We start from the raw sequence: 57,671 nt of genomic DNA, 5'->3' as shown, positions 1-57,671 counted from the left end.
ATCTGATGTTGCGCTGGATTTCCCTGCCGAGGGTCGAGGGCGTCGCCGCCCGCCAGGCTCACGCGGATCTGCCCGAGGGCACTTTCGAACGGGAGCTGGGACGGGAAGGCTTTTACGGTCCTTCCACCCAAATGCTCCATCGCCATCCGCCGACCGGGTGGATCAGTGTCGAAGGCTTCCTCAGGCCGCGCGCCTTCGACACGAATCAACTCACCGGAACCAGCGTCTCGCCGTGGGACGCCACGCCGGTACTAGGCAATCTGCACGTCAAGCTTCGGGTCTGGCATACCTATTCCGCCATGGACCATCTGGTCCGGAACGGCGACGGCGACGAATTGCTGTTCGTCCACGAGGGCTCCGGACATCTTTATTGCGACTACGGCCATCTCGCCTTTTCCGAAGGCGACTATCTGGTGATTCCGCGGGGCACGCTCTGGCGCGTCGAAACTACCCGCATGGCCGTCTTCTTGCTGATCGAGGCGTCCAACAACACCTATCGGCTTCCCGAAAAAGGCATCGTCGGCGCTCACGCCGTGTTCGATCCGGCGGTATTGGATACGCCCAAAATCGACGAGGCTTTTCTCGCCCAGCAGTCGGACCGGACCTGGCGGGTGCTCGTAAAGCGGCGGGATCGGCTCAGCGCCATAACCTACCCTTTCAATCCGCTCGATGCCGTCGGCTGGCAAGGCACGCTGATGCCGGTCCGGCTCAACTGGCGCGATATCCGGCCGCTGATGAGCCATCGCTATCATGTCCCGCCTTCGGCCCACACCACCTTCGCCACCGAACGCTTCGTCGTGTGCACGTTCTGCCCGCGGCCGCTGGAGAGCGATCCGGGCGTGCTCCGGGTGCCGTTCTACCACAACAACGACGACTACGACGAGGTGATCTTCTATCACCGCGGACAGTTTTTCTCCCGCGACAACATCCATCCGGGCATGATGACCCTGCATCCCAGCGGGATCACCCACGGCCCCCATCCCAAGGCTCTTCAGGCGGCGAAAACGGCGTCCCGCACCGAAACCGACGAGGTGGCGGTCATGATCGACGCCCGCGACGCGCTCGAAGTGGCCGACCTGCCCCGCGGGGTCGAGTGGGAGGGCTACGTGGATTCGTGGAAATCCGCATGAAACTCGCGTCACTCAAATCCGGAGCCCGCGACGGGACTCTGGTGATCGTCGACCGGGAGCTGAAAACGGCGTTACCTGCCTCGGAATCCGGTTTCGCCACGCTGCAATCGGCGCTGGAGAACTGGGCCGACGCCGCTCCCGCACTGGAAACCACGTACCGTGCCCTCAATCAGCGCGAGCTCGATGGGCTTTCCCTGAGGCCCACCGAGCTGGCCTCCCCTCTGCCCCGCGCCTATCAATGGCTGGACGGCAGCGCCTATCTTTCCCATGTCGAGCGCGTCCGAAAGGCACGCGGAGCGCCCATGCCGCCGAGCCTGTACACCGATCCCCTGATGTACCAGGGTGGATCCGCGGCATTCCTTGGCTCCCGAGACCCGATCCGGCTTGCGGACGAAAGCTGGGGGCTGGATTTCGAGGCGGAAGTAGCGGCGATCACCGACGACGTGCCCATGGGAACGACGCCCGAAGAGGCGGCGTCGCATATCAAATTGCTGATGCTGGTCAACGACGTTTCGCTGCGCAACCTGATTCCCCAGGAACTCGCGAAGGGCTTCGGGTTCCTGCACGGCAAGCCGGGTCCGGCATTCTCCCCGATCGCCGTGACGCCCGACGAACTGGAAGACGCCTGGGATGGCGGCAAGATCCACCTTCCGCTGCTGACCTACCGGAGCGGCATTCTCGTTGGCAACCCCGATGCCGGCCAGGGCATGCAATTCGGCTTCCCCGCCCTGATCGCCCACGCCGCCAAGACCCGCCCCCTTCCCGCCGGCACCATCGTCGGTTCGGGCACCGTCAGCAATGCGGACACAGGCCGGGGCTATTCCTGCATCGCCGAAAAGCGGGTCCTCGAACAGATCGAATCCGGCGAAGCCCGGACGCCTTATCTCCGGCATGGCGAGACGGTGCGGATCGAGATGATCGACCGGGACGGGCGTTCCGTCTTCGGCGCCATCGAACAGGACGTACGGCCGTGGCAGCCTTAGAGCTGTATACCTACTTCCGAAGCTCGGCCGCCTACCGCGTCCGCATCGCCTTGAATCTCAAGAGGCTGGCTTACCAGCCGCGATTCGTGCATCTCGCGAAGGGCGAACAGCGCCGTCCCGAATACCGGGAAATCAACCCGCAGGGGTTGGTGCCGACGCTGGTGGACAAGGGAATGGTGTTCACGCAATCTTTGGCGATCATCGAGTACCTGAACGAAAAATATCCCGAGCCTCCGCTGCTGCCGAGGCGCCGCGACGAGCGAGCTTATGTCCGCGCCCTTGCCCAGATCCTCGCCTGCGATATCCACCCCTTGAACAATCTCCGGGTCACCCGCTATCTCGCGGACGTGCTGGGTCAGGACGAACCGGCCCGGACCGCCTGGATTCGGCATTGGATCGAGGAAGGGTTCGAAGCCTTCGAGGAACAGCTTACCCGGCACGACAGCGGCGGCCGATTTTGCTTCGGCGATGCGCCGACCCTCGCGGACATCTGCCTCGTGCCGCAGGTGTTCAACGCCCGGCGATTCGGCTGCGATCTGAGCGGGTTTCCGAAGATTCGCGCGATCGATGAAAACTGCCTTGCGCTCGCCGCATTCCGCGACGCGGCACCGGAGCAGCAGGCGGACGCCTCTTAAGCCTAAAAGAATTTCGGAACTACTTCGCGGGTCAAAGAAATAACTTTGGTTCTTGCGCTATCAGGAGGTTCCATGATGGCTGTCGCCAATCCCAAGCTTCAGCTCTATGCTGAGGAACATCATCTCTCGGGCCTGACCGCCCCGACGCTCGAAGCGCTTACGGCAAATCGAATGGGGTACACGGTCGATAAGGCTCAACGGTTTCTCGCCTTTCAGCGGCGCATCGACGACGAATTGTTGAAGCACCGGATTATCACCGACAACCGCTACACCGCCTGGTTCAAGCGGGGCGAGCAGACGTTCGAGCAAGTCCGGGCATTCATCGTCCAATTTTCGGTGTTCTCGAACCAGTTTCTGGCGGCCCAGCTTCAGAAGATGATCAATGCCGATTCCCTCGAAGGCATGCGAGCCTCCAAGGAAATTCTCGCCAACGAGATCGGCGTCGTCTTCAATGCCGGGCGGAAGACGTCCGCCACCCGCAATCCCGACCATGACGTCGATCCCGAACTGGTCTCCACCGAAGGCACGGTGGAAGGCGGCGCATTCCATTTCCGCGCGGCCCATTTCGAGTGGCTGCTGCGAATTGCCGGAGAACTCGGTCTCGGGTTTCAGGATCTCGGCGGCCGCAAACACGGCACCCCGTCCACCCTCCATTTCTGCGACGAACTGATCCGGCTTTATGGCAACGAGAACTACGCCATCACCCAGGCCGCCAGCTATGCCGTGGAAAATTGGGCGGCGGCCGGATTCTGGCAGGAACTGATCGACGGCTTGATCCGCTACAACGCGCGCACGGGCTCGGCCTTGCCGCTAGCCTTCTTCACCTGGCACAACCGCCTCGAAGCCCAGCACGCCCAGCATACCCAGGAAGAGCTGGAAGAACTCTATTTCACCCGCGACATCGACGAGGATGATTTCATCCGTTACGGCAACGAGATGCTCAATGGCGTGGCGGTTTTTTGGGACGGCCTGGATGAGCAGCGGCGGGCGTTGGCGAAAGCGGCGTAAGACGAATCCGATCGTGAGCGTAGGGGCCGGAATAAGCCCTTTAGCTTTGCTCAGACAGGCTACGCGTTCCCGGCATTCGATTGTGTTCTTAACCCGTTTGCCGCGCCGAGCACCAGAGCTTTCGCCGGGAATACCCCGGAGGGGCGCTTTAGGGATAAAGCGCGTTGTCCGAGGCATAGGGATATGCCTTCGGACAACTCCCGGCGAAAGCTCTGGCGCGCAGGAGACAAGCGGCAACCGGGCGGCCTTTTCTTTGGTTCCTTTCTTTTGGCCGAGCAAAAGAAAGGAACCCGACCGCGGGTTCGGAAACCCACATTCAAACAACTGTCGCAAAAGCGACTCCTTATCGAACCGGTTTTCACGGAGAACTCCGCCGGCTGGAGTTAGAGTGAAATAATCTGGAGCACCGTCTTGAATCAACCGCTCTGGCAACCCACCCATTCGCGCATCGAAAGCACGAATCTTTACCGCTTCATGCATATTCTGCGGGAACGCTGGAGCGTCGACCTGCCGGACGATGCCGCGCTCCACCGGTTTTCGGTGGAGGAGATGGAGAAGTTCTGGCTGAGCGTTTGGGACTACGCGGGAGTCGTGGCGGAGACCCGCGGCGAGAGGATCTTGAGCGACGGCGACAAGATGCCCGGCGCGCGGTTCTTTCCGGAGGCGCGGCTCAATTTCGCGGAGAATCTGCTCAAACGCCGCGACGATGGGGACGCCATTGCTTTCTGGGGCGAAGATCGAGTGCGCCGGCGGCTGAGCTGGCGCGAGCTTTACGACCGGACCAGCCGCCTGGCGCAAGCTCTCGAAGCGGGCGGCGTCGCGCCGGGCGACCGGGTCGCCGCCATCATGCCGAACCTGCCGGAAACCGTGATCGCCATGCTTGCCGCCGCATCGGTCGGAGCGACATTCACTTCCTGCTCGCCCGATTTCGGCGTGCAAGGCGTGTTGGACCGGTTTGGGCAAGTGGGTCCCAAAGCTCTGATCGCCGCCGACGGGTGCTTTTACAACGGCAAAGAGCATTCCGCGCTCGAGAAGCTTCGCACGATCGTTGCCGAGCTGCCGAAGCTCGAACGCATCGTCATCGTCCCCTATATCTCTGAGCAGCCGAAGCTTGAGCCACTGGGCCGGCGCGCGATGCACTTCGACGATTATCTCGCGCCGTACCAAGCCCGCGACATGTCCTTCGTCCGGCTGCCGTTCGACTCGCCGCTCTATATCCTCTATTCCTCCGGCACCACTGGTGTCCCGAAATGCATCGTCCACGGCGCCGGCGGCACGCTGCTCAAGCACCTAGAAGAACTCCTGCTGCAATGCGACGTGAAGCCGAACGATCGGGTGTTCTATTTCACCACCTGCGGCTGGATGATGTGGAACTGGCTGGCCTCCGCCCTCGCCTGCGGCGCCACCCTGCTCCTTTACGACGGTTCGCCCTTCCACCCTTCGGGCAATGTACTGTTCGATTTCGCCGATGCCGAAGGCATGACCCATTTCGGCACTTCGGCCAAATACATCGATGCCTTGCTCAAGGCGGGACTGGAACCGAAACGCACGCACCGTCTGACATCGCTGAGAACCGTTCTTTCGACCGGTTCGCCGCTGGCGCCGAGCAGTTTCGATTACGTCTATGAGCGCGTTAAATCCGACGTCTGCCTGTCTTCGATCTCGGGCGGCGCCGATCTGATCGGCTGCTTCGTGGGCGGCAATCCGATGGGCCCGGTCCGGCGGGGCGAGATCCAGGCCAAGGTTCTCGGCATGGCGGTCGAGATCTTCGACGAAAACGGGCGGCCGATCGTCGGCACGAAAGGCGAACTCGTTTGCACCAAGCCCTTCCCTTCGATGCCGCTAGGATTCTGGAACGACCCGGATGGAAGCAAGTACCGCGCGGCGTATTTTTCCAGGTACCCAGGCGTCTGGCGGCACGGCGACTGGGCCGAGATCACGCCGCACGGCGGCATCGTCATTCATGGCCGTTCCGATGCGGTGCTGAACCCGGGCGGCGTGCGCATCGGCACCGCCGAGATCTATCGGCAAGTCGAAGGGCTCGACGAGATCATCGAAAGCCTGGTCGTCGGCCAGGACTGGGACCATGACGTCCGCATCGTGCTGTTCGTGCGCCTCCGCGACGGTCTGAAACTGGACGAGGCGTTGGCCACGAAGATCCAGCGGCAAATCCGCGAAAATACGAGCCCGCGACATGTGCCGGCCAAGATCGTGCAGGTCGCCGACATTCCCCGCACGCTTTCGGGCAAAATCGTGGAACTCGCCGTGCGCGAGGTCATTCACGGGCGCTCGGTGAAAAATCGCGACGCACTCGCCAATCCCGAGGCGCTGGAACTCTTCAGGAATCTGCCGGAGCTCGCGAGCTGAGGCTTTGGCATAAAAGGTGCCGCCCAGGGCGGAAAACCTTTTAAGAGCGGGGAGCCGCCCCGCCCGCGGGTTCCTTTTCTTTGCTTGCCCAAAGAAAAGGAACCAAAAGAAAGGGCACCCGGAGAGCGCCCTGATCCTCCGCGTTTCGCCCGGCACCGGGGGCGATCGAAGGCACCTCCGTGTGCCTCGATCGCCGCACGCGATCCCTCGCGTGCTCCTGCGGACGATTCCGGTACCGAGCTCCAATGCTCGGGGGCGCTCTAACGGGACGATGACGTGTAGCGTCCGCTATCGCGGGCGCTACACCAAATCAGAAAACGCTCTACTCCGCCTCCAGGCGGCGATGCTTGAGCGCGTCATAACGGGACAAATAGGAGACCCATACATAAAATCCGGAAATGCGCTAGCGAGCTAAACCTCCCGAAATCCGCGCAACATCCGCTTGGAGGAGACCATCCAATGAACGAGCGCTCCACGAAAGAAATCTACTACGCCGACTATCTCCAGCTCGACCGCCTCTTGAACGCGCAGACGCCCGAAAGCCGCAAACATGGCCGGGAAGCCCACGACGAGATGCTGTTCATCATCACGCACCAGGCTTACGAGATTTGGTTCAAGCAAATCCTGCACGAACTCAAATCGGTGCTCGCCGAATTCGCGGTCACGCCTTTGGACGAACACAGCATGGGGGTCATCGTTGCCCGCCTTGAGCGCATCATTGCCATACAAAAGGTTTTGAATCAGCAAATCGACGTCCTGGAAACCATAACGCCGCTGGATTTTCTCGATTTTCGCGATTATCTGATTCCGGCTTCCGGATTTCAGAGCGTGCAATTCCGCGAGATCGAATTGCGCTTAGGGTTGGGCGTTCACGTTCCACAGCCGGTCACCGGCCGTCTCAGATCCGAGGATGTTGCATACCTGCAAGGAATCGCCCGAGAACCAAGCCTTTTCGAACGGGTGGACGACTGGTTGGCGCGCATGCCTTTCCTCAAGTTCGAGGATTTCGACTTTTGGGACAGTTATCGTCAGGCGGTCGCGGCGATGCTGGCGAGAGACCGGCGCTCAATCGAGGAAAATACTTTATTTTCCGATTCCGAGCGAAGCGCGCAACTTGCCGAGCTGGACAATACCCGGCGGAAATTCGAATCCCTGCTCGACCCGCGAGGATTCGAGCACCTGAAGGAGCAAGGACTGTTTCATCTCCGCCAAACCTCGGTGCTCTCGGCCCTCTTCATTCAGCTTTACCGCGACGAGCCGATTCTGCACCTGCCGTTCCGCCTGCTCAGTCATTTGATGGACATTGATGAACACTTCACCACGTGGCGCAGCCGCCACGCCTTGATGGCGCAGCGAATGCTGGGCGGCAAAATCGGTACCGGGGGAAGCAGCGGACATGATTATCTGCGGGAAACGGTGGACAAGAAGCGGATCTTCAAGGATTTGTTCAATCTCTCGACCTTCCTGATCCCGCGCTCGTCTTTGCCGGCCCTGCCTCGGCGACTGAAGCAGAGCCTCGACTTCCATTTCACGGGAGAGCAATGTGTTTAAGCCAGCGCCGTTTTTTGTAATGACATTTCGGTAATATCGACTCTATATACGCACGTTAAAGTGGCGCATACCTTCCACAAGAACTTATCCATTAATATGCACCACTTTAGCGTAGCCACGACACTACCGTCTGAATCACGCCATTTAATACACCCATGATCGAATTCTCCGGCAGCGAACCGACGTCCTTCGAGCCTCGACAGGGATTGCTCAGCCGTCCGGTCATGCGCGCCCTCCCCGAGCTGCGAGAGCTTCTGATACTCGCGGAGCACGTGGTGAATGCGGGCTGGGATTGGGCGCGGGTCGAGATTTTGGCGGAGTTGAGTCACGATGGCGAATCGTTTCCGCTGCTTGCCTTTCGGTTCGGCCCCTCCGATCCCGCCTTGCCGACGCTGGCGCTGTTCGGCGGGGTCCATGGGCTCGAGCGGATCGGGACGCAAGTCGTGACCTCGTACCTCCGGACTCTGTTGGAAATGGCTCGCTGGGACCGCGTGACCCGGGACATGCTCTCCACTACTCGCCTGCTGATGGTGCCCTTGGTCAATCCGGTGGGCATGTATCTCAAACGGCGCTCCAACGGCAACCGGGTCGACCTCATGCGAAACGCGCCGGTACGGGCGGAAGGACTGTCCCGCTGGCATTTGTTCGGCGGCCACCGCATTTCGCCCCGATTGCCCTGGTATCAAGGGGAGGAAGGTGCTGCCATGGAGATCGAGGCGCAAGCCCTTTGCGATTGGGTGCGCCGCGAGATATTCCCCTCCCAGGCAGCGCTCAGCATCGACGTGCATTCCGGCTACGGCAAGGTCGATCGCCTGTGGTTTCCTTTCGCGAAAACCCGGGAGCCGCTTCCGTCTCTCGCGGAGGCCGCCGCCTTGAAACACCTGATCGACAAGACCCATCCCAATCACGTCTATTGCATCGAGCCGCAATCCCGCCAGTACCTCGCCCACGGGGACTTATGGGATTACCTCTACGATGAATACCGCGCCGTTCGGCCCGACGGACGCTACATTCCCTTTACCCTGGAACTGGGTTCATGGCTCTGGGTGAAGAAGAACTGGTCGCAGGCATTCTCGGCCCTCGGTGTCTTCAATCCGCGCCTGCCGCATCGCGTGCGGCGGACGCTCAGACGCCATTTGTTCCTGTTCGATCTGTTCTACCGCGCCGTGCGTTCGCCGGAACCCTGGACCGAGCTCGACGAAACCGAGCGCGAGCGCTTGCGGCGCCAGGGGCTGGAATGGTGGTATCTCTAAAAGGTGCCGCTAACGCGGCGGTTTTTTTAGATGCGGGTCTCGCCCCGCAGGCGAGATACTTTTCTTTGTACGGCCAAAGAAAAGTATCCAAAAGAAAAGCCGCCCGGTTGCCGCTTGAATCCCTGCGCTCCTCGCTTTCGGCCGAGGTCGCCAGAAGGGGCTTCCATGCCCCTCTGGCGACGCGCGGAATCCATTCCGCGCCCCTTAAGGGCTGTTCCGGCCGAAAGCTGCGGTGCTCGGCGCGGCAAACGGGAAAAACTCCGATATTTGTTCTTTTAAACAACTCTATCGGCATGTAGGCCGAGATAGCACATCGTTCGATAGAGAGTTCTGCCTTTTTCTCCCGTATGGCGACCCCGAGCATCGGAGCCTTGGATCGGAATTGCCCGCAGGGGCACGCAATGGATTGCGTGCGGCGACAGAGGGCCAGGGACGGCCCTTCTGTCGCTCCCGATCCAAGGCGAGACGCGCAGGAATTAGGGCGCCATTCGGGTGGCCTTTTCTTTCGTCCCTTTCTTTTGGCCAAACAAAAGAAAGGGACCCGCGTGCGGGGCGGCCCCCGCTTTAGAATAAAACCGCCGCGTTAGCGGCACCTTCAATCATGCTTCCGAACATCAATCGCCGAGACGAAAAACGCTCCGAGCCAAAACGGATCGCCTGCGGCGCTTGTCATCAATTCGTCATCTAACCGCAATATTTGCGTCATACGGCCTCCGTAAAGTGCTGTCCCATCGAAGCACAGACGGAAGCTTACATGTCAGTACAAGACGCCATTTCTCTCTCGTCCCGTCCTCGCCGTTACGCCGCCGAAGTCGCCCGCGACCCGGCGACCATCCGCGCCACTCAGGCCCTGCGCTACCACGTTTTCGCCGAAGAAATGGGAGCGCGCCTTCATTCCCGGATCGAAGGCCTCGATTACGACGAGGTCGACGATTACTGCGATCATCTCTTGGTGCGCGACACCCAAACCGGGCAGATCGTCGCCTGCACCCGATTGTTGACCGACTCCCAGGCCGCGCGCCTCGGACGTTTCTATTCCGAAGGCGAATTCCACCTCGACGAGGTCTTGGCCTTGTCCGGACGCTTCCTGGAAATCGGCCGCACCTGCGTCGACCCGTCCCACCGAGGGAGCGTGGTTCTGGGTACCTTGTGGAACGGGCTGGCGGAATACGTCTACAACGGGCATTTCAATTATCTGATGGGCTGCGCCAGCATCTCGCCGGGCCCCAGCGGCTTTGCGGTCGATGCGGTCTACCGCCAGATCGAGCCGCACCAGTTCGGACCCTCGGAGCTCTCCGTAAGATCCAAAATTCCGGTTCCGGCGCACAAACGCTGCGTTCAGGATGAAAGCGGCATTCCGCCCTTGTTGCAGGCCTATCTGCGGCTGGGCTGCTGGGTTTGCGGCGACCCCTTCTGGGACGAGGATTTCAACGTCATGGACGTGTTCATTCTGCTGGACCTCTCCCGCATGCAGGCCCGCTACGAAAAGCGCTTCATCGCCACCAAGGAGGGGAATTCGCGTGCAGCGCTGCCGGCAATGGCTTAAGGCCGCGCTAATTGCCGGCATGTTCCTGATCGGTGTCGCAACAGTTGGCGCGGTGATGCCGGTGCTAAGCCGGCTGTTAGGAAGACGAGCGGCCGCTGTGAACGACGCCATCGTGGTGAACTGGAACCGCGCCGTCTGCCGGATTCTCAACCTGCATGTGCACATCGGCGGCAATCCCGACCCGAGCGCCCGACTGGTGGTGGCCAACCACATTTCCTGGCTGGACATTATCGCCCTGGGCGCGCAAGGCCCGTGCCTGTTCGTCGCCAAACGGGAGGTCGCCGACTGGCCGGTCATGGGCTATCTCGCGAAGGGAATAGGCACGCTCTTCATCGACCGGGGCGATATCGCGCAAACGGCCGCCGTTGCCGAGCAAATGGCCTGGCAGTTGCGCCAGGGCAAACGCCTCGTGCTGTTTCCGGAAGGCACCACGACAGCCGGGGACCGGGTGCTGCGCTTTCACGGCAAGCTGTTTCATCCGGCCCAACTGGCGGGGGTGCGTGTCCAGGCGGTCGCCCTGCGTTACGGGGGCGCGGCGAAGCGATGTGCTCCGTTCGTCGGCGAGGACGAATTTCTGCCGCACCTCATCGAGATACTCAAGCTCGAACGGATCGACCTGTACCTGCACTATTGCTGCGCCGTCCCGTCGGGTGTAGGCCGCGACGAGTTGGCCCAGACGACCCGCAAACAGATCGTGGCTGCGCTCGATCCGGAGATTTCTTCACGCCGCCGCCGGTTTGCTGAAAGCAGGTCCGTCATGAATTCGTAACCGATCCGTCACGGCGGCTTAAGAATCGGAGTTTAACCTGTTCGCCAGTTTCAACCGTCCCAAGGACTACCCATGAAGCTGAAATACCGTACCGTCTGGATTTCCGACGTGCATCTCGGAACGAGAGGTTGCAAGGACGAATACCTGCTCGATTTTCTCCGTCATATCGAATGCGAACGCCTTTATCTGGTAGGCGACATCATTGATTTCTGGAAGCTGAAAAACGGGCTTTACTGGCCTCGCCTGCACAACGAGATCGTGCGCACCGTCATGGCGATGGCGGCTCGGGGCACCCGGGTGATCTACATTCCGGGCAATCACGACGAAATCTTCCGGGGCTATATCGGCACGGTGTTCAACGGCATCGAGATTCATGCCCGCTGGGTCCACGAAACCGCCGCCGGCGGCCGATTCCTGGTGCTGCACGGCGACGAGTTCGACGGCGTGGTTTGCTCCAGCCGCTGGCTGGCCGTTCTGGGCAGCGGCGCGTACGACTTCCTGATCGAGGTCAACCGCTGGTTCAATCACGGCCGCCGCATCCTGGGGTTTCCCTACTGGTCGATGTCGGCCTACATCAAACACAAGGTGAAGAACGCCGTGAACTTCATCTTCGATTTCGAACGGGCGCTGATCCACGAAGCCTACGAGCAAAAGCTGGACGGCGTGATTTGCGGCCATATCCACCACGCCACGCTACGGATGGCGGAACAGGGCATTCTGTACGGCAACTGCGGGGACTGGGTGGAAAGCTGCACCGCCCTGGCGGAAAACCATGCCGGAGCCCTTTCGGTCCTCCGCTGGCTGGAAGAAAGCACTCAACTCCTGGAGGACTCCACGCTTGAAACTCGCCCTGATCACGGACGCCTGGCGCCCACAAATTAACGGCGTCGTCACCACGCTTCAAACCGTCTGCGAGCAACTTCGCGCCGCCGGGCACACGGTCGAAACCTTTACGCCGGACCAGTTTCGCAACTGGGCCTGCCCGAGCTATCCCGAAATCCGGCTGGCGCTGGGTTGCGGACCGAAGCTCCGTGCCCGGCTGGACGAGTTTCAACCCGATGCGATCCATATCGCCACCGAAGGCCCGCTGGGGCTGGCGGCCCGGAGTTATTGCAAGCGGCGCGGGCTACCGTACACGAGTTCGTTTCACACCCGCTTCGCCGAATATATCCATCTCCGCACCGGTCTGCCGCTCTCCCTGGGCTATGCCTTTCTGCGCTGGTTCCATGGCGGGAGCGAGCGGCTGATGACCGCGACGCCGACGCTGTTGGAGGAACTGAAGACGCGGGGATTCGGCAATCCGGTGTTGTGGTCGCGGGGGGTGGACACGGAGCTGTTCCGTCCCCGAGGCAAGGATTTTCTTCCGGCCTCCCGCCCCGTGCTGCTCTATACCGGCCGGGTGGCGATCGAAAAAAACATCGAAGCCTTTCTCAAGCTGGATCTGCCGGGCACCAAGTACGTGGTCGGAGACGGGCCGCAGCGGGAGGAGCTTGAACGAAAGTATCCCGAAGTCCGTTTCGTCGGTTACAAGCATGGCGAGGAACTGGCCCGATATCTCGCGGCTGCCGATGTCTTCGTGTTTCCCAGCCTGACCGACACGTTCGGCCTGGTCATGCTGGAAGCTCTGGCCTGCGGCGTTCCGGTCGCGGCGTTTCCGGTGGAAGGTCCGAAGGACGTGATTCTGAGCAGCCGTGTCGGCTGTCTGGACAACGACCTTAAAAAAGCCATCACAGAGGCCCTGAAACTCAAGCCCGAAGACTGCCGCGAGTACGCCCTCCGCTATTCCTGGCGCGATTGCGCCCTGCTGTTCGAAAGCTATCTGGCGCCCATTTCGAAAACCGCCTCCCGTGCGACGGCCTGGTGGCAGCGATATTCCTAATCTCCGACCCCGAACACTGTCATCAATCCTTCATCTCCCGGTCACGGGACTGTCATCTGCCACGGCTAATGTGTAAGGGTAACCCTCAGGGAGTAGCGTGCCATGAAATTCATGCAGACGATTCAAACCTGCGATGTCAACTTGTTTCTATGGGTGACGCAACGGAAATCCCGAAGAGTGCTCGTTCGCTGCGCGCGGTGCATCTCCAAAACCGGCGACGGACACTTGTACCTGATCCTCGCCCTGGCCCTGGCGTGGACCCGACAGCCGACTGAATCGGTTCTACTGACTTGCCTGTTACTGGGCTTCGCGATCGAGCGGCCGGTCTATTTCATCCTCAAGAATCTATGCCGGCGCGATCGGCCACAGGCCGCCCTAAACATTCCGAGCTTCATTATCCCGTCCGACCGTTTCAGCTTTCCGTCCGGCCACACATCGGCGGCGTTCCTGGTAGCCACGCTGCTGAGTTTCTTTCACCCGGCCATCATGCCCCTGCTTATAGCCTGGGCGGTGCTGATGGGCATGGCGCGGGTGGTACTCGGCGTTCACTTTCCCACCGACACGCTGATCGGCGCGCTGATGGGAACCCTTTTGGCCCTTCTGAGTTTGGAGATCCAGTTGACGTGAAAGTGTTTTATGGCGTTCAGGCGACCGGCAACGGTCATATCACCCGGGCCCGTGCCATCGCGCCCAAACTTAAGCAAGCCGGAGCCGAAGTCACTTATCTGTTCACCGGCCGCCCTTGGGAAAATCTCTTTGAAATGGAAGTCTTCGGCGACTACCAATGGCGCGCCGGCCTCACCTTCGAAACCAAGGCCGGCAATGTGCGGTACATCAAGACCGCATTCCGTAATAACCTCCCGGCGTTCGTCCGCGACGTCAGAACCCTGGATTTGAGCCGGTACGACGTCGTGATCAGCGATTTCGAACCGGTAACCGCCTGGGCCGCCCGGCTGCAGGGCGTCAAAACCGTAGGCATCGGGCATCAATACGCCTTCGGCTACGATATTCCCAAGACGAAAGCCGATTTCTTGGGCAGCCAGGTGCTCAAGTATTTCGCTCCGGTCTCGGTCGGCCTGGGCGTTCATTGGCATCATTTCCACCATCCCATCCTCCCGCCCATCATCGAAACCGATCTCGACCCGGCAACGGTCCAGCCGGACAAGATCGTCGTGTACCTGCCCTTCGAGGACGTGAACCAGGTCGTCCAGTTGCTGAAACAATTCCGCCATTATCAGTTTCACATCTACAGCCCGGCCATGCTGGACAAACGCCACCCTCGGCCCGACCACATCCACGTCAAGCAGCTTTCCAGAAAGGGATTTCAGCAGGATTTTGCCGATTCCGCCGGGGTGATCTGCAATTCCGGATTCGAGTTAAGCAGCGAAGCGCTCCATCTGGGCAAAAAGCTGCTGGTCAAACCTCTGCACGGCCAGACGGAGCAGCTCTCCAATGCGCTGGCCCTGGAGGTCTTGCAACTGGGGCAAGTGATGCAAACCTTGGACGGCCCCACCATCGAAGCCTGGCTCGAACAAAGCCGGGCCATTCAGGTCAACTATCCCGATGTCGCCCAAGCCGTTGCCGACTGGCTGTTGCAAGGCGACCAGACGGTCGACAAATCCTGGGTGGATGGCATCTGGAGCCAGGTCCGCCGGATCGATGCGTGAGTTCGGATACGAAAAACCGTTTTTTTGCCTTGGCATAGCGGCAATGGATGTCCGGAAGCACGACCCAAGCTGCCGCCGAAGGCAGCGATGGTTTTAGCGGCCAAACGCCGGGAACGGCTGCCGCCTTATCCCGGCCTACCCGCGCTGAGTTCGAACATAAAAAACCCTTACGGGGGCAGAGCTCAGGGTCCAAGTGCATTTTCGGATCGACTATACGGAGTTTTGTCCCGTATGGCGCCCTGAGCATCGCCGGCTTGAGCTGGATTAGCCCGTAGGGGCGCGCAATGGATTGCGCGCGTCGCCCGAGGCACATGGATGGGCCTTCGGGCGACCCCAGCTCAAGCCGGTGACGCGCAGGAGCGAGGCGCCATCCGGGTGCCCTTTCTTTTGGTTCCTTTTCTTTGGGCAAGCAAAGAAAAGGAACTCGCCGGCGGGGCGAGACCCGCTTTAAAACAAAACGCCGCCAACGGCGGCTTCCTTAATTCAGACAATACATCAGAGCTGAAAACCACCTAATCACCCTCTGAAAACTAACCTTCAACTCACTTATGGCAGGTCAAAATCTCACAGGCTGGGCGCGCATCAATGCGGCTTTTTTCAATTCCATGAAGGGCTTCAAGGCCGTTTGGCTGAGCGAGGAAGCTTTCCGTCAGGAGATTTACCTGCTCGCGGTTACCGGTCCCTTGGGGTTCTGGCTCGGCCAAACCGGTTTCGAAAAGGCGTTGTTGGTGGGGAGTATTCTCCTGGTCCTGATCGTGGAACTGCTCAACACCGGGATCGAAATCGTGGTCGACCGGATCAGCTTCGAGCACCACGAACTGTCCGGCCGGGCGAAGGACGTGGGTTCCGCGGCGGTATTCCTGTCGCTGGCGTTGGCCGGGATTATTTGGCTGCTCGTGCTGCTGCCGAAATTCGGCTGACAGCGACGCTTCCCCCACCCTGCTCCTAAAGCGTCTTGATCCCAACGATCACGAAGGCCACCATGGCCCCGGTCGATATGGCCCGGCTGGCGGCACTTCGCCTTCGCAATACAAACTCCACGCCGTAAAGCACCACCGCCGACTGGATCGCCAGCTTGGCGTAGTTCACGTCGCCGAAGACCGGCAGGTTGGCCGCCGCCAGCAGGATGAACACAAGCAGATAGTCGGACGGGGTGACGGAAAAATAATAGCGTTCGGAGAAACGCACGCCCACGGCAATAGCGGCCGCCAAGATCAGGAAAAAGTATTTCAGCCCGGCTTGCCATAAGGGCCGCTCCATTACACCGGAGAGTTCAATCGAATAAATCACCAAGATGACGCAGGAATAAATCACGAACCGCTCGACCCATTTGACCGCCGGCAGTCGAAGTAAACGGAAGAGCAGCCAAGCCGCGAAGCTTGCGACTACGAAGTAACTGATATCGGGAGCCAGCTCCTTGGCCGCCACGCTTCCCATCACCAGAAATCCGGTGATCAGCAGGCTGAGCACCTGATTCGGGGTTTGATCCAGCCTTGCCCGGTCGCGCGCACGCTTGAGAAAAGCCGTTACAGGCGAAGGACCGCGGGGATGCATGCCGCTATGCAGCCGCCAGTTAAGCATTCGGGCGAGCGGATAAAACAGGACGATCACCGCGCTCAAAGCCAGATAAAAACTCGCTATCACCCAGTACGACTCGTAGCGAAGCAGATAGGCCGACGCCACGAACAAAGATTGTATGGCGTAAATGATCAGTACCGCCTCGTACTGATCGAACCCTAAGGCCAGAAGCTTATGGTGGAAATGATTCTTGTCCGGTTTGAACGGGGATCGGCCTTCGGCGATCCGTTGCCCCATAACCATCAAGGTATCGATGATGGGCAGTCCGAGAATGGGCAGCGCGAGTCCTGGTGTCAGCGCCGTATTCACTTGCTCGGTCAGCATCAGCGCCAGCACGCCCAGGCTAAACCCGAGGAACTGACTGCCGGTATCGCCCATGAATACCATGGCCGGATGGGTGTTGTAACGGAGAAAGCCCAGCGTTGCGCCGATAATGGCCAGGCTTGTAAAAACCAGCTCGTCGCCTTCCGCGAGATCGGCCAAGGAAGCGATGCAGGCGAGGCTTAGGAGACTCAAGCCGGCGGCGAGCCCGTCGAGGCCGTCCGACAGGTTGGTGGCGTTGGTGGTCCCGAGGAGAAAAAAAACGGTCAAGGGGTAGGAAACAAACCGCGGAATTTCTCCGCTCTCGAGCCCGGGCAACCTTTCGATAACCACGCCGCCGAGCCAAACCACCACTGCAATCGCCAATAACTGTCCGCCGAACTTGATCCGGTAATCGAGGTCGACGCGATCGTCCCACAGGCCGAAGGCAGTGATCACACCGATGCCGAAAAGAACCATCTCGGTACTTCGGCTCAAGTCGATCCAGGCCAAAACGGACGCGACAGCGCCCAAGACCATGCCGATTCCGCCGATCCGAGGGATAGCGGTGCTGTGAATCTTGCGTCCGTCCGGCACATCGACAAACCTCAGACGAGGCGCCAGCCGCATGAATACCGCGACCAAAACCATCGCGACGAACAAAGCGGTGAGAAAGACGAAGAAATGAACCATAAACCGAGGCAGCCCCACACATCCGTTGCAGTGATATCGACGGCAACTTGCCGTAGCCTCTCGTTCCCCTAGTATTCCGCTTTTCGCCGAATTCCCGTTCCGGGGAGATCACGGGATGGGCATCGATACGATTGCCGTTTTGCCGGCGCATGCGATCCTGGCGTTCAGTTCGCGATGTACCGATCCAATCGCGGTATCAGCAAGGCGAGAAAACTGACGAGGCGATCCTCTGCCTCCGCCAGCTTCTCGCCCTCCGGCACATAAGTCGTAAGGCGTACCAGTGCGCCGTCGCTACGGTTTAGCGTCAGCGCGTCCCAGAACAGATACCACTTGACAAGATACTCGTTCGTCATGTTGCGGCCGCGCTGTTGAAACCAGTAATAAACCAGTTGCCTGTCCGTGCCCTTATGGATCAGAACCCGATTGACCCGGAGCTCATCGCCGTACAGCCGGATGCCGGGAACGGACACCATTTCCAAAGACTTGATCTGCCATCCGCCGCCCGGTATGCAGGAACGCGGCGAATGCACCGACTCTCCCTTGCGCTGCGAAGCGTAATAGGCCGAATAGAAATTCACCGCCGGCGTGCCATCCTTGGCGAAATTGGCCAGGATGTAATCGTCGAACTTCAGCACGTCGATATACTGCTGCTCCATGATCTCCCGCCGTCCCTGCCAGGCGTCCATCCTCATCGGAAACTCCGCGAACGTCTGCCGCGGGGGAACCAGTTCTTCCCTTTTTTCGAGGGACAACGCTAAACCGGCCGCAACCACCAGCACGCCCCCGACCACCCAAAATTCCCGTGGCAAGGTCCGCTCCCGAAGCGACCTGCCCGCTGGCAGAGGCGCCGGGAATGTGACGCCGAATACTTCCCTCAACGGCCGCTTGTCTTTGCCGATCCGCGCCAACAGCCAAATCTCGCCGATCAGAATGCCCGTACACGCCACGAAAAGGATCCAGCCCTCGAAATCATGCAGAAACCCTTCCGCCATCGACGTGCCCCAATATTCCACGAGGATGCCTATTACGCCTACGCGGAGGCTGTTCATAAAAACGGTGATGGGAAGGCTCGACAGAAACACCACCGCCCGTTTCCAAAACGCTGCTTTGAAGAAGACAGCGCAGATAAACGCCAGGCTCATGAGCGGAAACAGGTATCGAAGTCCACTGCACGCTTCCACGACCTGTAGCTTGTACGCGCCGAGGTCGATGACATTTCCCTCGAGGTAGACGCTGATATCGCAGAGACGGATCAGAGAAACGCCGAGCTGCGACGAAATCAGCTGCAATTTCGTGGAGAGTCCTTGATATAAAAAATTCGGCAACGGAATCGCGAAAGCCAGCAAGAACAACGCAACCCAGACTTCCTTAAATACGCGTCGTCCTGCTACCGCCAGAACAAGTCCGCACAACACAATCAGAAAGGCATATTGAATGACGATATAAAGCGTGGCCAACTCGCCGATGAAATAAAGCGCCAGACCCAGAACAACGACGACGACCCCGGCCCATGATCCGGTAAAGGGTATTTCGGCGATCTCATTCTTTTTCTGCCAAATGAGGAAAGCGGTTATAAAAGGAATCAGGATTCCATGGCTATATTCCTCGCTACTGATCCATGTTCCGATCAACATTTCGATTTCCTCGAAAAACGTGAGGATCAAAAGGCCGATCAAGCAGGCAAGTCCTATCCAAAATCCTGGAGTGGTTTTCCAGGACTGCACCGCCGAATTCGCTGCAACCATATTCTTTATCCTTTTAATAGGCATTTGATACCCATTAACTCATTCGAATATATGGCGTTTTCATATATCGATCAGATCGGCATTCATATTCATTCTTATCACTTTTCGATCGAAGCACTAAGAAAACTCCGATCAACTCTGCAAAAGAAGCAAACTATCCGCGTAATGCTTTGGGTCAGAATGTCCTCACCCAACCCTCTCCCAAAGGAACAATGCCGTTCAGTTAAGCCGTCATGCCGGCGGGGAATGCCGGAATGACAGGCCTTAGGACTTGGCCGCCAATAACATCCCGTTCTACTTGAAAACGATGGTAGGGTGGGTTAGGCGCGCACTGCCACGAACCATTCCGTGGCCGCGGGACTCTCCGCGCGCCGTAACCCACCGGTTCCGCGGCTTTGCCCGGTGGGTTACGGCGCGCGGAACCACCAAAGGAAGTTTGCTGGTTCCGTGCGATGCGCGCCTAACCCACCCTACACCGGACACACGAATCGGAACGTTGTTTTCGGCCATATCCTTAACTTAACGGCATTGCCCAAACGGAGAGGGCTTTTTCAGAGTTTCCCCAACAGGGCGACGGCATGAACCTATTCGCCGGCAAGACAGGGGAATCTTGATACCCATACCGGATGCCGAAAACGCGCCAGCTGGCTTTGTTAACATCCCATCGAAAGATGAGTTTCTGTCTGAACATTCACGGCAAGCCGATATGGTCGGATTTTAAACTTTTCGACAAACTCACCTCGTCGGACGCGGCGGCACGATTCTCGGCTTTATCCGGTGCCAAGGAGCCGAGCATGACGCTCCACGCTTGCACCGCGTGTCGCTTTTCGAAGCTCCGCTCGAACGCGGACCTGGCTTGTCGGCCCATCGCGCGAACGGTATCCGGGTCCTTCGACCATTCGTCAATAATCTCCGCCAGGCTCGCGCCATCGCCCGACTCGATCGTACGACCGCACCCGGCGCCGCGGATGATACGCGGGACGTCTCCCTCCGGATCACCCACGTAAAGCGTGGCCCTTCCCGCAGCGCAGACGCCGTAAAACTTGCTGGGGACGATCAACCCTTCGAGTCCTGGTCGAAGAGAAACCAGGTGGATATCCGCGGCGCTCAGGCTGTAAGCCAGCTGTTCCGTGGGCTGATACGGGCGGAACAATACATTGGGCAGATTCCGCTCGCGCACGAATTGCTCGATTTCGGCGCGTTGCGCTCCGCCGCCGATGAATAGAAAGCGTATCTTGGGCCGATTACGCAATCGTCGGATCGCGTCGAGAATGGTCTCGAACTCGTGAGCTCGTCCTAGATTGCCCGAATATCCGACCACGAACGAGTCCTCAAGCCCCCATTCCGCTCGAAGCGCATTGTTCTCCGGCGCAATCGGCTTTAGCGACTCGCCGTCGGCCCAGTTGGCGATCACGCGGATACGCGAAGGAGGTACGCCCTGGGCCTGCAAGCGTTCCTGCATACGCTCGCCCAGCACGATGTTCGCCGCGGCACGCCGCAACGACCAGTTCCTGAGCCGCCGCAGCACCGGAGCGCCCCAATTCATTCCCCGGACCTTGAGCACCAAGGCGACCTCCGGAAATAGATCCTGAATCCAATTGAAGACGGTACACCCGCGCAGCGCCGCGATGGCGACCGCCATTACGGAAATCAGGGGAGGATCGGTCTTGGCGATGATGAGATCGCCCGGACGAGTGATGCGAACGAGGGCGGCTGCCGCCCCGAGATAAAAGGTGACGTAATCCAGCGCCCGCCCGGCCAGACGATGGCGTCCGAACCCTGAGGTGCGGACTCTCCGCACGACGACCCCCGAAATCACTTCTCGGGGCGGCAAATCCGCTTTCGGATTCTCATAAAGCTGCCGGCTGGCGATAATCCAGACGGGGTAATCCTTTGCCAGCTCGAAAACCAGCCCGGACAACATTTGACTGGTGGCCGAATGATCCGGATAAAAAAACCGGTTAATAAAGACGATCCTGCGTCTTTCATCCCCGGATAACCCGATACCTGATCCGTTTCGCCGGATTTCCGCCATATACTCCATTGGCTTCCGCCTCCTTGCTCAAAACGCTGCCGGCCATCAGTACCGAATTGCGCCGGCACTTGGCCCCCGGACAGACTAGACAGCGTGCGCCTATCCACACCCCTTCATCAATATGTATTTCCCCCAGCACTAACCCGAACTTTCTATCCTTATAGTCGTGATTACCGGTCAGCAGCATGGCTCCTTGGGAAATACAGACGTTCGATCCTATCTGCACCGGCGCGAGGTTATCGATCCCCGCTCCCTCGCCGATCCAGACATGGTCGCCGATGGTGAGATTCCAGGGATATTTGATATTGACCCTCGGCTTAATGACCAGTCCTGTCCCGATCTTGGCACCGAAACATCTCAGCACGAAGGTTTTCGGCGAGGAAAAGGGGCAGAGCCAGGAATCGAACAGAACGGCATTCAGCGCGTACCAAACGGCACGCTTGCCGAATCCGGCGGAGCAAACATATTGACCCGGCCGATAATCGGCCAAGGATGGTGTCAGCGACGAGGAATCCATTTCCATGAGTTCTCTCCCTCCAGGAAATCCACACTAACTCGCCTGTAAAACCGGAGCGCTAGTGTCGCTTCCCTAAAAATTCCTTGGTAACCCGCCACCAGTCCGCGGACTCGACCCATTTAGTCTGCCATCCTCCCCACAACACGGCTCCGTCGGCCAATCTTTTTGCCGTTTCCAATTGCAGGCGCCAGTAGTATCCCGGAATAAACTTGCCTTTCATTTTGGCATTGGATTCATGAAACTGCGGCCAAAGAAAGACATAGATCGGCTTTCCCTTAGCCAAGCGGCGCGCCTCCTTAATGTTCGCCTCCGCATATTTGAGCCATCCATTCCGGTCTTCATAAAATGCATAAAGGGATGGAAAAAGGATATCCACCCGGTTTGCCAATTCCTGGTATTTGTCATTATCCGCCTGCCATTTTCGATAGGCCGGGCTCTGCTTCCCCTTCATGGCACGCCAATAATCACGGACCGGCGGAACTCCGTAGTATCCGATCTTCAGAGATGGTGCGCATTTACGAAATATTCCCAATAAAGTAAGCAGCTTTTGCCGTGTATCGCGAACCACGGCGTCCGTCCCGGTTAAAGGCCAATGTTCAACATCGAGCACCGTTATCCGGTTTTTCTTCTGCGCCGCGGAGGCCACTGAACAAATATGGTCCGCCACCTTCTTCGAATTAAGATTCTTTCCTTTGATCCATAAGTCGCCTCCTATCAGATGAATTGAAGTTATCCCGTAAGGATCGAGATCCGGTGTATTTTTGAACAGCAGCCAGTGGTATAGCTTGAATTCCTTGGAAAAACAGGATGCCGAGGTGAATATGATGCCTATACATATACCTTTAATAATGATCAGCAAATACCTTCGATAGCTCATCGGACGAGTCCGAATTGTTCATAGGCGTCAACTGCCCTATCCGCCACCACCGGCCAGGTATAGCGCCGTTCAACCAGCCTCCTGCCAGCGCCGCCCGCGGACCGGCACTTTTCGGCGTCGCTCAAAAAGGCCGCCAATCCGTCGATCAGCGCATCGGTATTTAACGGAACGACGATGCCGGCGCCGGCTCCCGCGACTTCCGGAAAATAGCACTGTTCGCTGATCACCACTGGAACTCGACAGGCCAATGCTTCGACCACCGCAACACTGAAACCTTCGCTGCGGCTCGGAAGACAGAAGCATGCGGCATTTTTCAAGACCGAAAGTTTCCGGGAGCCATATAACGGGCCCGGCAGGTGAACGCGCCGCTTCAGCGGACGATCGCTGACGTTCCGTTCTATCGTCGAACGCTCTCCGAAATCGGCGCCGGCGATCACCAGGTCGACGGCGTCGTGTTGTTCCGCTATGCGGCGGAAGGCGGCCATCAGTAAATCCAGACCCTTTTTATGATGCAAACGCCCGAGAAAAAGGATGTAGCGATGTCCCCCGAGTTCCGGCAGGATGTCATGAATATCGAGCGTCTCTTGATTATCCACCTCGCCCAAATCAACCCCGTTCGGAATCGTCGCAACCCGGGTATTGCGGGCGATTTTCTCGACTTGCCTGCCTTCGTTCTCGGTTAATACATGAACAAAGGCGGCATTATTCAAGACAGCTTTTACGCCTAAACGTAAGGCGATTTCTTTCTTGAGCCGTTTTTGCCGAAGGCACCAGGGGTCCAGCATGCCGTGCGGGGCAATGCCATAGGCTCCGCCCAGCCGAAGCATCCAATGCGCTGCGGATTTGATCAGGGGGTCCCATACGCCGTGCAAGTGAACGAATACCCGCCGATCCAGCAGTTTTTTCAGCAGGGCCAAGCCCGGCCCCCATCCGGCGAATTCCTTCAAAGGCAGATTCGGGCAACTGAATAGGCTTACCTGATCGAAGCCGGGTAATTGCTCCCGCAGGGCCTCGACCCGGGCCTCATCCTGCGCCGACTCGGTGGCTATTATCCCGACCTCGTGCCCGCACTGGGCCTGCTGTGCCGCAAGGTGGGTCGCTACCACGGGCGGACCGCCCAAACCGAAGTCGAGACTGTGAATGACGTGCAGAATCCTCATGACATCCCTGTTTGCATCCTTTCCGCTACGCACCCTCCGGGCTACCGCGGTTTACCAACTCCGCTTTCGGAGCGGAGCATGGGCTCGAATTTGGCGAGGAGTATCGAATAAAGAAAAAACTCGTTCGATCCCAGCAGATTGCCCTGCTTGAACGTCAGAAAGAACGAGAACAACCATAGCGCCGCGATGCAGGAAAACAGGCTCCTGAGTTGGTCGTCGTTCCTCACCATCCGGTAAGACCTGAAACCCGAGCGAATGGTACCGGAGAGAATCAGGGCATACAGAACAAATCCCACGATACCCTCTTCGCCCAAAATCTCCATCGGCACGATATGGATATAGCCTCCGAGGATTCTCGGATCATAACTGGCCGAATTGCCCAATCCGAACAGCAAGGTTCCGGGTGAGGAGAACCAATGCCTCCCCAAGGCCCTGGCCATTTCCAGCCGTCCGATGGCGGCATCGGTGAGCGCCTGTTGCTTGAATCGGATGTCTTCCGCCCAAAACCAGTCCAAGCTCCATTTGACCAGTATCATGATTAGGCTGAGACTGAATAGGATAGCGAAAACCCTGGGAAAGCTTCGCACTCGATGGGCGATGCCCCAGCATACGGTGATGACGCCCAAGGTGCCCAACAACTGGCCACGGGAGCCGGAGCGAACGATGAGCACGATCGTGATCGCCAAAATGGCCCACCTTGCGCAATGCCATAGTATCGCCCGCTTGCGGAAGCGCAAAAACAGAGCCAGAAAAGCCACGTAACCCGCTATTTGGGCAACCGCCAACGGATTCCCCCCCATAACGTCCCCATACGCGTCCGAGGCGATGATCACCTGCCGCAGTTCCCAGCGCACGGTAAATAGCAGCAGAATGCAAAGGGGTGCGCCTAGCACTATCATGCCCGTGCAGAATGTCCTGATATCCTTGACTTTCCACACCAATAACGGCGCCAGGAAAATGATGGTGCCTATGTAGGGAAATGCGGATTGCCAGGCCGCGGCGCTTGTTTCGAACGACGGCGCCCACAGGGTCGAACAGTAGGCATAAAGGAAAAGCAGCAAGGTTAACCACCCGACTTTCGGGTATATATCCAGCCTGATCGATCCCCGCATCAAGGCGCGGACGACCCCCAGCAACACCAGCGATCCCGCCACCATATTGGTGAGAGTCCCATGTTCTACAAAAAAAACGCTCGATGCCTGCGACCACTGCTCCAGGGCAAACATACAGGCCGCCAATACCAAAGCAGTTACCGGATTCTTGAGAGTTCCGATCAGTATCGCGGTGAGAATTCCGAGATAAATGGCTATGATCATTTCCCTATACGCCCCTGCCTAACTTAGGTTTAAAACCTAACCATAACCTCCGTGTAAAACCGCCCACGGTCTCCCGAAACAATCTGGGCAGGCACAGATTGATCATAATCAGATAAGTTGAGGAAAAGACGCCGCCTATCAGAAAGATCTCCGCCCATTCCGGAATATCGGTCATCGCTCCGGTTAGGCTCGCAGCCATGACGGCGACACCGCTGGACAAGGCCGAAGGTATATAAAACATCGCTATATCCTTCATCCCCAATCCGATTTCTGTCCCGGCGTTCCATAAATAGAGGGGCGAAGCCACTACATAGAATGCGGCAACGGCCAAGGCGACCGTAACAGCATCGCCGTACTTCGCGGCGAACCCGACCGCCATCAGGAAGGTGACAGTCCAAATAACGGCATTCCGCAGCAGCTTCCCGAACTGTCCGAGAGACTGCAACAAAGGCACCGCCGGTTCGGCGACGGCATGCCACGCCATGGCAAAACTCAGCACCTGGATCAGGGGAATCGCGGCGAGCCACTTATCCGCAAAGAACAGTCTCACCAAGGGGCCCGCCAACACGGTTTGCAGCATGCCGAGAGGCACGGCGATCATGGAAACCGCGGACAGCGTTCTGTGAAAGGCCCGGCCGAGGCGCACTTTATCCTGTCTTATCGAACTAAACGTCGGAAAAAGGATGTTCGCCACGGTCCCCCACAGAAGCTTGGAGGTCTGGGTCGAGAAACTGAAGGCGAAAAAATAAATACCGACCAATTCGGTGGCATGAAAATAGCCGAGCAGCATATAGTCGCCCTGGCTGACCAGGGTAAAACACAAGCCGGTCGCCACTACCGTGAGACTTGTCCGGGCAAAAAATCGCCACGTGCGACACCTGAGATGCCAGCGGACTCGGGGGCGGATCGTCAAAACGAGAAAGATCAAAACAAGCACTTCGGTGATCAGCGAGGGAAGCACGAAGGAATAGGCCTCGAATCCCGTCAGCGCGAATGTGACCGATAGCATGGCGCCGACCACCGACGAAAATATGCCGAGTCCCGACAACGCCCGGAAATTCATGCGCCGCTGCAAATCCGCCTGCAGCACGGCGTTGAGCGCGGAGACCGGCTGAACGAGCGCGACGACCAGCAGTAAGCCGACGATCCGGGGTTCTTCGTATAACGAGGACGCGAGGGGAGCCGCCGCTGCCAGCAGCACGCCGCCAATCGTCCCCAGGCTGAGGGAGAACCATAAGGTTTGCTCCAGCCACAGGTCGCCCCGTTTGCGCCGTACCAGAAACTCGCGGATGCCGAACTGGCGCAACAGGGCCACGAAGGCGCTGACGGTGTAGGCAAGGCCGACGACTCCGAAGTCTTCGGGTCGAAGGAGCCAGGACAGCACGAATTGCAGTATGGCGGACGACAGCTTGGTCACCGCCGCCTGGCTGCCGAGATAGGCGAATCCTTTCAGCGCTATGGCGCTTAATCCCTGTTCCATGGCGATGAATGGGGATACTCAGTTATTCATTATCCATTTGCATTTCATATAAGCCGCCAGCACTGGAAAACCGATTAGATACTTCATACGCATCCCTACGAGCTGCTGTCTGAAAACTTTGCGGTAAACAGCGAAAGCCAAATCCGGACGGCCGTGTTGAGCGAGCTTTACGCTAAAAGCCCGAGCCACGTATGCGATCAACCTCCATCGCGACTTTCTCCCTTCAAAACCACCGGGATATTCCCCTTTTGTTTCCCGGTCGATGACCGAGGTAATACCTCTAAAATTGTTTTCGATATGGGTCGACAAGGAATTACCAGCTTTACGAAAGGCATAAGCCGGTGGCGTACGTATGAAGACGAATCCCGGCGCTGTCGATAATTTCAGAACGATATCGGTATCTTCGCAATTGGCCTGGCGCTCCACGAAACCGCCCGCCGCCAGCAAGGCATCCTTTCTCGCCACCAGGGTTCCGGTGGCGTGCATCATCGGCTCATGTTCCTTTAGAAAAAATTGCAGATTCGGATAAGCTATCGCCTTCAACGGCGCGTCCGCAGGCGGAACGGGTATTTCGTCGACGAATGGGAGAGGTTGGCCGATCAATAGCGATGGCCGCTCGAAGCGCTCGATACAGGCCGCGTAATGTCCGAGGGTGTAGGGAAACCAGGCATCATCGCCATCCAAGAAGACGATATATTCCCCGTTTGCCGCCTGGATTCCCGTGTTGCGCGCCGCCCCCGCTCCCCGGTTCCGCTGCCGGATCAGACGAACCTCGTCGCCGTAGCTTTCCACGATCTCGACCGTATCATCCTCGGAGCCGTCGTCCACCACGACGACTTCGAAATCCCGAGATCGTTGCGTCAGCACCGAATCGAGACAGGCCCGGATTGTCGCAGTACGGTTATAGGCGGGTATGACGATCGAAAAGAGCGTCTCCATTGTCGTTTCCTTCCCATCAAAAACAGCTTTCCCTATCTGCGGCTTTCACCCCGCCAGACCGAAACGAGAGACACTTTAACCCGGCGGCCTATTGGCCAATCCGATAAACAACAGAATCGGCAGTCCCAAGACATATTTCCACCGCCTGCCCCGAATCTGACGCCAAACCACTCGCCGGTAAATATCCCAGGCAAACCTAAAATACCGTTTCTCCGCGTATTTTCGGCTTATCGCTCTGGCCAGGAAAAGAATAAGCTCCCATCTCGCGCTTTCACCCTGGCTTCCCCCCGGATAGGCTCCGTTCTTTTCCGTGTCGATGATTTCCATGATTCCTTTGTAACTTTCTTCCATATCTCTGACAAAAGTCCCTGCACGGCGACTAAGTGCCAAGGCGGGGGGGGAATCGAGCCTGACGAAACCCGGCGACGCCGCCAGCCTCAGAACCAAATCGTTGTCTTCGCAAAATACTTTTTTTTCGGTAAACCCGGAAACGCGGTTCAGTGCCTTGGTCTTTGCCACAAACGTTCCGGTAAAAAAGCAGGTCGCTCCATTTTCCCTGAAGAACGACAGTACATCCTGATAATATCTGGCTTTGACAGGCTCACGGCTGCCGCTTAAAACCGGGGTTTCGTCGGTAAAACTTATGAAGCTGCCGATTAAGAACGAGGGATAGTTATAATTCCGTATAACCTCGGCATAGTTTTCCAGCGTATACGGAAACCACAGGTCATCGCTATCCAGAAATGCCACATAATCCCCATTGGCAGCCCGAATTCCGGCATTTCTCGCCGCTCCGGGCCCCTGGTTTTCCTGCCGAATGAGCCTTACCCGGTTACTATAAGATTTCACCACCTGGGCTGTGGCGTCGCGCGAGCCGTCGTCCACCACGATAATCTCGAAATCTTGCCAGCGCTGCGCCAATACCGAGTCGAGACAAGCCGGAATCTCCTTGGCACGGTTGAAAGCCGGTATGACCACAGAAAAAAACGGTTTCATGGCTGTGACGATAATTCCTTTTAATCAGTCGCAGTTGCCCGGATTCGGGGAGCGGAATCGAGGGCAATCGGGATTCCGTGATGCCGAATCCTGCATAGCGCCATACGAACGACCCGACGAGGTTCAACGAAATGGAGCCGTTTCCTCTAAAACCTCGCCCACTAGTTTCTTAACCGCCGACCGAAAAGCCTCCCGGGAAAAACGGGCGCGTACGATATCCCTGCCGTTTTGGGCCATCCACGCCGCCAATGTCGGATTTTTGAGCAGTCGGCAACAGGCCTCCGCCATTTCACGCTCGTTCCTCACCATGCTGACGCTAATTCCGTTTTTGAGGGTGTTTTCGAACCCGCGCATGCCGAAGGCCGTTCCGACACAGGTCCTGTTATATAAAAGAGATTCCAGAATCTTGATGTTGGTTCCCCCACCGGACAAAATGGGGGCCACCGAAAACGCGGCATCTCGATAGACATCCCTGATGTTTTCCACCTCCCCGCGAACATCCACACCCTCGCTTCGGCTCCAGCGCTGCCGGTCGATATCCCTAAGTCCCGCGCCGATGATCCGGAAAACGGCATCGGGTACCTCTCTTCGTATCTCCGGCCATACTTTGTCGATAAAGAAGTCGACCGCTTCGATATTGCATGTCCAGCGCAAACCGCCCACGAAGACCATAGTCTTGCCGGCCGCAGGCGGTATAGGCTCATCGGGATATTCGTCCGCCGCATACGGAATATTGGAAAGAAGCGCCGATCTCGTCCCGCGGACCCGCTCCAAATCGGTTTCTTTGGTCACGAAAACGCCGCCGCATTTAACCAATAATTTGGTTTCGACCTTTTTATAGGCCTCGGCATAGTGCAGAAGCATCGCGCGCTTCCAGGAAGGGATACCGGACATCATGCTTTTCGACTCGCGTAATTCCGAATCGAAATCGTCCACGTCTATGATGGTCGAAGCAAAATCCAAGATTCCCGAAACCGCGGCATTTCTTAGATATCGGGCAACGATCAAGTCGTACCGGCGCTTTCCAGTGACAGAGTGCAGCACGGCCGACAATTTACCGTCGGCGCGGAATAAGGATTCCCTAGTACGCAAGCTATGGGCGAGTTTCTGAATGAATGGGGGATTTAAGGGCGATAAATGCCGCCATAACCCGGTTTGGCCGGCGGGGGGAGGTGGCTCCAGCGCTCCGAGCAGGCGATAGGAAGACGGCATCCGGGACAAGTCGCCAGAAATATCCCGGGGTTGGGTAAACACGACCAAAGTATCCACCTCACCGCAGCAAGTTAGCGCTTCGTGCAACAAAGCACTGCGCTGGCGCGCCCCGGTGACGGGGGGGACGAAAAGATCGAAATCGACAAACAGTATCCGTGTCACGCTGCATTCCTGTTTTCTGCCGGGTTCCGCCATGCTCCACCCGGCCTGCGTGCGGACTTTTACGACATCCCGCTCTTTTTCCCTTCGAGACATCTCCCGTACACCCCGGCCAAGGCTTGCGCCGAACGTTCCCAGGTCAGATTCGCGGACAAAAATTCGCGAAATTGCGCGTTCCTGGGTTTTCCCCAGGCGGTCCGCACCGCGTCGCGGATTTGCTCGACGCTGTTGGGATCGACATATTCCGCATGCGAACCGAAATAATCCGGAGGACCGCCATTTCGGGTGATGACCACATTCGCCCCATGGGCCGCCGCCTCCAGCGCGACCAATCCGGTGCCTTCGTGTCGGCTGGGCAGGCAGAACACGCGGCAGCCGGTATAAAGTCCTCGGAGACTGTCGCGATCCAGAAAGCCCAACACGCGAATGTCGCGGAACTTCCGGGCGAGCGCGTGCAAGGATTCGAGTTCCCGCCCCGGTTGGGCGAAACCGGCGATGACCAGCGGATAGCCTAGAGGACCGACCGCCTCGGCCAGGCGAACCACATTCTTCCGTTCCTGGGTGTAGGCGCTGACGTGCAAAACGTATTCTTCCGGAAGGTCCAAGCGCTTGCGGACCGCCTCGGCATGCCGTTGGCCGGAATTCTCCAACTCGGTACCGTTCAACACCACTTCGACTTTGGCGGCGGAAACGCCCAGGCCCCTGACCACGCGATTGCGCTCGAAAGTCGAACGGCAAATCACGACATCGCTGTTCAAGGCCTGCCGACGCAGTTCGCCCGGAATGCTGAAGATCTTCGGATGGAGGTTTCCCGCCGCGGCGGCTAGCCGGTAGAGAAAGTTGGGCTCGTTCGAGTCGATGATGGGCGCGAACACCAATATTCCTTTGGCCATGGAGCGCCGCAGATTCTCCACCGTGTATAGCCCGAATCCGCCGATGAAGAACTGCACCACGTCGAACTCGGCAGGGTCTTGCCAATCCCAGGGATTGAGCCTCACCACCTCATGGCCGAGAGCCTCCAGCGCCTCGGCTTGAAATCTCGCCTGGGCCGCCACGCCGTTCGCCGGATTGCCGACCGCGAACATCGATGGGACCAGAAATCCGATCTTCATGATTTTTATTCCCTATGGCCACTTGCCTTGTCGCCTATCGGTTTCCGGTAGGCATTCCGAGTACGCGAGGGTATCCACAAAACCGATAGGCGGTACTAGACTTTCACCGCAATATCATGCCCCCGCCCGGCATAAAGCCTTTGGACCGCCGACGCAAAGCGCTCCGCCATGCGATCGATGCTGTAATCTTCCTCCACTCTTCGCACCGCCGCCTGCGACAGCTCGCGGCGCAACACCGAGTCGTCCAGAATCCGGGACACTTTCGCCACGAAATCGTCGGCGTCTCCCGCCCGGTAAGTCAGGCCATTGATGCCGTCCTGCAAAACCTCGAACTCCGCCGTCTGGGTCAGCGGATTGTCGTCGGTGACAACCGGGACTCCATAAGCCATGGCGTGATGGATACTCAAGCCGATGCAGGTCGCCATCACGAAAACATCGGCGCTTTTGTACCAGAGGGACAACGCCGCCTCGTCATACAGCGGCCCGACGAACCGCACCCGGTCCCGAATGCCGAGATCCTCCGCCAAGCGGCGCATCTCGTCTTCCAACGGCCCTCCGCCGATAAGAACCAGGAGCGTATCCGGGCGGCGGGCCGTCAGAACGGCATAAGCCTTCAGGAGAAAGTCCGTGCGCTTGATGGCCGTCATGCGCACCACTTGCAGCAGTATGCGTTTTTCGTCCAGGCCCATGGCGCTTTTGAAGCCGGCAAGGTCCGAATCCCGAACCCGGTCCCGTCCCGCCTTGATCGGTCCTTCGTCGATGCAGTTGTGCAGCACGGCTATTTTTTCCGCGGCGATGCCCAGTTCCCGCAACTCCCGGGAGCCACGTTCTCCGTAGCTCAACAACAGGTCGGCGATACTCCCCATATACCGGGTCAGCAGCGCCGTTATCCAACGCCGCTCGCCTATCCGGTAAAACATGGACCAGACCCCGAACGGTATACCGGCTTTCCGGCAATACAGCATCGCCGACAACTGGCTTAAATCCCTGGGATTGCCCTTGAGGACGACCACGTCCGGATCCAAGCGGCGCAAGAGTTCGAATAAGCCCGGCCTGAACAAGAAAGCCCAGGCTTTTCTCTCGGCGAGATGCACGGCGCGAAACCGATGGATTCTCCCGTCATACTGGTTGAGCTGATCCTCCGTTTCCAGGTCGGCTAATACGGTGAGATCAATCTCCGGAACGGCGGCCAGCCGCTCGAACAGCGGCACCCTATACTTCGGGATAACGGGTTCGACGATAACCAGCTTCAGCTTTTCCATGGCATGAATCTCAAGGCATACCGAACGAAATCAATTCGTTTACGAGTGATGCCTGACAAACGTATAGTTTGAAATACCATCGATATTGACTAATGAGTAACCATTTAAAACGATTTTCTTAATAGCCTCATTAATCCGGTCCTTGAACCTTTCATCGAGGGAATGAAAAACCTCATCGAATTCAACACAGATAACATCGATATTCAACCGATCACGAAAGATGGAATCTAAAATCCTATATTCGGCTCCTTCGACGTCCAGCTTTAGTAAATCAATTCTGTCATGGCCATTGTCCTGCATAATCGACCACAGCTTTTTACAAGGCGCCTCAAAGAATTTATCGGTTCCTTGCAGATTCAAAATGGAATAGGATACATGCAACGGATTTTTCGGCTCATAAAAGTGGAGAATTTCATCCTGATCCCATACGCCTACCGGCGAGAAGGATAGTCCGGGTTTGCCCTTCGCCGTGATGGCCACATAATCTATCGCTCTCGGTGTTGGGTCGAAGGAGAATACTCGGCATCGGAATCTTTCCAGAAGCGCTAAATCGAAAGTCATATCCTCGCCTACTCCAACGCAGTAACAGATCGAATCTTCATTCAACATTCCACTCGGTATCACCCAACCACCAAGCGCCGAGCCCAGTTTTTCACACGATCCGATCGACTCGATCTTTATTCCCGAAAAAATATCACGACCGAACCTTTTCAATACTCGCGCTTTTAGGTGAGTAACGGCTCTTGCAATAATTTCCGATCGAGACATCGATGAATTCATCCGAACTTAAAAATCCCTATCGAACCGGTTTACTCTCTCATTCCAAAGAGCGAACGCCTTGAGCTTTCCGGTTCGACCGATTCAATGTAATCACGGAACCACTCATAGGTCCGGGCGATGCCCTCGCGGAGTGGCATCCGCGCCTGCCAGCCCAAGGTCTTGAGCCTGGATACATCCAGCAGCTTGCGTGGCGTTCCGTCCGGCTTGCTGCTGTCGAACACCAGATCTCCCCTGAAACCGACTACGTCTTTCACCAGTTCCGCCAACTCCCGAATACTGATGTCCTCGCCCACCCCCACGTTAATGATCCGCTCATCCGAATATCGCTCCAGCAGAAACACGATGGCTTCCGCCAGATCGTCCACGTACAGGAACTCCCGCCGCGGCGTACCGGTTCCCCAAACCATAACGGACGGTGAACCTTGCGCCTTGGCTTCGTGAAATTTGCGGATCAAGGCCGGCAATACATGGGAATTTTCCAGATCGAAGTTGTCGCCGGGTCCGTAGAGATTGGTCGGCATCAGCGAAATGGCGTCAAAGCCGTGTTGACGGCGATACGCCTGGCACAGCTTGATGCCGGCGATCTTGGCCACCGCGTACCACTCATTGGTCGGCTCTAAAGAGCCCTTGAGCAGACAATCCTCTTTCATGGGCTGCGGCGCGTATTTGGGATAGATGCAGGAAGAGCCCAGAAAAACGAACTTCCGCACGCCATGGCGCCAGGCGCCGTCGATCAGATGGGTCTGGATCAGAAGATTGTCGCGTATGAAATCCGCCGGGTAGGTGTCATTGGCATGAATGCCGCCGACCCGCGCCGCAGCGTCGATCACGACCTCCGGCTGCTCGGACTCGAACAAGGCTTCGACCTCTGGCCTCTCGGTGAGATCGACCTCCGCACGGGAACGGGTGACGATACGGTGATAGCCGTGGCGCTCCAAGCATCGGACTACGGCAGATCCGACGAGCCCACGATGACCTGCAACGAAAATTTTGGCCGATTTATTCATGATGATCGAATATCCTGTAGCCTTCCCGCTGGCAAAGAGCGTCGCGCTCGGCCGCCTTGAGGTCTTCGCGCACCATCTCCGCAACCAGCCGCTCGAATGGAATCTTCGGGACCCACCCGAGTTTCTCCCGAGCTTTGGTAGGATCGCCGAGCAGCGTGTCGACCTCGGTGGGCCGGAAATAACGGGGATCGACCTCCACGATGGAGCGGCCGGTCCTAAGATCGATACCCCGCTCCTCGACGCCTTCACCCTGCCAGCGGACGGTCATGCCCAGCTCCTTGGCAGCCATCTCGACGAACTGCCTTACGGTGTATTGGATGCCCGTGGCAATGACGTAATCGTCGGGCTCTTCCTGCTGCAGCATGAGCCACTGCATCTCCACGTAATCCCTGGCATGCCCCCAGTCGCGCTTGGCGTCGAGATTTCCGAGATACAGCCGGTCCTGCAAGCCGAGCTTGATCCGCGTAAGCGCGCGGGTGATCTTCCGGGAGACGAAGGTCTCGCCCCGGAGCGGTGACTCGTGGTTGAACAGAATGCCGTTGCAGGCGTACATACCGTACGCCTCGCGGTAGTTCACCGTAATCCAATAGGCGTAGAGCTTCGCCACCGCGTAGGGCGAACGGGGATAGAACGGCGTGGTTTCTTTTTGCGGCGTTTCGACGACTTTGCCGTAAAGTTCCGACGTCGACGCCTGATAGAACCTGGTTTTGCCCTGCAAGCCGAGAATGCGGATCGCCTCCAGCAAGCGAAGGGTGCCGAGCGCATCGGCATCGGCCGTGTATTCGGGCGTTTCGAACGAAACTTGGACGTGGCTTTGTGCGGCTAGATTGTAGACTTCATCCGGCCGAACTTGCTGGACGACGCGGATGAGATTGGTCGCATCGGTCAGATCGCCATAATGGAGAATGAAACGGCGATCCTCGATGTGCGGGTCTTGATAGAGATGATCGATGCGGTCGGTATTGAACAGGGAAGCACGGCGCTTGATGCCGTGGACGATGTATCCTTTGGCCAGCAAGAACTCCGCAAGATAGGCACCATCCTGTCCGGTGATGCCCGTGATCAAGGCAACTTTCCGCCGTCCATGCCATCGCATCCAATCCTCGCGCATCCTGCGTCCCTCGCATTCCAAATGTGCTTGCGGCGGTAAGGGTATTTATTTTCCTTACCCCGCTCCTTGCCTCATCCTAGAGGCAATGTCGATGACTTAAGACTATCGGCCTATTCGGCGTACTGCTGTCTCCGATCATGCGCCTTGCCTCTATCGGCTGGCCTCCATGGCATCCGCCAACGCCTTCAAAATCCTTCCCGACGCGTTTCCGTCCCAAAATTCCGGTTTCTTGTGAGCCGCGCTGGCTCCGTTCAGTACCTTTTGCGCTTCCGCCACGATCCGGGCCGGATCGGAACCTACGATCACGTTCGTACCCTCTTCCACCGTAATCGGACGCTCCGTGTTCTCGCGCAAGGTGATACAGGGGATGCCGAGCGCCGTGGTCTCTTCTTGAATGCCGCCGCTGTCCGTCAGCACCAGCTTGGCGTCTTTGAACAGGTTCAAGAACTCCATATAGGAGAGAGGCTTCGTGGTGATGATGGAATCGGGAATCATCAGACCGAATTTTTCGATGTTTGCCTGAGTGCGGGGGTGGATGGGGAATATCAGCGGCAATCTCTTGCTCACCTCCGTCAAGGCGCCGACGATGCCAGACAGCGTTTCCGGATGATCCACGTTCGAAGGCCGGTGCAGCGTGACCACGCCATAGGACGGATGCCGCTGTTTGAAGATCGTCGTTTCGAACGCCGTCGGCGGGAGCTGTCTCAGCTTTTCCACCTGATGGAACAGGTTGTCGATCATTACATGACCGACGAAGAAGATGCTGTCTTTCGGCTTGCCTTCGGCCAACAAGTGGCTTACGCCGCTTTTTTCGGTCACGAAGAAATAATCGGATATCGAGTCGGTCACGATGCGGTTGACCTCCTCCGGCATCGTGATGTCTCCGCTCCGGAGCCCCGCCTCCACGTGAGCCACCTTGATCCCTAGCTTCTTGGCCACGATCGAGCAGGCCAGTGTCGAATTCACGTCGCCCACGACCATCACCAAATCGGGCCGGTCCTTCAAGCAGATTTCCTCGAAACGAACCATCACTTTCGCCGTCTGCTCGGCATGGGAACCACTGCCCACGTCCAGGTGATAGTCCGGCGACGGTATCTCCAGTTCCTCGAAGAACACATCGCTCATTTCCTTGTCGTAATGCTGCCCGGTATGAACGAGCTTGTATTCGAAAGGATACGAGCCCCGTTGCAGCTCTCGAATGATCGGGGCGATCTTCATGAAATTGGGCCGCGCACCGGCGACGATAAACATTTTTCGGGTCTGGGCGCTTGTATTCAAAGCATCGTCTCTCTTCGGTTTTCCATGTTAGCACTGCACTACACGCCTACTCGCATCAAACCGATTTCGCACCGTATGCTTCAGAACCAAGCAATCGCCGAGCGATACAAAAAGTTTACGCGTGGAGGCATTTAGAAGTTTATACGTAAGAGCGCTTAACTCGCTTCAAAACGCTCCGCCGGCACGTACAAATTTCTAGTCTTCTCCGGTGGCGGTTCCAAAACCAAGCGAGAGGTTTTCGCCTCTCGCTCATTATTTACGGGATTTTATGTGGGCGTTTTCCCAAACCTTTAGAACAATCCCGTGATCCGGCCGTTGTCGTCGACGTCGATGGCTTCGGCCGCCGGCACCTTAGGCAGCCCCGGCATGGTCATCATGCTGCCGCAGACCGCCACCACGAACTCGGCGCCGTGGGCGGGCCGCACCTCGCGGATGGAGAGCACATGGCCGGACGGCGCTCCCTTAAGGTTCGGATCGTTGGAGAACGAGTACTGCGTCTTGGCGATGCACACCGGGAAATGGCTGTATTCCTCGCTCAAGCGCTGAAGCTGCTGCCGGGCCTTGCTGTCCGCGGTGATATCGGCCGCGCCGTACAGCTTGGTGGCGATCGTCTTGATCTTGTCCCACAGCGGCGCATGTTCGTCGTAAAGGAAGCTGAAATTGGACTGGCCGGCGTCGACCATCCGGACGATTTCCCGCGCCAGGTCTTCCGCGCCCTTTCCGCCCTCGGCCCAGTGCCGGCAAACGATGACCTTGGAGCCCATCTCCTCGACCTTGCGCTTGAGCAGCGCAATTTCGGCGTCGGTATCCGAGGTGAAATGATTGATGGCGACGACGCAGGGCAGGCCGAATTGCTGCTGCACGTTATTGAGATGCCTCGCCAGATTGACGAATCCGGCTTCCAGGGCTTGCAGGTTTTCTTGTTGCAGCTCCTTGACCGGCACGCCGCCATGCGACTTGAGCGCCCGCACGGTCGCCACCAGCACCACGCCATCGGGTTGTATGCCAGCCTTGCGACACTTGATGTCGATGAATTTCTCCGCCCCCAGATCGGCGCCGAAGCCCGCCTCGGTCACCACGTAATCGGCGAGCTTCAAGGCTGCCTTGGTGGCGACCACCGAGTTGCAGCCGTGGGCGATATTCGCGAAAGGACCGCCGTGGACGAATACCGGGTTGTTTTCCAGGGTTTGGACCAGATTCGGCCGTAGCGCATCCTTCAGCAGCGCGGCCATGGCGCCGTGAGCCTTGAGGTCGCGGGCAAAAACCGGCTTGTTGTCGAAGCGGGTGTATCCCACCAGGATGTTGCCGAGGCGCTCCTTCAGCTCTTTGAGCGAACTGGACAGGCACAGGATGGCCATCACCTCGGAGGCGGCAATGATGTCGAAGCCGTCTTCGCGCGGGAAACCGTTGGCCGTTCCGCCCAAGCCGATAACGATGTCGCGCAGGGCGCGGTCGTTCATGTCGATGACGCGTTTCCAGCTGATCTGGCGCGGATCGAGATTCAACCGGTTGTCGTGGTGAATATGGTTGTCGATCATCGCCGAAAGCAGGTTATGGGCGACGCCGATGGCGTGGAAATCTCCGGTGAAATGGAGATTGATGTCTTCCATCGGCACGACCTGAGCGTAGCCGCCTCCGGCCGCTCCGCCCTTGACGCCGAAACACGGCCCCAAAGCGGGTTCCCGCAGACAGATCATCGTTTTCTTGCCCAGCCGGTTCAGCGCGTCGCCGAGGCCCACGGTCGTGGTGGTTTTCCCCTCCCCCGCCGGCGTCGGACTGATCGCCGTAACGAGAATCAGCTTGCCGTTGGGCCGATCTTTGAGACCCTCGATATAGTCCAAGGACAACTTGGCCTTGTAGTGCCCGTAAGGGTCGAGATGTTCCGCAGCGATGCCCAGCCTATCGTTGGCCAGACCGATGATCGGCAGCATTTTGGCTTTTTGAGCGATTTCGATGTCGGACATGAATGCACCTTTTTTATATCTATTTCGGTCGTGGATATGAAAATCAGCAATAAAACAGGGCATCGAGCACAAGCCGTCAAGCGCCGTAACCGAACCCTCGAAGGTGGCAAATATTAACAAGTTGCCGGAAGCAAAGCAGCAACGCGACGGAGTTCTTGGCTACACTATCGAAGCAGGAATTGTCGCAAGCGGGCGACGCGTTTAACCGAAGTGCTCCTCTTACGTGAAGCATGTAGGCCGGAATAAGCGTCAGCGTTTCCGGCGTTCTCGCGTGGTTTTCCGGAAACGCTGACGCTTATTCCGGTCTACCAAGCTCGCCGATGGACGGCGCCTGCAGCAACCGGGATGGCTTGCGAATTGCTTTACGGCTCTGGCGGATAACTACACACTTTATAAAAGAGGCATCCATGTCGGCGACGAAAACGTCATCTGTATTCGATACGTCCAGCTCGTTCGTTTTCCTCAGTGCTATTTTTCTAGCTTTTATTCTGATCTTTCCGCAGGGAGCGTACAGCGACCCGCCCGACTGGGCGCCGGCTCATGGCTATCGAAACAAACACAAGGACAAGCATCACGACCGTGATTACTACGATGACCGTTACGAACACCGAGAAACCCATCATTACCATGACCGGGATCACGACTACGGCGTGAGGTCGGGACGCTGCGACCGGACTATGGTAGGCAAGGTGCTGGGCGGCGTGGCGGGCGGTGCGCTCGGCGGGGTAATCGGCTCGCGCGTCGGCAACGGCGACACGGGTTCGACGATCATAGGCGCCGTCGCAGGCACCGTGATCGGCGCAATCATCGGCGACCGCATCGCGCGCGGAATGGACGCGAACGATATGTTCTGCACCGGACGGGTTCTCGATTTCGCCGACGACCGCCGCAGCGTTCATTGGATGAATCCCGAAAATCAGGTGGACTATCTGGTCACGCCGTTACGGACCTTCAACGACAACGGCGGACGCTGCCGCGAATTCTCCACACGCATGACCTACGGCAACCAGCGCGACTCGGTCAATAACGTCGCGTGCCGTCAGCCGGATGGGAGTTGGCTGATCCGGAACTGAAGCCGTGAAGTCCGATCAAGGACTGCCGGGTGATCTCGATGAACAGCCCCGACAAGCGCCTCTCGACTCCGGGGGGCGCGTTCTGGAATCAGAGATAATCCGTGAGGTAAGCAAGACCGGCGACCGCCGCTCTGCCTATCGTTGCCCCGCCGACATCACCCGACTGGGCAGATCGGCCGAACCGCCTTTCGTAAAACGGTCGCCCACGATCGCGTAAGAATCCCGATTCCCGCGTAAATATCCGAAATCTTAAGCCGAGGACCGGAACCAAGCGTTTTGCAGACGATTCTCAGCTAGCATGGGATCCGTTTCATGACGGAACGATGGCCGGGACGGCCGAACTTCTCCCGGCCAAGTGTAAGGCATCGATCGATTCCGCGACTAAGCACTTAGCGGGTGTGTTAAAAGCGTCGCGAGCAGTCCGAGTGCAAGGCGCCCGGACAAATCCGCCGGGAGCGGATTTGGACTGCCGAAGGCAGGCCCCGTAAGGGGCTGCTCCCATGGAGGGGCGCAGCAACACAGGAAGCGGAGTGTACAAGGGTACATGACGATTCCGAGCAACGTCGCAATCGGACGGCGCAGCAGCTTTTTACATACCCGCTTAGATCGAATACCTAAGAGAGCGTTTTCGTGCACACCATCTTACCTCTGCTTGCCACAACCGATTTTCCGCCGATCGCCCGGGAAAGCTTGGACACCGTACAAGTGAATCTCGGTTACCGCTGCAACCAGTCCTGTGTCCATTGCCACGTGGCGGCCGGACCGCATCGCTCCGAGGAGATGTCGCGCGAGGTCATCGATTCGGTTTTGGCTTTTCTAAAGAAGCAGCAGATTCGCTGCCTGGATCTCACGGGTGGCGCGCCCGAACTGAACCCGCATTTCCGCTATCTGGTGGAGTCCGCGCGCGAAGCGGGAGTCGCCCGGATCATCGATCGCTGCAACCTGACCATTCTGGAGGAACCGGGGCAAGAAAACCTGGCCGAATTTCTGGCCGGCCGAGCGGTCGAGATCGTGGCGTCCCTACCGTGCTACCTTGAAGAAAACGTCGATCGCCAGCGGGGCAAAAGCGTGTTCGAGACCAGTATCCGCGCCCTTAGCCGCCTCAATGCGCTCGGCTACGGGCAAGAGGGCGCCGGCTTGGCGCTCAATCTCGTCTACAATCCGCAGGGACCGGTTTTACCGCCGCCCCAGAGCGAGCTCGAAGCCACGTACAAACGAGAGCTCGGTGAACGTTTCGGTATCGTGTTCAACCGGCTTTTCACCCTCGCCAACATGCCGATCCGGCGTTTCGGGAGCTTGCTGGTTTCCAAGGGCCAGTTCGAGCCGTACATGAACCTGCTGAAGAGCGCCTACTGCGACGCTCATCTCGGCAACGTGATGTGCCGCAGCCTCCTGAGCATTGATTGGCAGGGCTACGTCTACGACTGCGATTTCAACCAAATGCTCGATATCCCATTGATTCGGGGCCGGCGAAGGCATCTGCATCTCGCCGATCTGATCGACGAGGATTTGACCGGCAACCCGATTCAGATCGCCGATCATTGCTTCGGCTGTACGGCCGGCGAAGGAAGCAGCTGCCAAGGCGCCCTGGCGCGCCGATGAAAAAAGAGGGACATTAGAATGACAATAGAGCCGGGACTCGGATGCCTTTCGAATCCGGTTCCCCGTCCACTCCGTCTCATAGATCCGCAGTTCTTTTTACGCCTCCGGCATTACCGGAGCGATGTTCCGGAGGCCATACCGTGAACCGATACCGTCTGCTTCTTGTTGTTGCCATCGTGGTGCTCGTTAGCGTCTTTTTCGCCCTCGATCTCCAGCGTTTCCTCACCCTCGAAACGCTGAAAGCGCAACAGACCGCCATCGAATCCTACCGTGCCGCCCATCCGCTGCTCTCGGCGGCTGTTTACGCCGCTCTTTACGTGGTAGTAACGGGCCTGTCCCTGCCGGGCGCGGCGATATTGACTCTCGCGGGCGGTGCGGTTTTCGGTCTCTTTTGGGGCACGGTGATTGTGTCCTTCGCCTCGACGATCGGGGCGACACTGGCTTTCCTGGCCGCCCGCTTCCTGTTCCGGGACACCGTCAAGGCGCATTTCGGCGAACGCGTGAAGACGATCGACGCCGGCATCGCCAGGGACGGACCGCTGTACCTCTTCACCCTGCGGCTGGTGCCGGTCTTTCCGTTCTTCGCGATCAATCTGGCCATGGGGTTGACGGCGATGCCGGTGCGCACTTTTTATTGGGTGAGCCAACTCGGGATGCTGGCCGGTACGCTTATTTACGTCAACGCGGGCACCCAACTCGCGAAGATCGAATCGCTCTCGGGTATTCTGTCGCCCGGCCTCCTGCTGTCGCTAGCGCTGCTGGGTGTTTTTCCACTGTTGACCAAGAAGGTGGTCGACAGCGTGAAAGCCCGCAAGGTGTATGAAAACTGGCCGAGACCTAAGCGCTTCGACCGGAATCTGGTGGTGATCGGCGGCGGTTCCGCCGGGCTCGTCGCCGCCTATATCGCCGCGGCGGTGAAAGCAAAGGTCACATTGGTCGAGAAGCATCGCATGGGCGGCGATTGCCTCAACACCGGCTGTGTGCCCTCGAAGGCGCTGATCCGCACGGCACGGCTGTTGGCCCAAATCCGCCGTGCGCCGGAATTCGGCATCCGGCGAGCCGAAGCGGATTTCGATTTCGCCGAGGTCATGGATCGGGTGCAAAGGGTGATAAAAAAGGTCGCCCCGCACGATTCGGTCGAGCGTTACACCGGGCTCGGCGTCGACGTGATCGAAGGCGAGGCGAAGATCGTCTCCCCTTGGGCGGTGTCGGTGAAAACGGTGGACGGCACCCGCACCCTGACCACCCGCTCCATCGTCATCGCCGCCGGAGCGAAGCCTTTCGTGCCGCCGATTCCGGGGCTAGCCGAAATCGGCTATCTGACCTCGGATAACGTTTGGAATCTGCGCACGCTGCCGAAACGGCTCGTGGTGCTGGGAGGCGGTCCGATCGGCTGCGAGCTGGCCCAGTGTTTTGCCCGCTTCGGCAGCCGGGTGATCCAAGTCGAGATGCTGCCGCGGCTGTTGTTTAATGAAGACCCCGAGGCATCGGAGGCGGTCCGGCGTCGGTTCGTCGACGAAGGCATCGACGTCCGGCTTGAACACAAGGCCCAGCGTTTCCTCGTCGAGGGAACGGAGAAAATTCTGATCGCCGAGCATCGGGGCGCGGAAATCCGCATTCCCTTCGATGAGGTCCTGGTGGCTGTCGGCCGCGCCGCCAATACCCAAGGCTACGGCCTGGAGGATTTGGGCATCCCGGCGAGTCAAGCCCATACCGTCGAGACCGACGAATTCCTGCAGACGCTCTACCCCAACATCTACGCTTGCGGGGACGTGGCGGGGCCGTTCCAGTTCACACACACTGCCGCCCATCAGGCGTGGTATGCGAGCGTGAATGCGCTCTTCGGCGACTTCAAGAAATTCCGCACCGACTACCGGGTCATCCCCTGGGCGACCTTCACCGATCCGGAAGTGGCGCGGGTGGGACTCAACGAAGAGGAGGCCAAAAAGAAAGGCATCCCCCATGAAATCAGCGTATACGGTCTCGACGAACTCGACCGCGCCATCGTCGACGGCGAGGCGCACGGCTTCGTCAAGGTACTGACGGCGCCGGGCAAGGACCGCATTCTCGGGGTCACCGTCGTCGGCGAACATGCCGGCGACCTGATCGCCGAATTCGTCCTGGCCATGAAGCACGACATCGGCCTCAACAAGGTTCTCGGCACCATTCACATTTATCCGACGCTGGCGGAAGCCAACAAGTACGTCGCCGGCGTCTGGAAACGCGCTCACGCGCCGGAAAGGCTACTCCGCTGGGTCGAGCGCTACCATGACTGGCGGCGGGGCTGAAACACCCGCGGATCGGGCAGATATCATGAAAATACTGTTGGCGATCGTCCTCTTAATCCTCGGCTACCCGGTTCGGGCGGAGGACGCGCCTTCGCAGCCGGCGCCGTTTTCAGCCGCTAAACCCGGCTCGGTGCTTCCGGCCGGCTGGACTTTGACCACGTTGCCGCGAGTCCCCCGCGCCACGCGCTTCGATGTGATCCGCGACGAGGGCCAAAACGTGCTGCGCGCCGTGTCCGAATCCGCGGCGGCCACGCTGACCCATAAACTGCGGGTGGATACCGCCAGGACTCCCTGGCTCGCGTGGCGCTGGAAGGTTACACGGGTCCTCGACCGGGCCGATCTCACCCGCAAGGACGGCGACGACTACGCGGCCCGCGTTTACGTCCTGTTCGACTACGGCCTGGATCGGCTCTCCGTCGCCGAACGCTTCCGGATCAGGCTCGGCCGATCTCTGTACGGACAGGATTTGCCGGCGGCCGCGCTCTGCTATGTCTGGGACAACCGGCATCCCACCGGTACTAGCGCATGGAGCGCCTACACCGACCGGGTGCGGATGATCGTGGTCGAAAGCGGACCGGAGCGCGTCGGACGATGGGTGACCGAAACCCGTAATGTTGCCGCCGATTTTCGGGCGGTCTTCGGCGAGGAACCGCCCCCGATCGCCGGAATCGCGCTGGCGGCGGATACCGACAACACCGGCGAGTCCGTCGTCGCCTATTTCGGCGACGTGCGCTTTCTTTCCTCTCATGCCGAATCGGATATGCGCCCATGAAGGACGCCTGCCTGCACATCTTCGCCAAGGCGCCGGAGCCGGGGTGCGCCAAAACCCGGCTCATCCCCGCTTTGGGCGCGGCGGGTGCCGCACGGCTGGCGCAAGAACTGACCCTGCAAACCTTACGCACCGCCGCCGCATGGGGCATCGGGCAGATCGAGCTCTGGTGCAGCCCCGATTGCGCCCATCCCTTCTTTGCACGTTGCGCAGCGGAGTTCGGGGTCATTCTGCAGGCCCAACAGGGCGAAGATTTGGGCGAGCGCATGTTTTTCGCCTTCGCCGCGTCCCTGAGCTGCCGGCCCTATGCCGTCTTGATCGGAACCGATTGCCCAACGCTCGACGCTACCGACTTCCACGACACGATGAACGCTCTGCGCAACGGTTTCGATGCGGTCATCGCACCGGCCGAGGACGGCGGCTACGTATTGCTGGGCCTGAGCCGGGTGGAACCGAGATTGTTCGAAGGCATCGATTGGGGCACCGAGCGGGTGCTATCCCAGACGCGAGCCCGGCTGCGGGAGTCGGGCTACCGCTGGTGTGAACTCCGTGAACACGCGGATATCGATCGTCCCGAGGATCTTAATCGCCTGTTTGGGGAATATCCCCACTGGCGCCATTGCTTGCATGAGGAGCACGAGACATGAGCTGGATCGAAAACCCGCCCGATGATCGTTACGTTTGGCCCATCCGACTGTTGTTCGCCTTGCAGCGCCGCAAATTCGGCCGAGTTTTGGAACCGGTCAAGCTGTGGGGGCGGACACCCCGAGTCTTTTTCGCTTTTTTGCGGCTTTACCGGACGTTCGAGCGCAAGTCCTCGCCCTTGGAGCCCTCACTCCGCTCCCTGATCATGGTTAGGGTATCGCAGATCAATTGGTGCCGTTTCTGCGTCGATTTGAACGCCTCCAATGCCCTGGGCGGGGCGTGACCGAGGATAAGCTGCACGCGCTGGAAACATTCACCGAGTCGCCCCTGTTCAGCGAGCGGGAAAAGGCCGCCCTGGCCTTCGCCGAGGCGATGACGGTAACCGGGCGCAAGGTCGATCCGTCGTTGCGGGAGAGGCTGAAAGCGCAGTTCAGCGACGACGCCGTCATCGAACTGGCCGGACTCATCGCCTATCAGAACATGTCGAGCAAGTTCAACGCCGGCCTCGACGTCCCCGCCCAAGGTTTTTGCCGTCTCCCGGACTAAAAAGGGCTTCGTTGCTGCTGAGACGGGCGCAATCAGTTTTGGAGGTTTTAAGAATAATGTGGCTGCAACGATCGGTGACGATTTTGGGTGCCCTGCTGCTGTCGTGCGGCGCTTTCGCGGAAGAACCGGATTGGGGCACGTACGCGGAAATCTTGCGTCGCTATGTAAACCAAGGCTCGAAGCACGGCACCAAGTTGGCCCTGGTGGACTACGGAGCCTTGAAGAAAAGCGGCGCACTGGAAAACGTGTATCGCCAGCTTAGCGCCTTTCCGGTCCAGCGACTCGCGAACCGCGAAGAAAAGCTGGCCTTTTACATCAATGCCTACAATGTCCTGGCATTGAAAACGGTGCTTGATCATTGGCCCGTGGAGAGTATCAAAGATACCGGCAATCTGATCCGGCCGGTCTGGGACAAGCCGGCGGGCGACATCGGCGGCAAGACGGTGACGCTCGGGCACATCGAACACCGGATTTTGCGGCCGCTGGACGAGCCGCGGATTCACCTCGCTATCGTCTGCGCATCGGTGAGTTGCCCGGACCTGCGCAATGAGCCTTATACGGCGGTGCGGCTCGATGTCCAGCTCGATGATCAGGCCCGGCGATTCCTCGGCAACCGGAGCAAGGGCGTGATGACTGGCCAAGAGCGCATCCGGATTTCCAGGATTTTCGACTGGTTCGGCGAGGACTTTCAAGGTATAGGCGGTGTGGATGCCTTCCTTCGCCGCTATAGATCCGACCTACCGGCCTGGCCGGTCGAGGCGGATCTGCCCTATGACTGGGCGGTGAACGGGGTCGTCCCGGAAAAATAATTCCTGCCAATTCGATGTTTTTCGAACGGGGCTGATTGTTTTAGGATGGCCGCCGATTCAATCGCCGACTCACGAAGCCATGACCACCCTATCCGACCCCGCCGATTGGCTGGATTTATACGGAGATACGCTGTACCGCTATGCGCTATTCCGGATACACGATGAGCAACTCGCCGAAGATCTCGTGCAGGAAACCCTGCTCGCCGCGCTTAAAGCCAGCGAACGTTATACGGGCAACGCCTCGGAAAAAACCTGGCTGATCGGCATTCTCAAGCACAAAATTATCGACCTGTTCCGCAAATCCAGCCACGAAACCGCGGAGAATGTGGACGACGAAGCGATCTATCAGTCCATGGAGGCTTGTTTCGACGAACAGGGCCACTGGCAGATCGATATCGGCAAGTGGTCCAGACCGGAGAAGGCGCTGGAGCAGGAACAGTTCTGGCGGGTGCTGTCCGATTGTGTCGAGCGGATGCCGCCGCGTCTGGCACGCCTATTCGTGCTGCGCGAGATCGAGGGGATGGAAAGCGATGAAGTCCTTGAGATCATGCAGGTTTCGACGACCAATAATCTATGGGTCATGCTGTCCCGCATGCGGCTGCAATTGCGGAACTGCCTGGACGTCCACTGGTTCCATAAATCGACGGGATGATGAGCATGTTGTCGTGTAAAGAAGCGAGTGCCTTGGAATCCAAGTCCTTGGACGCCCCCCTGACCCAACGGGAGCGCTTCGGGCTGTGGCTGCATCTTCGATTTTGCCGTCTGTGCCGGCGTTACGTGCGCGACCTGCATTTTCTACGTCATGCATTCCGTCGTGCCCGCGAAAATGGCGGGTTAGCGGACCATGCGGGCCTGTCGGAAGCCGCCCGCGAGCGCATTCGGCGGGTGTTGTCCGGCGAGGAAGTGCAATAGACTGCAAATAGCCGCTCGGCGAAGCCGGCCAAAATCGCCGGACTTTAGATGAGGCTGATCCTTGGAGATTTGGGCGCCTGTTAAAGCGTTTTAAGGTCTGATGTCCAGTCTGAATCGCGTGAAGCGTAGTGTGGAAAAGGAAGCCGCCGTTGGCGGCGTCTTGTTTTAGAGCGGGTCTCGCCCCGCGGGCGAGCTTCTTTCTTTTGCTTGCCCAAAAGAAAGAAGCCAAAGGGCACCCGGATGGCGCGCTGATCCTGCGCGTCACCACCTGGAGCCGGGGACAACAGAAGGCACGATCCCTGTGCCTCTGTCGCCGCGCGCGCCCCTTGCGGGCAGTTCCGGCTCCAGGCGGCGATGCTCGGGCGCGCCATGACGGGACCATACAGAAAATCCATACATTCAAAAATGCTCTAGGATCGAAGTCCAATCATCCCCGCCCCCCGCTCACATAAGCCGCCGTCAGCGCGTGGGTGGGCGACTCGAAAATCTGATGGCAGCGGCCGAATTCGATCAGGCATCCGGCCCGTTCCCTGACCCAGAAGAACCCCGCATAATTGGCGATCCGCCGGGCCTGGGCCAGATTGTGGGTGACGATCACCACCGTGTAGCGCCCGCAGAGGCTCCGGATCAGGTCTTCGACCACGCCGGAGGAGATCGGGTCCAGCGCGCTGCACGGTTCATCCATCAGCAGTACCCTGGGCTTCAAAGCCAGCGCGCGTGCGATGCACAGGCGCTGCTGCTGACCGCCGGATAAGGCCAAGGCCGAGGCATCCAGCCGCTCCTTCACCTCGTCCCAGAGCCCGACGTCCCGCAATGCCTGTTCCAGAACGCCATCGAGTTCGGATCGTTTCGTCACGCCGTGTTCCCGCAAAGGCAGTTCGAGGTTGCGCCGGATCGAAAGCGGGAATGGCGCCGGCTTTTGGAAAATCATGCCGACTTCCCGGCGCAGCGTCTGCACGTCCAGATTCGGATCGTGCAGGTCGAGCGTGCCCAAACGGATACGGCCACTCACGCGACAGCCGGGAATCAGGTCGGTCAGCCGGTTCAGCACGGACAGGAAACTGGTCTTGCCGCACCCGGAGGGCCCGATCAGCGCCGTAATGCAGCCGCGGTAGATATCCAGCGTGACGTCCTCCAGCGCCGGCTTCGGGCCGTAATACAAAGAGAGGTCCTCGACCCGAATCAAGGGTTCGGGATCGCAGCAGGGCGGGCCCGCCTGCAACGGCCCCAGCGTATAAGGATCGGCGCTGTCGACGGCGGCTTCCGTAGCCACGGGCGCCTTGGATTCGTCCCCGAATAGCGGACTCATGGCGTGATAATCCTCCTTCGCAGCCAGCGGTTCGTCAATCCCGCGGCGGCAGTGTTGACGATGGTTAGTCCTGCGATTAGAACCAACGCGGCGGCATGGGCGTTCGGATCGCCTCCGGCGACGTTCATGCTCAAGTCGTAGATGTGCACGGACAGCGCCCGGCCCGAATCGAACACCGAGGTCGGCATCCGGTCCACGTAACCGCTGGTGAAGATGAGGGCGGCCGTTTCCGCGACCGCCCGCCCGATGCCCAGCATCAACCCGGCGACAAAGGCCGGCGTCGCCGCCGGCAAGAGCAAATGGATCAATGCGGCGGTACGGGACAGGCCCAGCGCAGCGGCCGCCAGGCGGTACTCGTCGGGTGCCGACCGCAAGCCCGCCTCGCAGGTGCTGATCAGAATGGGCAGCACCATGCAGGCCAGCGTCAGGCCGCCCGACAGAATCGAGAATCCCATCCCCAGATAGACACAGAACAGCGCGTTGCCGAACAGTCCGAACACGATGGAGGGCACGCCGGCCAGCACGGTCAAGCTGCGCCGGACGAAGCGGCCGAACGCGCTGCCCGGCCGGACGAATTCGGAAAGCCAAACGGCGGTTCCCACTCCCACCGGTACCGCGCTCGCCAAGGCCACCAGCAGGATTAGCCCGGTGGAAACGAGAATGGAGCCAATGCCGCCGGTCCGTCCCGCATCGGTGGGCGGTTCGGTCAGAAACGGCCAGGAAAGCCGGGCAATGCCGCGCCAGGCGATATCCGCCAACAGCCACAAGAACAGCCCGGAGATGGCGGTGGCAGTGAGCCAAACCGACAGCGCCGCCAATCTGTCGGCGTTCAGCCCGAAGGAGAAATTCCGGTGGCGGGCGAAAGCTTCAGGCACCGGCCCGCTCCCGGCCAAAGGATTCGGCGATGGCCACCAAAACCAGCACCACGGCCATCAGCGCCAGGCCCGACACGAACAAGGCCGAGCGGTGATCACCCATGGCGTAGCTCATTTCGAGGGCGATATTGGCGGTGAGCGTGCGGATCGGGTCGAAAAGACGGTGCGGTTGCTGCACCACATTGCCAGAGACCATGAGTACCGCCATGGTTTCGCCGATGGCGCGTCCAGCGGCCAGCATGACGCCAGCCGCAATGCCCGATTTCGCAGCGGGCAGGGCCACGCCCCGGATCATGCCCCAGCGCGACAGGCCCAACGCCGCGGCAGCGCGTAGATGGGCTGCGGGGACGGTGGCCAGAGCCGCCTCCGAAGTCAGCGCCACGGTAGGAAGAATCATCAGGGCGAGAATGAGAATCCCCGCCAGCAGGCTGGTTCCCGGAGGATGCAGCCGGCCGATCAAGGGCGCCAGCGTCGTCAAGCCCCAAAAGCCGTAAACGACCGAGGGAATCCCCGCCAACAATTCGACGACGCGGCGATAGCAGCGGGCGGTGGACGCCGGCGCGTAGAACCGGCTGAACAGCGCCGAGGCGACACCCAGGGGTACGGCCAACAACAGCGCGCCGGCCGCGGAATACAGCGTGCCCAACAGCATCGGCGTCAAGTCATAAAGACCTTCCGTGGGATGCCAGGACGGGTCGGTAAGGAACCGGCCGAATCCCAAGCGGCTCAGCGCGGGCCACGATTCGCGGACTAGAAAGGCCACTACCAGCGCCAGGATTGCCGCCGCCCCGAGCGCGCAGGCACGCGCCGTCCACAGCAGCAGCGGGTCAGCGCCCGAGGGGGACGAAATATTGGGCTTCGACCAGATCATGGACTTGCTCCGAGCGGGCGAACTCGATGAACTCTTTGATCCATTCGGCCGGTTCGTTGCGGGTCACCAGGTTCAATGGCCGCGATAATGGAAAGCGGCCGTTGCGGACATTCTCCACCGAGGCGGCGACGCCATCCAACGGCAGCAGCTTGATCGGAGTCCCGTGGCCCGCTTCGTACTCGGCGGAGCCGATGGAGACATAGCCGATGGCGTCGGGATTGCCGGCCACTGTCTTGATGCCCTGCTGGTTGTCGCCAATGACGACCTGGGCTTTGATGTCGGTACTCTTCAGTTGGAAATGGTGCAGGAACAGTTCCAGCGTCGATCGGCCCTCGGCCTTGTTGACCACGGTAATGGGCGCGTCGGCTCCGCCCACTTGTTTCCAGTGCGTAATTTTCCCGGTGTAGATGTCGACGATTTGCTTCGGGCTCAGCTCCTTCACCGGATTGGCTTGGTGCACGATGAGACCGATGCCGTCCAACGCAATGGTAAAGCTTCGGAGATCTTGCTCCTCAGGTTTCAGCGCCCGCGACACCAGGCCGATATCGGCGGTCCCGGAGCGGGCATCGTTGATGCCGCGAGACGATCCGCCCGATTGCACATCGACGCGCACGCCGGGATGCAGCGCTTCGAAGCGCTTGCCGATTTCGCCGGCGAGAGGCGCAACGGTGCTCGACCCGGTCAGCACCAGTTTTTTCGCCTCCATATTCTGCGGCGGACTGAAACGCCAAACGGTGATTCCGGCAATCAACAGCAAGACGAGCAGGATGGTCTTTTTCATGGGGACCCCATCGCACCGACCACCGCTGCGTCAACAGCACGCGCCGGAAAAGGACTCTCCGCCGGTTCCCTGAATCGCGCTTTTCGGCCCGCAATCGAACAAACCGTAATGCGTAGACGTGTCGCCCATCACCTTGAAATGATCGGAATAGCGCGTTTGGGCGAGCATCGCGGCGGTATTGCCGCACACCAGTATCGGCTGGCCGGTCTTGAAAACATGGTGATCGTCCAGGACGAAAGCATGGGGATGCTCCGGCAGCGTGCCGAGATAATAGGCGACCTGCCCGTAATCTTCGCAGCGATCTTCCAGTTCCAGCTTGAACGCGCGGGTAGTCATCGAGTAAAACCCGACCATGCCCGCCTTCCGTTCGATCTCGGGATCGTTCAGGGTGATCCGCGCCGTGTTGACCACCCGGTAATCTAGGCAGCCAAGTTGCGCCAACAGACGCCGGAAGTCCTCGATGTAGAAGGCGCCGCCCAGGCATTCCCCCAGGAGCACGGCATCGCTTGCCAAACCGTCCGGAATGCGCCGGTCCGCGAACACGTCGGAAAAATAGAGTTCCCCGCCCGGCTTCAACACCCGGAAGATTTCCGAAAACACCCGCCGTTTGTCGGGGGACAAATTGATCACGCAATTGGAGACAACCACGTCGATCGAATCGTTCTCCAGCCCCAAGCTTTCCAAGTCTTCGATATAGCCTCGAAGAAACCGCACGTTCGGTTCCCGGTAGCCGAATCGGTCGGTGTGGTAAGCGATATGCCGATTGGCCACCTCGAGTTGCTCCTCCGTCATATCCACTCCGATCACGCGCCCGCGGGGGCCGACCAGCTTGGACAAGATGAAGCAGTCCCGCCCGGAACCGGAGCCGAGGTCCAGCACCGTTTTGCCTTCCAGCGCGGGTGGAATCGGCGATCCGCACCCGTAGAATTTATCTTTCACTTCCGCGTGCAGCTCCGCCAGAACCCGCCGAAGATGCTCGGGCATCGCGTCGGCGGGGCAACAGGCGCTGGTTTTCAGATCGTTCTTCGATTGCAGAACTTTGCCGTAATAGTCCTTGATAGCGTCTCGGGTTAGGCGTTCGCTCATCATGTAATAGCCTCTAGAAATCCAATTCCACCGGCAACGACTCGTTGCTGTGGTTCAACTTACTTAAACGGCTCGGCCCGGGTGCGATTTCCCAATGCGGACCGGCCGGGATGATGTAGTGCATTGCCGTGGTATTGTGCCAGGCTTTCCCTTTGCAGGCCTCCTAGCCGATGCCATATCCGTAGCGACTATCCCGGACAGCTTCGAGCTCAAGTTCCAGACCCGAAAACGAGGTTGCCCGTACCAGGATTGTGTCTTCCGTTGAGCGATCATAACGGCTTAGAACGTTTCAGGCAGGTGTCGGCCGTGCTCGGCTACCGTAACTTTTGGCTGGGAACCGGTTGTTCTAAGAACATCGTACCAGCACCGATCGAGATAAAGGCCAAAAGTCCCTTCGTTCATGGTGTTGCCATTTCCGGAAGGATGTTGAGCACACCTGCTAAAGATGGAGCCCGGCGTCTTGAATTGCACGTTCTTTTTCGCCAAGCCTCGTCTGCCCGATTAGTCGCGGCGCGTGTCGATTCCTTACAAATAATTGCAAAGTGAATATGTCACATAAACGTTACGTAAGGCCTGTTAACCTATTGTCAGATCAATAGTTTATTAGCCGATCGGATCGACATACCAATTCGAGGCCGGTAGTTGCTTGCTTGAATACTGTTTGAATCCTTAGACGGGAAAAAGGCGCGAGTCTATGACGCTATCGGAGACAGCGGAGAGTCGAGAGTTTTGTTAATCGGAAAAGCTCGTAACGCGCTCTAAGCCCGAACGGTATATCTGCTTGGCTGACGATGACGACTAAAAATGCAAATAGCTGACAATTTTTGTAAAGCTTTCTTTACAAATTCCACACGAGGTAAAGGGATTAAGTCGCAAGCCATTGTTAAATAAATTGTTTTTATTTTGGCTCGATGCATGCTTAAGAGCCGGGTTAAGTGCAGCGCAGCGAGTAAATCGAGTCGCACCGGAACTCCGAGTTCCGGGTTGAACTGGAGCATCCAGTGGCAGTCGCCAAGACCGCTACCGGATGCCAAGTCGTCGGTGAAGCTTTCGTCCATTACCCGATCGTAGCGGAACGGGCGATGACGGAACGCCAGAGCCGATCGAGGTAAAGTCCCTTTTGCCAGAGGGAGCCACGGAATTTCGTCAAACGTCACGAGAGCGGCAGCGCTATCGCGCAAGTGTTAACGATAGTGTTGATAAGGACGGCATGGGGGCCTTTTAAATGACGTTAATTTGGGGAAGAAGAAAAATGACTGAAACAACACGAAGAGATATGCTTAAACTTGGGGTGCTGACCGCTGGCGCGGGCTTGGCCGCCTCGCAGCAGGCGTTCGGCGTTGGAAGCTTGGTCGGCGGCTTGTGCACGCCCGACAACCTGCCATTGGATCAGGATGATCCGGGTGCGCATAAATGGAACCTGCCGCTCTATGCGGACCCCATGCCGGTTATACCGGTCGCCCAGCCCGTGGATCCTTCGCTGCTGAATCCGCCTATCGATCCGGCCAGACATCAGCGGTACAGCGAATTCGTGCCGCAGAAGCATTACATACAGGTGATCCGGGCGACGGAGCATCAGTATCACAGCTCTTTGCCTCCCACTATGATATGGGGCTTCAACGGTAATTGCCCCGGCGAAACCTTCCATGCACGTTACGGCGAACCCGTCCTCATTCGCCGCTACAACCAGTTGCCGGCTGATTGGGTCGGTTTCGCACTGCCTTCCACCACCACTCACCTGCACAACCTGCACCATGCCTCGGAAAGCGATGGTTTGCCGTGGGATCCCGTGGCCCCGGGTTATTTCTGGGATTACCACCATCCGAATTATCCGGCGGGCGGCGATCCACGGGAGAGGCAAACCACCCAGTGGTACCACGATCACTCCATGGACTTCACCGCGACCAACGTCTACATGGGGATGACCGGTTTTTATCTCCTGTTCGACGAGCAGGACACTGGTAACGAAAACGATCCCAGCCCGATCGCCTTTAGGCTGCCCAGCGGCAAATACGACGTGCCGATGATCCTCCACGACATCAGCCTCGACCAGACCGGGCAACTGTATCTCAGCCAAAACATCAACGGCTTCCTGGGCAATCTCAACACGGTCAACCGCAAGGTCACGCCCTATTTCGAGGTTGAACCCCGCAAATACCGTTTCCGTTTCCTCAACGGCGGCCCTTCGCGCTTCTACGAACTGCGGCTGCGTTCCGGCCAGAAGTTCACCGTGATCGGCAACGACGGCAACCTGCTGCCGATGCCCGTCCAGGCGGACACCGTCAAGATCTCGGTGGCGCAACGCTTCGATGTCATCGTCGATTTCTCCCAGTTCGCACCGGGCGCCACCATCGAGCTGGAAAACATCATGGAGCAGATTCACGGTGAAGGCCCGACCGGCCGCAGCCTACCCAATGGCGAAGGCGATCCCGTCATGCAGTTCCGCGTCGTTCCGCTGACCGGCCCCGACAACAGCCGGGTACCTCCCGTCTTGCGCAAGCTGCCGGATGTAAACCTGAACGAGGTCAAGAAACGCCGCCTCTTCCAATTCGACTACGACGGCGGCATCTGGACCGTCAACAACCAGGGTTTCGACATGGACCGCGTGGACGCCTTCATCGAACAGGGCACCGCTGAAATCTGGACCATTCGTAACCAAGGCACCAGATGGGATCACCCCGTCCATATCCATTTCGAGGAATTCCAGATCATCTCGTTCAACGGCAAACCTCTGAGCAAAACCGACGTCGACAAATCTCGCAAAGACGTTCTGACTCTAGGTCCCGGCGACAACGTAGAACTCTTCTTCCGCTTCCGCGATTACCTCGGCGATCACGTGATGCATTGCCATAACGTCGTACACGAAGACCACCAGATGATGATCCGCTGGCGCATCGTTCCGCCCTCTTCGGGTCCGGCGCTCGGCTCCATCATCAATCCGCGTCCCGTGGCGCGTCTCGGCAACCCGCCCGCGGGCTTCTAATTCAAAGAGGAATCGATCATGAAAAACAGAAGAGAATTTCTAACCCTGGGTGCCAGCGCTCTGCCGGCACTGGCCTTGACTGCGTGCGCGGGAACGGCAGCGCTCAACGTGGCCTCCACCCCCGCCGAGAAGCTGGCCGCCAACGGCAGCTGCAAGAGACCGGGAGGCGCATCGGCGAAGTACTTCCCCTCGCTCGTGGTTCTGACCCACGAAGGCCGCAAGGCCTGGTTCTATGACGATCTGATCAAGGGCAAGATCGTCGGCATCAATTTCATGTCCGTGAGAGAAGAAGAGAAAACCCCGGTGACCCGCAACTTGGTCCAGGTGCAGGACCTGCTCGGCGACCGACTGGGCCGCGATGTGTTCCTGATTTCGGTCACCACCGATCCCGAACACGATACGCCGGCGGTTCTGGAAGCATTCGCTAAAGAACATGGCGTGAAGAAGGGCTGGTCATTCGTGACCGGCAAGGAAGCCGAGCTCAGCCGGCTGTCGCACTACATGGGAACCCACGGCCACGGTAGAGCGGGTAGCCATCACGGCTTCCGCTACGGCAACGAGCCCTACGGCCGCTGGGCCACATTCCATGCGATGGCCAAGCCCGAACAGATCGCCCTGCGTTTCGACCGGGTGACGGTTCGCGAAAATCCGTCCAGTCCAAAAGCTTAAGCTTTCATTAGGATGACGATATGAAGAAAGTATCATCAGTTCAAAAAATCACCAGTACACTGACCTTGCTGGCGGCCGGCATCGGTGCCGCCCTGGCGGAACCGAGCCCGAACATGCCCACGGGGCCTGGCCAGTGCGTAGCCATGGACAACGGCATGGGGGGAACTATTTATGTCGGGCATCCCTGCCCGCAACCGCGTCCGATGGATGGCCCGACGATCACCAGGTCGCCTGACGGCACCACGACCTTCGTGAACACGGGGAGCTCGGCTTTCCCGGAAGTCGATCCTTTCCTGGACCCGACCCAAGCCAGCAACATGCTGAGCAACTGGAACGGCAACATGTTCGACGGTCATGGCGCGGAAATGCCCAACACCCTGCCGTCCAGCAACGAGCATCCCTACAACCTGCATGATGCCCCCGTGGTCAGCCCGATCGAAATAGCTTCGCCCACGGACGATCTGACCTATCTTTTCAATAAGATCAAGAAGAATGGCGCTCCGGCCATGAGGCAAGCCATGATTCAACAGGCACTGGATATCCTGGAAGGCAATCCGCTGACCGGCAACCTCGCCAACCGCGCCTACAGCGGCATTCCGGTGCTTCATTACAAGGGACCGGAAAAGCTCAAACAGGTAGACCCGGTAACCAAGAATGTGAACATTCACCAGATTTGGTACGACGGCCATATCGAAGCGGACACGTCCCTGCTCGATACCAGCACGGTTGCCAATGAGCCGTATACCATCACGTATACGATCGATGTTCTGAACCGTGGCGAAGACGATTTCGCCCCTTACGTGATGTATTTCGACGACCCGGCGTTGAGCCAGCCGGGCATGCCGCCGATGCCGCACGTCGCGATGGACGCGACATTTTTCCCCATGCAGGAAGGCACCCGCAACGTCTATGTGTTGAAGATGGCTCCGGGCAAGTACTACAACCTGACGTATAACTGGGGTTGGAGAGAACATCCGCCACGGGTGCAGGTGTCGGAAAATGTCAACAAAAAACTTCCGACTGCCGTTGACCCGGTCACCGGCGCGCCCATCAGCTCCCCGCCGCAAAATCTATACTGGTGGGAGCAGCAGGTATTCGGCAGCAATCCCAGCGCGAACGAGACCAACAAGCTGGCAGCCATCGCCAGAATCGGCGAACTGGCGCCGGAAAAGCGCATGTGGATGGCTTTGAAAAAAGCCCAAAGCTCGTCCGGCCAGAATGAGATTAATACTCAGATGTACGAGGCGATCGCCGCGCTGGACGACTGGAGCCACCGCACGCGCCTGCCGCGCGGGGTTCAAGCCGATCCGAATGCCGATGTGACCTTGGTCTATCTCAACAACACCATATACGGCCAGATGAAGGGCGGCGGGATCGCCACCTTGGACAAATGGCGAACCCGGCATGACGCCAACTCACCGGACGGCAAGGCGCATGTCAATGTGACCTTGCTGAATGGCGACCATTTCGTGCACAGCTACATGAACGTCGATTTCGGAGGTGCACGGGGTTGGGAGAACCAGTTCCAGTCCACCAAGGACATCGGCGGTTCCGGCTGCTGGTTCACTTTCGGCCGCTTGCACTGGTGGCCCAATGTCGGCGGGCCGATGGGCATGGTCAATGTTCCGCCCGTCAGCGCGGACGGATCGTCCCTCGGATTGCACAAGGTCGACATAACCCTGAACTACGAGCCATCCCGGAGATTGCGCTTGTATAACTTCGACCCTGCGCACCACGACACCGCGGTGTTCTCGGTGCATTAACAGCTATTGCGGCAACTTCGGATGATGACCGGGCCGGGCCTTGAACGTCTTGGCCCGGTGCATCAGTCGGTTCAGCGTTGCCTTGATTTGACGTCTTGAGCTTTTGATTGCGTCAGGGCGGTGTCGGGCGACAAGCTGAAAGCGATCAATACCATGGAAAGTGGCTGAGTAAAACCTCGGGATAGAGATCTTCCCTACAACGCTTGTTGTTGGACATTATTCGGGCTTTCTCCGGCTGGGTGGCTAGAGCATTTTCACGTCGGCTATACGGCATAACCGGCGTTCCGGAAGTAGTTCGTGCATTCGGCCGGAGTCAGCTGATTCAACAGTTCGCCGATGGCGTCCCCAATCGCCTCGACGGTGCGTTGCCCAGCCTTGCGG

General features: G+C 58.6%; 54 protein-coding genes and 1 pseudogene (1 of these 55 running past the window's edge). 31 read left to right on the top strand and 24 right to left on the bottom strand.

The window, feature by feature from the left end; genetic code table 11:
• The 15 genes from hppD to VEB01_RS18445 form a co-directional block, all read left to right on the top strand.
• Positions 1–6, top strand: partial view of a 4-hydroxyphenylpyruvate dioxygenase gene (hppD, locus tag VEB01_RS18515; protein WP_324878038.1) — the final stretch only. It extends 1,083 nt beyond the left edge of the window; 6 of the gene's 1,089 nt are visible here — the last part of the coding sequence; the start codon falls outside the window, past its left edge; its stop codon occupies positions 4–6.
• A complete protein-coding gene (locus tag VEB01_RS18510) occupies positions 6–1,130 on the top strand; it encodes a homogentisate 1,2-dioxygenase (protein ID WP_324878036.1) in 1,125 nt (374 codons plus the stop codon). The genes hppD and VEB01_RS18510 overlap by 1 nt, the downstream gene beginning before the upstream one ends.
• Positions 1,127–2,113 (top strand): fumarylacetoacetate hydrolase family protein, encoded by a 987-nt coding sequence (locus tag VEB01_RS18505; protein WP_324878034.1) that lies wholly within the window; start codon positions 1,127–1,129, stop codon positions 2,111–2,113. The genes VEB01_RS18510 and VEB01_RS18505 overlap by 4 nt, the downstream gene beginning before the upstream one ends.
• Positions 2,101–2,748, top strand: coding sequence for a maleylacetoacetate isomerase (gene maiA / locus VEB01_RS18500; RefSeq protein WP_324878033.1), 648 nt, complete (start codon positions 2,101–2,103; stop codon positions 2,746–2,748). The genes VEB01_RS18505 and maiA overlap by 13 nt, the downstream gene beginning before the upstream one ends.
• Positions 2,749–2,820: 72 nt before the next feature.
• Positions 2,821–3,756: a hypothetical protein gene (locus VEB01_RS18495; protein ID WP_324878031.1), complete on the top strand. Its 936-nt coding sequence runs from the start codon at positions 2,821–2,823 to the stop codon at positions 3,754–3,756.
• A gap of 411 nt (positions 3,757–4,167) precedes the next feature.
• Positions 4,168–6,123: an acetoacetate--CoA ligase gene (locus VEB01_RS18490; RefSeq protein ID WP_324878029.1), complete on the top strand. Its 1,956-nt coding sequence runs from the start codon at positions 4,168–4,170 to the stop codon at positions 6,121–6,123.
• A gap of 459 nt (positions 6,124–6,582) precedes the next feature.
• Positions 6,583–7,674 carry a tryptophan 2,3-dioxygenase family protein gene (locus VEB01_RS18485; RefSeq protein WP_324878028.1) on the top strand — a complete coding sequence of 364 codons (1,092 nt, stop codon included), beginning with the start codon at positions 6,583–6,585 and terminating at the stop codon, positions 7,672–7,674.
• A 155-nt stretch (positions 7,675–7,829) separates the two neighbouring features.
• Positions 7,830–8,927: a DUF2817 domain-containing protein gene (locus tag VEB01_RS18480; protein ID WP_324878026.1), complete on the top strand. Its 1,098-nt coding sequence runs from the start codon at positions 7,830–7,832 to the stop codon at positions 8,925–8,927.
• Between the two features lie 754 nt (positions 8,928–9,681).
• Entirely contained in the window at positions 9,682–10,473 is a 792-nt protein-coding gene (locus tag VEB01_RS18475; protein WP_324878024.1) for a GNAT family N-acetyltransferase, read from the top strand.
• Positions 10,448–11,242: a lysophospholipid acyltransferase family protein gene (locus VEB01_RS18470; protein ID WP_324878022.1), complete on the top strand. Its 795-nt coding sequence runs from the start codon at positions 10,448–10,450 to the stop codon at positions 11,240–11,242. The genes VEB01_RS18475 and VEB01_RS18470 overlap by 26 nt, the downstream gene beginning before the upstream one ends.
• A 72-nt stretch (positions 11,243–11,314) precedes the next feature.
• Positions 11,315–12,124: a UDP-2,3-diacylglucosamine diphosphatase gene (locus tag VEB01_RS18465; protein ID WP_324878020.1), complete on the top strand. Its 810-nt coding sequence runs from the start codon at positions 11,315–11,317 to the stop codon at positions 12,122–12,124.
• Positions 12,081–13,121, top strand: a complete 1,041-nt coding sequence (locus VEB01_RS18460; RefSeq protein WP_324878018.1) for a glycosyltransferase family 4 protein — start codon at positions 12,081–12,083, stop codon at positions 13,119–13,121. Before VEB01_RS18465 ends, VEB01_RS18460 begins: the two co-directional genes overlap by 44 nt.
• A 102-nt stretch (positions 13,122–13,223) precedes the next feature.
• Complete coding sequence (locus tag VEB01_RS18455; protein ID WP_324878017.1) at positions 13,224–13,748, top strand: phosphatase PAP2 family protein; 525 nt, start codon at positions 13,224–13,226, stop codon at positions 13,746–13,748.
• On the top strand, positions 13,745–14,788 hold the full coding sequence (locus VEB01_RS18450; RefSeq protein WP_324878015.1) for an MJ1255/VC2487 family glycosyltransferase: 1,044 nt from the start codon (positions 13,745–13,747) through the stop codon (positions 14,786–14,788). Before VEB01_RS18455 ends, VEB01_RS18450 begins: the two co-directional genes overlap by 4 nt.
• Positions 14,789–15,336: 548 nt before the next feature.
• Complete coding sequence (locus VEB01_RS18445) at positions 15,337–15,708, top strand: diacylglycerol kinase (RefSeq protein WP_324878013.1); 372 nt, start codon at positions 15,337–15,339, stop codon at positions 15,706–15,708.
• Between the two features lie 25 nt (positions 15,709–15,733).
• On the opposite strand, the gene VEB01_RS18440 is transcribed toward VEB01_RS18445, so the two are convergent.
• The 18 genes from VEB01_RS18440 to VEB01_RS18355 form a co-directional block, all read right to left on the bottom strand.
• On the bottom strand, positions 15,734–17,359 hold the full coding sequence (locus VEB01_RS18440) for a glycosyltransferase family 4 protein (RefSeq protein ID WP_324878011.1): 1,626 nt from the start codon (positions 17,357–17,359) through the stop codon (positions 15,734–15,736).
• Positions 17,360–17,523: 164 nt separating this feature from the next.
• Positions 17,524–19,104, bottom strand: a complete 1,581-nt coding sequence (gene xrtD / locus VEB01_RS18435; RefSeq protein ID WP_324878009.1) for a VPLPA-CTERM-specific exosortase XrtD — start codon at positions 19,102–19,104, stop codon at positions 17,524–17,526.
• A 691-nt stretch (positions 19,105–19,795) separates the two neighbouring features.
• Entirely contained in the window at positions 19,796–21,148 is a 1,353-nt protein-coding gene (locus VEB01_RS18430; protein ID WP_324878007.1) for a glycosyltransferase family 4 protein, read from the bottom strand.
• Positions 21,090–21,662: a WcaF family extracellular polysaccharide biosynthesis acetyltransferase gene (locus tag VEB01_RS18425; RefSeq protein ID WP_324878006.1), complete on the bottom strand. Its 573-nt coding sequence runs from the start codon at positions 21,660–21,662 to the stop codon at positions 21,090–21,092. Before VEB01_RS18425 ends, VEB01_RS18430 begins: the two co-directional genes overlap by 59 nt.
• A gap of 52 nt (positions 21,663–21,714) precedes the next feature.
• On the bottom strand, positions 21,715–22,533 hold the full coding sequence (locus VEB01_RS18420; RefSeq protein WP_324878004.1) for a hypothetical protein: 819 nt from the start codon (positions 22,531–22,533) through the stop codon (positions 21,715–21,717).
• Positions 22,530–23,693 (bottom strand): glycosyltransferase, encoded by a 1,164-nt coding sequence (locus VEB01_RS18415; protein ID WP_324878003.1) that lies wholly within the window; start codon positions 23,691–23,693, stop codon positions 22,530–22,532. Before VEB01_RS18415 ends, VEB01_RS18420 begins: the two co-directional genes overlap by 4 nt.
• Before the next feature lie 41 nt (positions 23,694–23,734).
• Positions 23,735–25,009: an O-antigen ligase family protein gene (locus VEB01_RS18410; protein WP_324878001.1), complete on the bottom strand. Its 1,275-nt coding sequence runs from the start codon at positions 25,007–25,009 to the stop codon at positions 23,735–23,737.
• A gap of 4 nt (positions 25,010–25,013) precedes the next feature.
• Positions 25,014–26,489, bottom strand: coding sequence for an oligosaccharide flippase family protein (locus tag VEB01_RS18405; RefSeq protein ID WP_324877999.1), 1,476 nt, complete (start codon positions 26,487–26,489; stop codon positions 25,014–25,016).
• A gap of 18 nt (positions 26,490–26,507) precedes the next feature.
• On the bottom strand, positions 26,508–27,428 hold the full coding sequence (locus tag VEB01_RS18400; RefSeq protein WP_324877997.1) for a glycosyltransferase family 2 protein: 921 nt from the start codon (positions 27,426–27,428) through the stop codon (positions 26,508–26,510).
• 75 nt (positions 27,429–27,503) lie between these two features.
• A complete protein-coding gene (locus VEB01_RS18395) occupies positions 27,504–28,424 on the bottom strand; it encodes a glycosyltransferase family 2 protein (protein WP_324877995.1) in 921 nt (306 codons plus the stop codon).
• Between the two features lie 123 nt (positions 28,425–28,547).
• Entirely contained in the window at positions 28,548–29,891 is a 1,344-nt protein-coding gene (locus tag VEB01_RS18390) for a glycosyltransferase (protein WP_324877993.1), read from the bottom strand.
• A complete protein-coding gene (locus VEB01_RS18385; RefSeq protein WP_324877991.1) occupies positions 29,858–30,907 on the bottom strand; it encodes a glycosyltransferase in 1,050 nt (349 codons plus the stop codon). Before VEB01_RS18385 ends, VEB01_RS18390 begins: the two co-directional genes overlap by 34 nt.
• A gap of 95 nt (positions 30,908–31,002) precedes the next feature.
• Positions 31,003–32,169, bottom strand: a complete 1,167-nt coding sequence (locus VEB01_RS18380) for a glycosyltransferase family 4 protein (RefSeq protein WP_324877989.1) — start codon at positions 32,167–32,169, stop codon at positions 31,003–31,005.
• A 39-nt stretch (positions 32,170–32,208) separates the two neighbouring features.
• A complete protein-coding gene (locus VEB01_RS18375) occupies positions 32,209–32,937 on the bottom strand; it encodes an FkbM family methyltransferase (protein ID WP_324877987.1) in 729 nt (242 codons plus the stop codon).
• A gap of 41 nt (positions 32,938–32,978) precedes the next feature.
• Positions 32,979–33,956, bottom strand: a complete 978-nt coding sequence (gene fcl / locus VEB01_RS18370; protein WP_324877985.1) for a GDP-L-fucose synthase — start codon at positions 33,954–33,956, stop codon at positions 32,979–32,981.
• A complete protein-coding gene (gene gmd / locus VEB01_RS18365) occupies positions 33,949–35,052 on the bottom strand; it encodes a GDP-mannose 4,6-dehydratase (RefSeq protein ID WP_324877983.1) in 1,104 nt (367 codons plus the stop codon). Before gmd ends, fcl begins: the two co-directional genes overlap by 8 nt.
• 165 nt (positions 35,053–35,217) lie before the next feature.
• Positions 35,218–36,345 (bottom strand): non-hydrolyzing UDP-N-acetylglucosamine 2-epimerase, encoded by a 1,128-nt coding sequence (gene wecB, locus VEB01_RS18360; protein WP_324877981.1) that lies wholly within the window; start codon positions 36,343–36,345, stop codon positions 35,218–35,220.
• A 290-nt stretch (positions 36,346–36,635) separates the two neighbouring features.
• Positions 36,636–38,309, bottom strand: a complete 1,674-nt coding sequence (locus VEB01_RS18355) for a formate--tetrahydrofolate ligase (RefSeq protein ID WP_324877979.1) — start codon at positions 38,307–38,309, stop codon at positions 36,636–36,638.
• A 407-nt stretch (positions 38,310–38,716) separates the two neighbouring features.
• On the opposite strand from VEB01_RS18355, the gene VEB01_RS18350 reads away from it, so the two are divergent.
• The 11 genes from VEB01_RS18350 to VEB01_RS18300 all read left to right on the top strand — a co-directional run bounded on the left by VEB01_RS18350 (position 38,717) and on the right by VEB01_RS18300 (position 46,953).
• Positions 38,717–39,382 carry a glycine zipper 2TM domain-containing protein gene (locus VEB01_RS18350; protein ID WP_324877977.1) on the top strand — a complete coding sequence of 222 codons (666 nt, stop codon included), beginning with the start codon at positions 38,717–38,719 and terminating at the stop codon, positions 39,380–39,382.
• 4 nt (positions 39,383–39,386) lie between these two features.
• Entirely contained in the window at positions 39,387–39,599 is a 213-nt protein-coding gene (locus tag VEB01_RS18345; RefSeq protein WP_324877975.1) for a hypothetical protein, read from the top strand.
• Positions 39,600–40,012: 413 nt separating this feature from the next.
• Positions 40,013–40,984, top strand: coding sequence for an arsenosugar biosynthesis radical SAM (seleno)protein ArsS (arsS, locus tag VEB01_RS18340; protein WP_324877973.1), 972 nt, complete (start codon positions 40,013–40,015; stop codon positions 40,982–40,984).
• 140 nt (positions 40,985–41,124) lie between these two features.
• Positions 41,125–43,272, top strand: a complete 2,148-nt coding sequence (locus VEB01_RS18335; protein ID WP_324877971.1) for an FAD-dependent oxidoreductase — start codon at positions 41,125–41,127, stop codon at positions 43,270–43,272.
• A gap of 25 nt (positions 43,273–43,297) precedes the next feature.
• A complete protein-coding gene (locus tag VEB01_RS18330) occupies positions 43,298–44,044 on the top strand; it encodes a DUF3047 domain-containing protein (RefSeq protein ID WP_324877969.1) in 747 nt (248 codons plus the stop codon).
• A complete protein-coding gene (locus tag VEB01_RS18325; RefSeq protein WP_324877967.1) occupies positions 44,041–44,688 on the top strand; it encodes a TIGR04282 family arsenosugar biosynthesis glycosyltransferase in 648 nt (215 codons plus the stop codon). The genes VEB01_RS18330 and VEB01_RS18325 overlap by 4 nt, the downstream gene beginning before the upstream one ends.
• Positions 44,685–44,969 (top strand): carboxymuconolactone decarboxylase family protein, encoded by a 285-nt coding sequence (locus VEB01_RS18320; protein ID WP_324877965.1) that lies wholly within the window; start codon positions 44,685–44,687, stop codon positions 44,967–44,969. The genes VEB01_RS18325 and VEB01_RS18320 overlap by 4 nt, the downstream gene beginning before the upstream one ends.
• On the top strand, positions 44,966–45,232 hold the full coding sequence (locus VEB01_RS18315; RefSeq protein WP_324877963.1) for a carboxymuconolactone decarboxylase family protein: 267 nt from the start codon (positions 44,966–44,968) through the stop codon (positions 45,230–45,232). The genes VEB01_RS18320 and VEB01_RS18315 overlap by 4 nt, the downstream gene beginning before the upstream one ends.
• A gap of 56 nt (positions 45,233–45,288) precedes the next feature.
• Positions 45,289–46,041 (top strand): DUF547 domain-containing protein, encoded by a 753-nt coding sequence (locus VEB01_RS18310; protein WP_324877961.1) that lies wholly within the window; start codon positions 45,289–45,291, stop codon positions 46,039–46,041.
• A 79-nt stretch (positions 46,042–46,120) separates the two neighbouring features.
• The gene (locus VEB01_RS18305) at positions 46,121–46,693 is read left to right on the top strand and encodes a sigma-70 family RNA polymerase sigma factor (protein ID WP_324877959.1); all 573 of its coding nucleotides are present in this window, start codon (positions 46,121–46,123) and stop codon (positions 46,691–46,693) included.
• A 5-nt stretch (positions 46,694–46,698) separates the two neighbouring features.
• Positions 46,699–46,953, top strand: a complete 255-nt coding sequence (locus VEB01_RS18300; RefSeq protein ID WP_324877957.1) for an anti-sigma factor family protein — start codon at positions 46,699–46,701, stop codon at positions 46,951–46,953.
• A gap of 427 nt (positions 46,954–47,380) precedes the next feature.
• On the opposite strand, the gene VEB01_RS18295 is transcribed toward VEB01_RS18300, so the two are convergent.
• The 5 genes from VEB01_RS18295 to VEB01_RS18275 are packed head-to-tail and all read right to left on the bottom strand — an operon-like array spanning position 47,381 to position 51,878.
• On the bottom strand, positions 47,381–48,262 hold the full coding sequence (locus tag VEB01_RS18295; protein WP_324877955.1) for a phosphate ABC transporter ATP-binding protein: 882 nt from the start codon (positions 48,260–48,262) through the stop codon (positions 47,381–47,383).
• Positions 48,259–49,137 carry a phosphate ABC transporter permease PstA gene (gene pstA / locus VEB01_RS18290; protein WP_324877953.1) on the bottom strand — a complete coding sequence of 293 codons (879 nt, stop codon included), beginning with the start codon at positions 49,135–49,137 and terminating at the stop codon, positions 48,259–48,261. Before pstA ends, VEB01_RS18295 begins: the two co-directional genes overlap by 4 nt.
• Positions 49,130–50,008 carry a phosphate ABC transporter permease subunit PstC gene (gene pstC / locus VEB01_RS18285; RefSeq protein ID WP_324877951.1) on the bottom strand — a complete coding sequence of 293 codons (879 nt, stop codon included), beginning with the start codon at positions 50,006–50,008 and terminating at the stop codon, positions 49,130–49,132. Before pstC ends, pstA begins: the two co-directional genes overlap by 8 nt.
• Positions 49,965–50,789 (bottom strand): phosphate ABC transporter substrate-binding protein, encoded by an 825-nt coding sequence (locus VEB01_RS18280; protein WP_324877949.1) that lies wholly within the window; start codon positions 50,787–50,789, stop codon positions 49,965–49,967. The genes pstC and VEB01_RS18280 overlap by 44 nt, the downstream gene beginning before the upstream one ends.
• 30 nt (positions 50,790–50,819) lie before the next feature.
• Entirely contained in the window at positions 50,820–51,878 is a 1,059-nt protein-coding gene (locus VEB01_RS18275; protein WP_324877947.1) for a methyltransferase domain-containing protein, read from the bottom strand.
• 258 nt (positions 51,879–52,136) lie between these two features.
• Here VEB01_RS18275 and VEB01_RS18270 point away from each other — a divergent pair, with 258 nt between their 5' ends.
• On the top strand, positions 52,137–52,421 hold the full coding sequence (locus tag VEB01_RS18270; protein WP_324877945.1) for a hypothetical protein: 285 nt from the start codon (positions 52,137–52,139) through the stop codon (positions 52,419–52,421).
• A gap of 212 nt (positions 52,422–52,633) precedes the next feature.
• Here the strand turns inward: VEB01_RS18270 and VEB01_RS18265 are convergent, their stop codons facing one another.
• The gene (locus tag VEB01_RS18265) at positions 52,634–52,933 is read right to left on the bottom strand and encodes a hypothetical protein (protein ID WP_324877943.1); all 300 of its coding nucleotides are present in this window, start codon (positions 52,931–52,933) and stop codon (positions 52,634–52,636) included.
• Between the two features lie 167 nt (positions 52,934–53,100).
• Here VEB01_RS18265 and VEB01_RS23185 point away from each other — a divergent pair.
• The 4 genes and pseudogenes from VEB01_RS23185 to VEB01_RS18250 all read left to right on the top strand — a co-directional run.
• A pseudogene (locus VEB01_RS23185) lies at positions 53,101–54,156 on the top strand (multicopper oxidase family protein); the annotation flags it as partial.
• Positions 54,157–54,243: 87 nt separating this feature from the next.
• Complete coding sequence (locus tag VEB01_RS23180; RefSeq protein ID WP_414675522.1) at positions 54,244–54,858, top strand: multicopper oxidase domain-containing protein; 615 nt, start codon at positions 54,244–54,246, stop codon at positions 54,856–54,858.
• Positions 54,859–54,876: 18 nt separating this feature from the next.
• Positions 54,877–55,527, top strand: a complete 651-nt coding sequence (locus VEB01_RS18255; protein ID WP_324877939.1) for an SCO family protein — start codon at positions 54,877–54,879, stop codon at positions 55,525–55,527.
• 20 nt (positions 55,528–55,547) lie between these two features.
• Positions 55,548–57,290: a hypothetical protein gene (locus tag VEB01_RS18250; protein WP_324877937.1), complete on the top strand. Its 1,743-nt coding sequence runs from the start codon at positions 55,548–55,550 to the stop codon at positions 57,288–57,290.
• Positions 57,291–57,671 lie beyond the last annotated feature (381 nt).

It is taken from the genome of Methylocaldum sp. (assembly GCF_035627495.1).
In the GTDB taxonomy this organism is placed as follows: domain Bacteria; phylum Pseudomonadota; class Gammaproteobacteria; order Methylococcales; family Methylococcaceae; genus Methylocaldum.
This window is presented reverse-complemented; position numbering and strand designations above follow the sequence as displayed.

Bases quoted from the DNA above. Each gene is read 5' to 3' on its own strand.
- VEB01_RS18510 (WP_324878036.1), top strand. From the start codon at position 6: ATGTTGCGCTGGATTTCCCTGCCGAGGGTCGAGGGCGTCGCCGCCCGC.
- VEB01_RS18505 (WP_324878034.1), top strand. From the start codon at position 1,127: ATGAAACTCGCGTCACTCAAATCCGGAGCCCGCGACGGGACTCTGGTG.
- VEB01_RS18495 (WP_324878031.1), top strand. From the start codon at position 2,821: ATGATGGCTGTCGCCAATCCCAAGCTTCAGCTCTATGCTGAGGAACAT.
- VEB01_RS18485 (WP_324878028.1), top strand. From the start codon at position 6,583: ATGAACGAGCGCTCCACGAAAGAAATCTACTACGCCGACTATCTCCAG.
- VEB01_RS18480 (WP_324878026.1), top strand. From the start codon at position 7,830: ATGATCGAATTCTCCGGCAGCGAACCGACGTCCTTCGAGCCTCGACAG.
- VEB01_RS18475 (WP_324878024.1), top strand. From the start codon at position 9,682: ATGTCAGTACAAGACGCCATTTCTCTCTCGTCCCGTCCTCGCCGTTAC.
- VEB01_RS18465 (WP_324878020.1), top strand. From the start codon at position 11,315: ATGAAGCTGAAATACCGTACCGTCTGGATTTCCGACGTGCATCTCGGA.
- VEB01_RS18455 (WP_324878017.1), top strand. From the start codon at position 13,224: ATGAAATTCATGCAGACGATTCAAACCTGCGATGTCAACTTGTTTCTA.
- VEB01_RS18445 (WP_324878013.1), top strand. From the start codon at position 15,337: ATGGCAGGTCAAAATCTCACAGGCTGGGCGCGCATCAATGCGGCTTTT.
- VEB01_RS18440 (WP_324878011.1), bottom strand. From the start codon at position 17,359: ATGGTTCATTTCTTCGTCTTTCTCACCGCTTTGTTCGTCGCGATGGTT.
- xrtD (WP_324878009.1), bottom strand. From the start codon at position 19,104: ATGGTTGCAGCGAATTCGGCGGTGCAGTCCTGGAAAACCACTCCAGGA.
- VEB01_RS18430 (WP_324878007.1), bottom strand. From the start codon at position 21,148: ATGGAGTATATGGCGGAAATCCGGCGAAACGGATCAGGTATCGGGTTA.
- VEB01_RS18425 (WP_324878006.1), bottom strand. From the start codon at position 21,662: ATGGAAATGGATTCCTCGTCGCTGACACCATCCTTGGCCGATTATCGG.
- VEB01_RS18420 (WP_324878004.1), bottom strand. From the start codon at position 22,533: ATGAGCTATCGAAGGTATTTGCTGATCATTATTAAAGGTATATGTATA.
- VEB01_RS18415 (WP_324878003.1), bottom strand. From the start codon at position 23,693: ATGAGGATTCTGCACGTCATTCACAGTCTCGACTTCGGTTTGGGCGGT.
- VEB01_RS18410 (WP_324878001.1), bottom strand. From the start codon at position 25,009: ATGATCATAGCCATTTATCTCGGAATTCTCACCGCGATACTGATCGGA.
- VEB01_RS18405 (WP_324877999.1), bottom strand. From the start codon at position 26,489: ATGGAACAGGGATTAAGCGCCATAGCGCTGAAAGGATTCGCCTATCTC.
- VEB01_RS18400 (WP_324877997.1), bottom strand. From the start codon at position 27,428: ATGGAGACGCTCTTTTCGATCGTCATACCCGCCTATAACCGTACTGCG.
- VEB01_RS18395 (WP_324877995.1), bottom strand. From the start codon at position 28,424: ATGAAACCGTTTTTTTCTGTGGTCATACCGGCTTTCAACCGTGCCAAG.
- VEB01_RS18390 (WP_324877993.1), bottom strand. From the start codon at position 29,891: ATGTCTCGAAGGGAAAAAGAGCGGGATGTCGTAAAAGTCCGCACGCAG.
- VEB01_RS18385 (WP_324877991.1), bottom strand. From the start codon at position 30,907: ATGAAGATCGGATTTCTGGTCCCATCGATGTTCGCGGTCGGCAATCCG.
- VEB01_RS18380 (WP_324877989.1), bottom strand. From the start codon at position 32,169: ATGGAAAAGCTGAAGCTGGTTATCGTCGAACCCGTTATCCCGAAGTAT.
- VEB01_RS18375 (WP_324877987.1), bottom strand. From the start codon at position 32,937: ATGTCTCGATCGGAAATTATTGCAAGAGCCGTTACTCACCTAAAAGCG.
- fcl (WP_324877985.1), bottom strand. From the start codon at position 33,956: ATGAATAAATCGGCCAAAATTTTCGTTGCAGGTCATCGTGGGCTCGTC.
- gmd (WP_324877983.1), bottom strand. From the start codon at position 35,052: ATGCGATGGCATGGACGGCGGAAAGTTGCCTTGATCACGGGCATCACC.
- VEB01_RS18355 (WP_324877979.1), bottom strand. From the start codon at position 38,309: ATGTCCGACATCGAAATCGCTCAAAAAGCCAAAATGCTGCCGATCATC.
- VEB01_RS18350 (WP_324877977.1), top strand. From the start codon at position 38,717: ATGTCGGCGACGAAAACGTCATCTGTATTCGATACGTCCAGCTCGTTC.
- VEB01_RS18330 (WP_324877969.1), top strand. From the start codon at position 43,298: ATGAAAATACTGTTGGCGATCGTCCTCTTAATCCTCGGCTACCCGGTT.
- VEB01_RS18325 (WP_324877967.1), top strand. From the start codon at position 44,041: ATGAAGGACGCCTGCCTGCACATCTTCGCCAAGGCGCCGGAGCCGGGG.
- VEB01_RS18320 (WP_324877965.1), top strand. From the start codon at position 44,685: ATGAGCTGGATCGAAAACCCGCCCGATGATCGTTACGTTTGGCCCATC.
- VEB01_RS18310 (WP_324877961.1), top strand. From the start codon at position 45,289: ATGTGGCTGCAACGATCGGTGACGATTTTGGGTGCCCTGCTGCTGTCG.
- VEB01_RS18305 (WP_324877959.1), top strand. From the start codon at position 46,121: ATGACCACCCTATCCGACCCCGCCGATTGGCTGGATTTATACGGAGAT.
- VEB01_RS18300 (WP_324877957.1), top strand. From the start codon at position 46,699: ATGTTGTCGTGTAAAGAAGCGAGTGCCTTGGAATCCAAGTCCTTGGAC.
- VEB01_RS18295 (WP_324877955.1), bottom strand. From the start codon at position 48,262: ATGAGTCCGCTATTCGGGGACGAATCCAAGGCGCCCGTGGCTACGGAA.
- pstC (WP_324877951.1), bottom strand. From the start codon at position 50,008: ATGATCTGGTCGAAGCCCAATATTTCGTCCCCCTCGGGCGCTGACCCG.
- VEB01_RS18280 (WP_324877949.1), bottom strand. From the start codon at position 50,789: ATGAAAAAGACCATCCTGCTCGTCTTGCTGTTGATTGCCGGAATCACC.
- VEB01_RS18275 (WP_324877947.1), bottom strand. From the start codon at position 51,878: ATGATGAGCGAACGCCTAACCCGAGACGCTATCAAGGACTATTACGGC.
- VEB01_RS18265 (WP_324877943.1), bottom strand. From the start codon at position 52,933: ATGGACGAAAGCTTCACCGACGACTTGGCATCCGGTAGCGGTCTTGGC.
- VEB01_RS23180 (WP_414675522.1), top strand. From the start codon at position 54,244: ATGGAGCAGATTCACGGTGAAGGCCCGACCGGCCGCAGCCTACCCAAT.
- VEB01_RS18255 (WP_324877939.1), top strand. From the start codon at position 54,877: ATGAAAAACAGAAGAGAATTTCTAACCCTGGGTGCCAGCGCTCTGCCG.
- VEB01_RS18250 (WP_324877937.1), top strand. From the start codon at position 55,548: ATGAAGAAAGTATCATCAGTTCAAAAAATCACCAGTACACTGACCTTG.